We start from the raw sequence: 56,271 nt of genomic DNA, 5'->3' as shown, positions 1-56,271 counted from the left end.
ACGATCAGAAGACCCGTCGCCACCAGCGGTCGGCCGAACCGCGAGACGATCCGGCCGCCGACGGCCGCCGCGACACCCGACCCGACCGCGAACGGCGTGATCGACAGGCCGGCCAGGAGCGCGCTGTAGTGCAGGCCGTTCTGCAGGTAGAGGGTGAAGATGAAGAAGATCGCGGTGAAGCCCGCGAAGTACAGCAGCGCGATCGCCGAGCCGAGGGCGTACGAGCGGCGGCGGAACAGGCTCAGGTCGATCATCGGCTCGCGGTGCCGCCGCTCCCAGCCGAGGAAGATCGTCAGCAGGACGGCCGCGGCGAGTACCAGCAGCCACTTCGTGTGCCCGTGCCACTGCTGCTCCTGGACGAAGGGGAGCAGCAGCGCCAGCACGCCGACCCCGAGGAGCACGACGCCGACCGGGTCCAGGCCCTGCGGGCGGTGCGTCCTGCTCGGCGCGGGCAGCAGCCGCCAGGCGAGCGGCAGCGCGATCAGCCCGACCGGGACGTTGACGTAGAACACCCATCGCCAGCCCTGCTGCGCACCGGCGAGCGCGATCAGCGCGCCGCCGATGACCGGGCCGGCGGCGGTGGCGATGCCGATCGTCGCCCCGAGGCTTCCGAACGCCCGGCCCCGCTCCGGTCCGCGGAACATCACCTGGATCAGGCCCGCGATCTGCGGGTTCAGCAGACCCCCGGCCATGCCCTGCACGAGCCGGGCGACGACCAGCCAGACGATGTTCTGGGCGACGCCGGCGGCGACGCTGGCCAGGGTGAAGACCATGAGGCCGGCCATGAAGACCGCCCGGCGGCTGCGCGCGTCGCCGAGCCGCCCGGCCGGCACCAAGGTCAGGCCGAACGTCAGGGCGTATCCGCTGAGGATCCACTGCAGCCCGTCCGGCGACGCGTGCAGGCCGGAGCGGATGGACGGCAACGCGACATTGACGATGCTGACGTCCAGCAGCGTCATGAACGCGGCGACCAGGAAGATCGCCAGCGCCTTCCAGCGATGACGGAGCGTCTCGTCGGGGATCTGTTCCGTCGGCATGTGGATGCTGTGCTCCGCGCGGAACCGCCCAAACCACCAAATGTCGGGTGGCTGCGGGTGAGGGCCGAGCGGGGGCGGGCCCTCACCCGTTTTCCGCGTTCGTCAGCTGGACGACACCGAGTAACTATTGGTCGTGAAATTCAGGCCGCCGCTGGAGGACGTTATCTCGTACCCGAACTGCACGTTGCCGACCGTGATATTGCCGAACCAGCCGGCGTTCTTGATCCAGTTGAGCACGGCGCGGATGTCGACGCTGCCCGAGGAGGTATTGCCGGACCGGACGAAGGAGAACACCTGATTCGAGCCGTTGCTGCCTTTGTAGACGCTCCAGGAGTGGCCGCCGACCGAGACACTGGTCTGGTACGAACCGAGCGGCCCCACGGCACCGGTCTTGTTCATCCAGAGCATGGTCTCGTAGGCGTTGTCGCTGGACCAGATGTCGTAGGCCGACTCGTACGCTCCGGCGCCCGGGACCGTGACGTTGAAGCTGCTCTTGAGGGAGCCGAGCGAGCTCAGCGACCTGCCGATGTTCTTCGTGACGTTGGCGTAGGACTTCACGCCCCCGGTGTTCGGGTGGTTCGCCCACACGCCCCAGTTGCTGTAGGAGTTGGCCCAGATCGTCTGCGGGCCGGCTCCGCTGCCCCAGACGTCGTTGTAGAGGGTGTAGCCGCCGTTGGACCAGGTGCCCCACTTGTCGGTGGACGACCAGGTCGCCGCCTGGGCGGTCCCGGACCACACGAGGCATAGCAGGGTGAGAACCAATGCGGGCACCGAGAATCGCGCCGCTTTCATACCGATCACCTCTCTGTCGAATTAGCGTCGAAGCGCTTCGACGTCAATTCGACTGCTGCGGGGAAGAGGGAACCGCGGTGCCCCACACGATAGAAGCCGGATTGCGGACACGCAATGGTCGTTTTACAGCCGGGTTATCGCGATGTTTCGCGCGCTGTGCGGCGGCGGCCCGGGTCCGGAACGGGCGGCCGGCATCGGACGCGCGTGGGTGACGTCACGACCGCCGGAGGGGCGCCGGGACCGCGCGATGGTGTGCGGTCCGGTGATCGGTGGTGCGAAATCGCGTGCCGAGGCCGGGTCCGGCCGAGGCCTCGTGCGTTTCCGGGGCGCGGAAGGTAACCTTTCGGCCTCGGGTACTGCAAGTAGTGTGAGCCGGACACCAGGTGAGCGCCGGCTTTCCGGCATCGGGAGAAACGCGCGGGTTCATGGCGAGGCAGTCCGAACGGCCGGTGACGACCGGTGACGCTCCGGCCCTTTCGGCGGCGACCGGCGCGGAGCCGGCCATCCCGGGATCCCGATCCGCCCGCGAGCCCGGCCGCGCCATCAAACCCGGACGGCACGGGCTGCCGCCGGAGACGGTCGCCGGCATCCAGCGCGACCGGCTCATCGACGCGTTCGTCCAGGTGGTGGCGGAGCACGGCTACGCGCGGACGACCATCGCGAAGATCACCGAAGCCGCCGGGGTGACCAAGAAGACGTTCTATGTCCACTTCACCGAGATGGACGACTGCTTCCTCGCCGCGTACGAGCGCGGGACGGGCATCCTGCTCGACCGGATGACGAACGCCTACCGGGCCGCGCCGTCCTGGCCCGAGGGCGTCCGCGCGGGGCTCCGGGTGATGCTCGAACTGCTGGCCGCCGAGCCGCGGTTCGCCCGGGCCGCCCTCGTCGAGGTGAACGCCGCCGGTCCCCGGTTGCGCAAGGCGCGGATCGCGCACCTCGCGAGCTTCCGGCCGTTCTTCGCCGACGCCTCCTACGACCTTCCGTCGCTTCCCACGGTCGTCATCGACGCGATCATCGGCGGGATCTACGGAGCGGTCTACGCCGCCGTGGAGGCGGGGGAGGGAGATCGGCTGCCCGGGTTGCTTCCCTCCCTCGTCTACTTCGCGCTGCTGCCGCTCGGCCGCGAAGAGGCGGCGGCCCAGCTCGACCCGGAGCCCTAACCGCGGAAGAACATCAGGGTGAAGTCGGTCAGAGGGTCAAGGAGGCCGGGAAGTTCGGCGGTCCGGTCGCTCTCCACGTAGTTGTAGATCATGGTGTAGACGCCGCCGATGACGGCGTCTCGGATGACGTCGGGTACGCGAGGAATGTCCGGGCCGCTCAAGTACGAGCGGAACTTCGCGAGGAAGGCGAGCCGTGCCCGGTGGACTCGTGCGCCGGCGACGCTCGCCTCGATGAGGCACGTCCGCGCGAAGGCAGGTTCGGCGGCCACCAGTTCCAGCACCACCCGGAGGCCGGCCCTGATCCCGGCGGGCCACGACGGCTCCGCGCGGTAGGCGGCCTCCACGGTGGTCAACAGCGCCTCGGTCCCGCGCCGGTACGCGGCCAGGAAGCACTCGTCGAGGTCGCGGAAGTGCGCGTGAAAGGCGCTCTCGGGGACTTCGGCCGTGGCCGCGACCTGGCCGGCCGTGGTCCGTAAATAACCGTTCTCGGCCACGACGGTGACGAGCGCGTCGATGAGCCGGGCTCGCTGCCCGGAACCCGTCGCGCCGGGCGAGCCTGGCCGCGGTCGGCATTGGGGAGGGCGGGCCGGTGGCGGGGCGGGGTCCGGCCCGGCCTTCGGGGTTCCTTCGCGCATGAGGTGATCTCTCGTCGGTAGAGCCTTGATCGCTGTCTATCGCCTGCCGGGGTGGGCGTAAACGGCGAGGAGCCGCCGATCCGGATCCGGCGGCGGCCGGATCCGGCCGTTGTCCCGGCTGCGGTTGACATGAGACACCATACGGTTTCTATTTCAAGGAAGCTCGTTTGTTACCGACAGGTTTCGGGCCCAACGTCGTCCTCGGGGGATGAGTCCCAAGGAGGCGGTGGCATGCGCCATCGTGGATCCAGAGCGGGAGTGTTCCTGCTGGCCGCGCTCGTCGTGGCACTCCCGTACGTCCCGGCCGAGGCCGCCGCGGGCACGGTCACCGAGGCCGCGCTGAGCGTTCCGGACAGCACGCCGCTCGGCCTGACGACCGGGTCGGGTGGCAGCGTGTGGGTCGCCGAGCACGCGCAGGGCCTCGGCCGCGTCGACTCCCTCGGCATCGTGAAGGAGTTCGCGGTCCCGGCGAACTCCCAGCACGGCGTTGCCGTCCCCGAGGGTGCCGCGACCGCCTCGGACGGCACGGTGTGGTTCACCGACGCGTCCACCGCGGTGCCGCGCGTCGGCAAGGTCTCCGGCACCGGAACGGTGACGACGTACGAGGTGCCGACCACCGGAGACGTGAGCTTCGCGGGCGGCCAGCTCACCGACATCACCGCGGGCCCGGACGGCGCCATGTGGTTCGCCGGCGGCGCGTCCAGCGCGGTCGGCCGGGTCACCTCGTCGGGCGCGGTCACCGCCTACGCCACCGTCGGCCTGTCGCCGTACGCGATCACGACGGGACCGGACAAGGCGCTGTGGTTCACCGACACGAACGGCGGCTCGATCGGGAGGCTCGATCCGGCCACGGGCGACGTGACGACGTACTCGCCGGACTCGTCCGGGACGGGTAACCCGGCGGCCGGCGGCATCACGGCCGGACCCGACGGCGCCGTGTGGTTCACCGAGCCCGGGGTGGCGAAGATCGGCCGGATCGAGCCCGGCACCGGCGCCATCACCGAGTACGCCGTGCCCACCGCGAACTCCGGGCCCGAGGGCATCACCACCGGCCCGGACGGCAACGTGTGGTTCACCGAGGCGGCCGCGGGCAACGTCGGCCGGATCGTCCCCTCGACCAAGAAGATCACCGAGTATCCGCTGCCGAGCGCCCTGTCAGCGCCGATGCGGATCATCAAGGGCCCCGGCGGAGCGCTGTGGTTCGCGGAGTCGGGCACGGGCGCCGTGGGCCGGTTCTACCCGGCCACACCGCCCTCGGGCTCGCCGCACGCCGCGGCCCCGCCCATCGTCGACGGGACCGGCCCGCGGATCGCGGCGTCGTTCCAGGGGCGCTGCCCCACCACCGCGATCATCTGCCAGACCCAGCTCACCACGGGCGGCAGCGTGAAGATCGGCAGCTTCAGCCAGACGATGCCCTCCGGCGCGCTGCGCGTGACCGGCTATGTCACCTCGCTCAGCGGCGGTTCGACCGTCCTCCAGCCGCCCCTCACGGGCTCCCAGCTCGAGTCGGTCCCGGTCGACGTGCCGGGAGGCATCATCGGCACCCTGCCCCTGATCGGCCCGATTCTCGGCATGACCCCCGCGGCGATGCTGCCGTTCAACAAACTGACGATCACCCAGTCCCTGGCCGGGCCGATCACGGTGGGCTTCGGCCCCGGCGGTCTGCAGGCCACCGCGCAGCTGAACGTCCACCTCAACAACACCCTGCTCGGGAACGACTGCGTCATCGGCCCGATCACCGCGAAGCTGGGGCCGACGGACCGGTCCGGCGGCTCGGCGCACGACCCGCAGCTCGGCTGGCAGCCCCTGAACGTCGAGATCAAGGACGACACCCTCGCCGTGCCGAAGGCCGCCGGGTGCGGCCTCGGCGGAATCCTCGACGGGGTCATCAACTCGACCATGGGCCTGCCCTCGACCTCGGGCAACACCCTCGACCTCACCGCGATTCTCAGCGTCGGTGCGGGAGCCCACGCCAACTGACCGGAAGGAGGTCGTGACTCACATCCCCCGCCTGGTCCAACTCTCCCTATTTCTCCCCGCCATCACCCCCCGCCACCCGAGACCGGCCACGCCGGTTCCGGTCCCCCTTGTACGAGAGGCACAGCGTATGATCCCCAAGACGGCGAAACTCGCCCTGACCATCACCGGGGCGGGCGCCCTGGTCGCGATGATGGGCGGCACCGCCTACGCGGCCGGCGTCAGCCCGGCCAGCACCGCGATCACCGCCACCAGCGCGAGCGTGAAGTTCGCCGGCACCCTGTCCGGCCTGTCGTTCTCGGTGACCTGCACCAGCTCGACGATCCAGTTCACCACCCCGTCGTCGGGGTACGGCCCGGTCAACATCAGCCCGGACCCGACCTTCGGCAGCTGCACGGACAACTTCGGCGGCACGGCGACCATCACCACCAACCACACGAGCGGCAGCTGGACGCTGCTGGCGGTGGCGAGCCCGACCCAGGTCAAGATCACGATCCCGACGGCCGGCGTGACGGTCACCACCAGCACACTGCCCGGCTGCACCGTGACGGCCGCGCCGACCGCCCCGGCGACGATCACGGCGAGCTACAACAACACGACCGGCAAGGCGACGTTCACCAACGCGAGCGTGCCGTTCTCCGGGACGTCCGCGTGCGGCAGCATCAGCCCGACCGGCACCGCGACCGGCGTCTACACCACCAGTCCGGCCGTGACGATCACCTGACGTCCGACCGCGACACGAGACGGGCAGGGGCCGCCGCCCGGCGGCCCCTGCCCCTCTCCGTACAGGCCGCCCACGGTGGCTCTGTCGTTCCGCGTATCGCGACATGACCGGAAGCGGTCGGGCGGTACTGATCGGCTTGACGTGAAACACCCATGGGTTTCTAGTAGCCCATTACTGATCTGTCCTGTCGTCCTCGGGGGAACCATCCAAGGAGGCGATGGCATGCGCCATCGTGGTGTGCGCGCGGGGGTCCTCGCGTCGGCGGCCCTGCTCGGCGCGGTCGCCCTGAGCCCGACCTCACCCGCCGGCGCCGCCGCCGGCGTCACCGAGATCGGATTGCCCATACCCGACGTCACCCCGGCGGGCCTGACCGCGGGCCCGAACGGCAACGTCTGGTTCGCCGAGAACGCCGGCGGGCTCGGAAAGGTGGACTCGGCCGGAAAGGTCACCGAGTACGCCCTTCCCGCCAACTCCCAGAAGACGTTCGGCGCGGCCGACGCGATGGCGGCCGGACCGGGCGGGCGGCTCTGGTTCACCGACTCCTCCGTCGACGTCCCACGCGTGGGGTTCGTCGATCCGGCGACCGGGAAGACGACGCTGTTCGAGGTCCCCACGACCACGGACGTCAACTTCGCCGGCGGCAGGCTCACCGACATCGTCGCCGGTCCGGACGGCGCGATGTGGTTCGGCGGCGTCTCGGCGACGGCGATCGGCCGGATCGACGCCTCGGGCACCGTCACCGCGTACGCCACCGCCGGCGCCGCCGTCTACGGCCTCGCGGCCGGGCCCGACGGAGCCCTCTGGTACACGGGGACGGACGGCTCGATCGGGCGGCTCGACCCGAAGGTCGGCGCGGTCACCGCCTACTACCCGGCGTCCGCGGGCTCGGGCTCGCCGACCCTCGGCGGGATCGTCAAGGGCCCCGACGGAGCCCTCTGGTTCACCGAGCCCGGAGTCGGGAAGATCGGCCGGCTCGACCCGGCCACGGGCAACATCGCCGAGTACCCGGTGAACACGGCCGACTCCGCCCCTTCGGGCATCACCGTCGGCCCGGACGGCCTGATCTGGTTCACCGAGGCCGCCGCCAGCAACGTCGGCAGTATCGACCCCGGGTCGGGCGCCGTCAGCGAGTACCCCCTTCCGGCCACCCTGTCCGCGCCGATGCGGATCACCTCCGGCCCCGGCGGACGGCTGTGGTTCAGCGAGTCGGGCAGGGGCGTCGTCGGCAGCCTCGACCCGGCGTCGCCGCCGACCGGTTCGCCGCACCCGGCCGTCCCGCCGCTCGCGTCGGGCAGCATGCCGCGGATCGCGGCGAAGTTCCAGAGCCAGTGCCCGCAGAACACCACCTGCCAGTCCCAGGTGACCTCCGGCGGCAGCGTGAAGATCGGTAGTTTCGCCCTGGATCTCCCGCCGAACGCCATCCGCGTCACCGGCTACATCACCTCACTGAGCCCGGGCAGCGTCCTGCACGCACCGGTCATGGGGGAGCAGCTGGTGTCGCAGCCCGTCGAGGTCCCCGGCGGCCTCATCGGGCAGTTGCCGTTGATCGGCCCCATCCTGGGCAAGACGCCGGCGGCGATGCTGCCGTTCAACCGGCTCACGGTCACCCAGTCGCTGGCGGCGCCGATCACCGTCCAGCTCGGCCAGGGCGGCATCCAGGCGACCGCGCAGCTGAACGTCCACCTCAACAACCAGCTGCTCGGATCGAACTGCGTCATCGGCCCGATCACCACGAGCCTGACCCCGACCGTTCTCGTCCCGGGCGGGGCCGGCGACCCGTCGCTCGGCTGGTCGCCGTACCCGATCCAGATCAACAACAAGATCGCGGTGCCCGCCGCCAAGGGATGCGGCCCCGCCTCGATCCTCGACGGCGTGATCAACCAGATGATGGGCCTGCCGTCGAGCTCGGCGAACAACGCGATGAACCTCGTTGGCGTCATGAGCCTGGGCGCCGGAATCAACCCCGCCGACACCCCGGCCCTGCGGTCGACGACGTCCACGTCGGTGCTGTCCAAGCTGGTCGCCGGCCTCCGGCCGCAGCCGAAGGCCAAGGCGGGCGCCAAGAAGCACGCCAAGGCGCCCAAGAAGGTCACCGTCAAGGTCAAGGCCCGGCACTGAGCCGCCTCGATGGGGCGCCGGCCGCCGTCCGGCGCCCCACCGGCCTTCGCGACCGGCACTCATCCGGACCCCTCGGCCAGGGGGACCGTCGGGACGCCCGGCTGGCCGGTCGTACGGCTCATCGCCGGAAACACGGAACCGAGCAGGGGGAGGACAGGATGCGAGGACGGCACGCCCTGGCCGTGACGGCACTCGCCGTGACGGCGGCGGGCTGCGGCGGCTCCGGGCACGACGCGACGCCGACGGCCGTTCCCCCGTCCGCCCGAGCCACCGGCCCGGGCCGTACGCCGGGAACCGGAGCCGTCCCGGCGGGGCGTGCGCCGGTCGCCGGATCCGCCCCGGCGATCAACGGCGTTCACCCGGGAGCGGAGCGGAAGTCCGCGGCCGACGGCACGTGGGTCACCGGGACCGGCAACGCCCGGGTGGCCCTCTACCTCTTCCGTGGCGCGGCGGCGCTGAACGCCCCGTACTTCTGCACCGGGACGGTCGACGCGGCGATGCGCATCGCGTTGACGTGCGCGAACGGCGCTCGTGACCGGACCACGGGCCACGCGACGCTCGGTGCCGGGGGCAGGATCCTCACCGTCGCGTGGGACGGCGGAATCGAGGACGTCTTCCAGCGGAAGTAGACGAGTGGATGAACGGGCGGTGACGCGCGGACATCTGGTGATCATTTTAAAACCGGATTTAAAGGCCTATTTCGGCCAGCGTGGTTTGGATGTTCTGCACCCCAGGGGGGAGGCGCAGTGGCGATCATCGGTCTAGATTTCTCCGGCGGGTTGACCCGTCGCCCGGCGGGTCATGCGTCAGGAGGAATCCATGGCCCGACGGCTCCTGTCAATGCCGGTACTCGGCATTGCCATGGCCCTGGTCACGTCCACGGCGGCATTCGCCGCAGGCGTGACCAATCAGAACAAACCGCTGGCCGACCATTTGGTCGGACGGCAAGCTGACGGATCCGTACTCAACCCCGACAACCAATACGTCACCCCAGCGGGCGTCAGCATCGAACAGTCCGGCCGCCCGATGGACCTGGCCGTACGCCCGGACGGCAAGACCGCCGTCGACCTGACCAAGTCCGGTGCGGGCCTGTTCACGGTCGTCGACCTGGCCGGCCAGAAGGTCCTGCAGCAGTACACCCCGCCGAAGGGCACCGGCAGCGGCAACGTCGGCGTCGGCGGCCTGCTCTATTCCAAGGACGGCAACACCCTCTACGCCGCGCAGGGCGGCGACGTCCTGAAGTTCGCCGTCGCCGCCGACGGCACGCTGAGCAGCCCGAGCGTCATCAAGCTCCCGGCCGACGCCAATGTTCCGAAGGACGCCACCGGTGCCGCGGCACAGCCCCTGCCGACGGACCTGGCCTGGACTCCGGACGGCAGCCACATCCTGGTCGTGCTGGACGGATGGGACCGGCTCGGCGTACTCGACCCCGCCACGAGTACGCTGACCGCCCAGACGTCCGTCGGTGTCGCGCCCCGGGACGTGGTCGTCGTCGGGAACCACGCGTTCGTCAGCAACGAGGGCGGCCGTAAGCCGGTCGACGGCGACTTCACCAACCTCAGCTACGACTCGCCGGTGGTCGCCGACGAGGTCGACGGCCGGGCGAGCACCGGCACCGTCTCCGAGGTCGACCTCGCCACGAACGAGGTCGTCAAGACGTACCGGCTGGGCCTGGACCCGAGCAGCCTGCTCGCGCACGGCACCGAGGTGCTCGTCACCAACTCCGGCGACGACACGGTGTCCGTCATCGACACGGCCGCCAAGCGGGTGACTCAGACGCTCAACGTCAACCCGCTGCCCGGGCAGCCGTTCGGCAGCTCGCCCAACGCGCTGGAGTTCATCGACCCGTCGCACCTCGTCGTCAGCCTCGGCCGGAACAACGCCCTCGCGGTGTACGAGTACCGCGGCGCGCGCCGGCCGGTCGCCTTCGACGGGCTGATCCCGACGGCCTGGTACCCGGGCACGCTCCACTGGAACGCCACCCTGAACAAGCTCGTCGTGGCGAACCAGGCGGGCGTCGGGGCGCTCGGCAAGGACGGGACCATCAGCGAGGGCCCGGGCACGACGCCCGCGACCGGCCGCCAGGTGTACGCCGACGTCGGCACGATCGGTCTCGTCGACCGGCCGACGCGGGCGCAGATCGCCAAGTACACCGCCCAGGTCTTCCGGAACAACCAGTGGCTCGGCCTGCGGGCCCGGAACCAGAAGGGTTCCCGGCGCACCCGGCCGACCGCTCTCCCGCTCCGCGTCGGCGACCCGTCGAAGATCAAGCACGTGTTCATGATCGTGAAGGAGAACCGGACGTACGACCAGGTCCTCGGGGACGACCCGCGCGGCAACGGCAACCCTGCGTTCGCGCAGTTCGGGCAGAAGACCACGCCGAACATCCACGCCCTCGCCCAGCAGTTCCCGCTGATCGACAACCTGTACTCCGACGGCACCAACTCCGCCGTCGGCCACACCTGGCTGGACGCGGGCTTCGTCAATGACTACCTCGAGCGGTCCTACGCCAACTACATCCGCGACTACGGCCAGCCGGACGCGATGGTCTACCCCAAGTCCGGGTTCCTGTGGGACAACGCGCAGGCGCACGGCCTGACCGCCCACGTCTGGGGCGAGTACGCCGAGTTCTGGAACGCCCCCGGCGGAGCGGTCTGCCCCGGCACGTGGGCGGACTGGTACAAGGACTCGCAGATCCTCGAGGGCAGGGCGACGGGCACGCCGCACGTGCCGACCGGCTACTGCCAGACCACGGCCGACGTGCCGTCACTCGACAAGGTCCTGTCGCGTGACTTCCCGAACTTCCAGACGAACATCCCCGACCAGTACCGCGCGGACCTGTTCACGCGGGATCTGCAGCAGTACGAGAAGAACGGGAAGCTGCCCGCGCTCAACATGCTGTGGGTGATGGACGACCACACCAACGGTCTGAACAAGGGCTACCCGACGCCGTCGGCGATGGTCGCCGACAACGACCTGGCGACGGGCCGCATCATCGACGCGATCTCGCACTCGAAGTACTGGAAGGACAGCGCGGTCTTCGTCGTCGAGGACGACTCCCAGAACGGCATCGACCACGTCGACGGACACCGCAACGTCACGCTGATCGCCAGCCCGTACGCCAAGCGCGGCGCGGTCGACCACACCTACTACAGCCAGCTCAACGTCGTCCGCACGATCGAGCAGATCCTCGGCCTCCCGCCGATGAACCAGCTCGACATGGCGGCCGAGCCGATGTACGGGGCGTTCACCGACCGGCCCGACTTCACCCCGTACACCGCGCTGCCGAACCAGATCCCGCTCGACACGATGAACGGGACGGCTGCGCAGGCCACGGACCCGATGCAGAAGGCCTGGCTCGCCTGGTCGGAGAAGCAGAACTTCAAGTCCGAGGACCAGCTGGCGTTCGCCCCGTTCAACCGGCTCACCTGGTACGCCACTACGGGCTGGAAGCGGCCGTACCCGGGTGACTCGAAGGTCATGACTCCGGAAGAGGTGCTCAAGAAGTTCCCGCAGACGACGGTGACGGGAAGCGTGGACAATGACATTCCGTCAAGCCGCGCTCAGGCACCCCACAAGGCGAACTGACAGGTTTCAATAACACGATGGATCACTCCTTCTCACCGGCGATCGAGGTGCTCGGCCTGACCAAGCGCTTCGAGGAGACGGTGGCCGTCGCCGGGGTCGACCTTGTGGTCGGCCCCGGCCGGGTCCATGGAATGCTCGGGCCCAATGGCGCCGGAAAGACGACGCTGCTCACCATGCTCATGGGCCTGGTACGGCCCGACGCGGGCACCATTCGCATCCTCGGCCGCCCCCGGGACGAGTTCGGCGCGCGCATGCTCGACGGAGTCGCCGGATTCGTCGAGAGCCCGCGTTTTTATCCCTACCTTTCCGGCCGCCGCAATCTGGCGCTGCTGGCCGAGCTCGACGGCGGCTCCGCCGCGAGCCGGATCGACGACGCCCTCGACCTCGTCGACCTGCGCGACCGGGCCGGCGCGAAGGTCGGCGGCTACTCGGTCGGCATGCGCCAGCGGCTCGGCATCGCGGCGGCGCTGCTGCGCGACCCCCGCCTGCTGATCCTCGACGAGCCGGCGAGCGGCCTGGACCCGGCCGGGATGCGCGACATGCGCGCCCTCGTAGCCAGGCTCGCCTCCGACGGGGTCACCGTGCTGCTGAGCAGTCACGACATGGCCGAGGTCGAGGAGCTGTGCGACAACGTGACGATCATGCGAAGGGGCGAGGTGGTCTTCGACGGGTCGATGGGCATCCTCCGCCGGCGCGCCCCGGACCCGGCGTTCCGGCTCGCGACGAGCGACGACGAGCGGGCGCTGGAGATCGCCCGGGACACGCCGGGGATCGCCGCCGCCGGCGCGGGCGACGAACTGCTCGTCCACGCCCAGCGCGACAACCTCGACCGATACGTCATCGCGCTCGGCCGGGCCGACGTCGCCGTACGCCGCCTCGACCTGGAGTCCTCCCCGCTCGAGGCGCTGTTCTTCGCGCTCACCGAGGACGAACCCGACGAGGCGGCCGACCCGGCCGCCGGCGTCCCCCAGGGGGCGACCCGATGACGATGGTCGCGGCACCCCAAGAGGCGGTCCGATGACGGCGGTCGCGGCGCCCCCCGAGCCCCTTACGGCGGCGCGCGGTGGGTCGTGGGTCGTCTACCGGTGCGAGCTGGCCAAGCTCGTCCGGCAGGTGAAGGTCCAGGCCACGGCGATCGTGTGCCTGCTGGCCCCGTTCCTGTTCGTGTCGGCGCTGAACGTCCAGAGCAACACCCCGCAGGACACCCTGTTCGGCCGCTGGGTGCACGACTCCGGCTTCGCGATCCCGCTCGTCGTGCTCGGCTTCGCCGGCCAGTGGGCGCTCCCGGCCCTCACCGGTGTCGTCGCGGGTGACATCTTCTCCTGCGAGGACCGGTACGGGACCTGGAAGACCATCCTGACCCGGTCCCGGAGCCGCTCGCAGGTCTTCACCGGCAAGGCGCTCGCCGCCATGACGTACTCGGTGGCGATGACCGTGCTCGTGGCGCTGTCGAGCCTGGCCGCGGGGGTGCTGCTGGTCGGCCGGCAGCCGCTGATCGGGCTGTCCGGGACGCTCCTGCAGCCGGGCCACTGCACGGCCCTGGTGCTGACCGCCTGGGCGACGGTGCTGCCGCCCGTCCTGGCGTTCACGGCCTTCGGGCTGCTGCTGTCGGTCGCGAGCCGGAACAGCGCGGTCGGCATCGGCGGCCCGGTCGTCGTCGGCCTGGCATTGCAGCTGGCATCGCTGGTCAACGCTCCGGAGGTCGTCCGGATGCTGCTGCCCACCACGGCGTTCGGGGCCTGGCACGGCCTGTTCACCGAGCCGTCGTTCGCCGGGCCGTTGGCACAGGGCGTCGCCGTCAGCGCCGTCTACTTCGTCGTCTGCGTCGTCGGCGCGCACGCGCTGCTGCGCCGCCGTGACATCACCGAGGGCTGAGACCATGCGATGGGGAGCGACCGCCGCGCTCGCGGCCGTCCTACTGGCGACCACCGGCTGTGGATCGTCCGGCATCACCGCCGACCGGCTGAACACCGCCGTCGCGCCGACGTTCGCCAACCTCTACGTGCTCCAGCAGTCGCTGCGGGGCCGTACGGTCACGGCGGCGTCGATGCGCGCGAAGGCGTCCTGCGCCAAGGGCGGGCCGTCCACCCCGGACCAGGGCGCGGGCAACGACTGGACCTGCACGGTGACCTGGTTCAACGCCGGACCGGCCGTTCCGGCGACCGCGTCGTACCAGCTGCACGTCCAGACGAACGGCTGCTACGCCGCGGACGGCGACGGCCCGGCGGACCTGAACGGCCAGCAGATGATCGTCGCAGCGGACGGCGCGACCGTCACCAACCCGCTGTGGGAGTTCGACGGCTGCTTCGACACCACCTGAGCTACTGCTTATAGGAGATCTCCACGCGACGATTCTTGGCGCGGCCGACGGGGTCGTCCTTGCCGTCCGGCGTCCGGTTCGGCGCGACCGGACGCGCCTCGCCATAGCCGACCGCCGTGATCGTCACCTTGAGCTGTCGGGCGAGCTCGGCGCGCACCGCCTCGGCCCGCTGCGTCGAGAGCGTGCGGTTGTGCGCGGGGGAGCCGATGGCGTCGGTGAACCCGGCGACCCGCGTCGGCCCGTGGATCTGTTTCGCGATCGCGGCGATCCGGCGCCGCGCGACGTCGGTCAGCGTGGCCTTGCCGAAGTCGAAGAGGACGTCCGCGGCGATCCGCACGGTGATCTGCCCGCCGGACGTCTCCTTCTCCTCCAGCGGGATCACCGAGTGCCCGAGGTCGATGTCGCGTACGCCGTCCGCCACGGCGATGGACTGGACGGACTGCCGGAGGTTCGCGTCGGGGACGTCGCCGGCGCTCGCCGCCCCGGGCAGGAACAGCAAGGCCGGCGCGAGCGCCGCGCCGACCAGGAGTGAACGCATCCCGGTCACCGCTCGATCGGCACGTTGTGGAAGGTCGGCCAGTTGCCGATCTGCACGTCGATCCGGTCCACGCCCTTCGGCGGCGCGGCGAACGTGAAGCTCAGCTGGCCCGGCTGGTCGTTGGCGAGGTTCGTCGTGACGTAGTCCGTCTGCAGGTCCTTGCCGGAGCTGTCCTTGACCACCAGGTAGCGCTTGAGGTTCTCGGTGTCGATGAGGAAGACGCCGAGCGAGGTGCCGCCGTTGAGGAGGTAGGGCGTCACCCGCTGCGTGGACCCGGCGGAGCGCACGTGCGGGGTCATCGAGATCGTGAGATCGGCGAGTCTGCCGTCGACCTTCAGGCCGAGGATCGCGAGGTCGACGGTGGCCCCCGCCGCGATCGGGGAGGGGAACGTCGCCTGCGCGATCGGCTTGTCGGCCTTCGCGACCGTCACGCCGCCCTTGGACGCCGTCGTGCCGGAGCCGCCCTGCGCCTTGGACCCGCCGCTCTCGTCGTCGCCGAAGCAGCCGGACAGCCCGGCCGTGAGGACCCCGGCGAGGGCGACGGCCGAGGCGCTCCTGCGGATGACTCTCACTGATCCCCCTGAGAACGGAAACGTCGTCCAGGCCGGCCGTGACGCTCGATCGGCGCGCCACGACGGCCGGGTGTCGATTTACCGGAGCTTTACCGTAGCGTCCGGAGTTTCCGGACGTGTGCGATTTCCGGACGTGTCCTAATCGATGGAAGTGTCGCCCAGGGACTCGAGCAGGCCGCGGAGCAGGCCCGCCAGCCGGTCCCGGTCGTCCGGGGCCAGCGCGCCGAGCAGGCGGACCTCGTTCGCGACGTGGAGGCCGACGACCTCGTCGACCAAGGTCCGGCCGCGGTCGGTCAGCCGGACCCGTACGGACCGCCGATCCTCCTCGTCCGGGACCCGCTCGACCAGCCCCCGGGCGGAGAGCCGGTCGATCCGGTTGGTGATCGCGCCGGAGGTCACCATGGCGGCCCGGTTGAGGGCCCCCGCCGTCAGCGTGTACGGGGGGCCGGAGCGGCGGAGGGTGGCCAGGACGTCGAACTCCCAGTGTTCGAGGCCGTGACCGGCGAAGAACTCCTTCAGCTCCCGGTCCAGGACCCGTGACAGCCGGGTGATCCGGCCGATGACCCCCATGGGCCACACGTCGACGTCGGGGCGCTCGCTCCGCCACTGGGCGAGGATCCGGTCCACCGCATCGCTCATCGAGCACACCTCTCAACGCGAACAATCTCAACGTTCATCTACTTGACGTTGAGCATACCGTCGTGCTGATATTTCAACGTTGAGATTCTTAATAAGGAGTTATCCCATGGCCGCCCTCACGGCGCGGCGCGGCGTCTCCCTGCCGAACGTCCGCGACCTGGCCCTCACCGCGCTCACCCCCCTCACCTGGGGGTCGACCTACGCGGTCACCACCGAGTTCCTGCCGCCCGGCCGCCCGCTGTTCACCGCGACGATGCGGGCCCTGCCCGCCGGCCTGGCACTGCTCGCCGTCACCCGCGTCCTCCCGCGCGGGGCGTGGCTCTGGCGAGCGACGGTGCTGGGTCTGCTGAACATCGGCGCGTTCTTCCCCCTGCTCTTCCTGGCCGCCTACCGGCTGCCCGGCGGCGTCGCGGCGGTGCTCGGCGCCGGGGGCCCGCTCTTCGCCCTCGGCTTCGCGGCCCTGCTGCTCGCCGAGCGGCCGGCCGCGCGCAAGCTGCTGGCCGCCCTGACGGGGCTCGCGGGAGTGGGCCTCGTCGTCCTGCGCGCCGACGCGCGGCTCGACGTGGTGGGAGTGCTCGCCGGGCTGGCCGGGGCCGCGTCGATGTCGGCGGGCACGGTGCTCACCAAGCGCTGGGGCCGTCCCGAAGGGGTGGGGCCGCTCACCCTCACCGCCTGGCAGCTCACCGCCGGCGGGCTGCTGCTCGTGCCCGTCGCCCTCCTCATCGAGGGCCCGCCGCCCGCCCTCGACGGGCGCGCCGTCGGCGGCTACCTCTACCTCGGAGTGGTCGGCACGGCCACGGCGTACTGGCTGTGGTTCCGCGGCATCTCCCGGCTCCCCGCCACCTCGGTGTCCTTCCTCGCCCTGCTCAGTCCGCTGTCCGCGGCCGTCATCGGCTGGGCGGCCCTCGGCCAGGCCCTGGCCCCGCTGCAGGTGGTGGGCATGGCCCTCGCCCTCGGCGGCACGCTGGCCGGCCAGACCCCCGCCAGGCGGCGCTTGGAGACCACGACCATCCCCACCCCCGTCACCACGCGAAGGAGTACATGACGATGCGCATCACCGTGTTCGGAGCCGCGGGCGGCGTCGGCGCCCGGGTCGTGGCCGAGGCGCTGTCCCGCGGCCACGAGGTCACCGCAGTCGTACGGAGCCGGGCCCGGTTCGGCGAACTGCCCGCCGCCGCGTACCCCCGTACCGGGGACGCCCGGAACGCCGACGACGTCGCGGCGCTCGCCACCGGCCAGGACGTCGTCATCAGCGCCACCCGCCCCGCTCCCGGCCAGGAGCACGAGCTCGTCACCGGCACCAAGGCGCTGCTGGCCGGGCTGGCCGGGACCGATGTCCGGCTGCTGGTCGTCGGCGGCGCCGCGACCCTGACCGTGCCCGGCACCGGTGGCCGCACCGTCGTCGAGGACCCGGACTTCCCGCCCGCATGGCGGGACATCGCCCTCGCCTGCGCCGGCCAGCTCGAGGTCTGCCGCGCCGAGACGGATGTCGACTGGGCGTACGTGAGCCCGCCGGCCTTCCTGGAGCCGGGCGAGCGCACCGGCGCGTACCGGCTCGGCACGGACGAGCTCCTGGTCGGCGCGCAGGGGGAGTCCCGGATCTCCGTGGAGGATCTCGCGGTGGCCTTGGTCGACGAGGCCGAGCGGCCCCGGCACCATCGCGCCCGGTTCACCGTTGGCTACTGACTCCTTGGAACGTTCGCGTTGACGGGGCCGGTTCTCCACAAGATCCTTGTTCGTCATGGAATCCGATGATCAATCGGCGTGGGCCTCGGCGACGGGCGGTCTCGGCGACGCCGTACGGCATCAGGTGCTCGGAGCGGCCGCCGACATCATGCGCGGCGACCCGGCCACCGGCCGGGTGACCGCCGACCCGTCCGACCAATCCGCGGTGACCCTCTACCTGGCCCTCCTGCAGGACCGGCTGCCCGTCTACGCGCGCGTCATGAAGGACCTGGGCTCGCGGGTCGGCGAAGGCGACGTCGCCGACAACCTGGCTCCCGCCGCGCAGGCGACCATCGGCTTCTACACGGCGATCCTGGCCGCGAAGGTGTCGGTCTTCGCCAACCCGGACCAGCTGGTGCGGCTCCGGCAGGTCTTCCAGACCCATGACCTGGGTCCCCAGGCGGCGTACGAGGGCGTCGCGCGCTACCTCACCGCGGAGCGCGAGCTCGGGCGGATCGCGCCGGACGTCGACTGCACGGCGGCCGCCCACCTCCTTCTCGGCGCCTGCCTCAACCACGTCTTCACGAAGACGCTGCTCGGTGAGGCGCCTCCGGACGACACGTACGTCGCCCAGATCATCGCCGGCCTCCGCCTGGGTCACCGTCCGGAGTGCCCTCCGGCCGAGGGAACGGCGCCGGACCATGCCGGATAGGCTGCCCAGATGCTTGATCACGGTGAAGACCCGCGGCCGGCCCGCGGAGCGGTGCAGGAGATCTACACCCCCGAGCGGGCCGCGACTCTGGAGTACTCCCCGGACCTGGACGGGCTCGCGGACCCCGGCGAGATCGTCTGGGCGTGGGTGCCCTACGAGGAGGACCCGGCGCGCGGGAAGGATCGGCCGCTGCTGGTCGTCGGGCGTCACGGACGCCGGCTGCTCGCGATGATGCTGTCCAGCCGCGACCACGCTGACGACCCGGACTGGCTGGAGCTCGGCTCGGGAACGTGGGACCGTGACGGCCGCGAGTCGTACGTGCGGCTGGACCGCGTGTTCGAGCTCGACGAGGACGACATCCGGCGGGAGGGCGCGATCCTCGAAGGGGAGCGTTTCGCCCACGTGGCCGCCGTCCTGATGCGCCTGCACGGCTGGAAGCCCACTCGCTGAGCCGTTTCCGGCTCGTCGTGAAAGAACGTGGAAGATCCTTGCCGGGGCGGTGAGGTGCTCGCACTCTGGTGCGTACGCGCCGCCCCGGTGAGGAGTGCCAATGACCGGCCCTGCGAACCCCCGCCCCACGACGTTCCGGAGTCTCTCGTGGCCGTACGGGGTGATCCCCGCGGTGATCGGGGCCGTGCTCCTCGTGGTGTCGCTCGCATTCGGCGTGCCGGGAGCCCGGTCGGCGTCCGCCGCGCCGCCCTGCGCGGTGGCCTACTCCCTCAACCAGTGGACCGGCGGCTTCACCGCGCAGGTCACGGTCACCAACAACGCCGCGCCCGTCACGAGCTGGACGCTGACCTGGACGTTCGCCGGGGACCAGAAGGTCACCTCGGCCTGGAACGCCCAGGTCACGCAGTCCGGGCAGGCCGTCACCGCCCGCGACAGCGGTTACAACGGCACACTCGGGACCGGCGGGTCGACGACGTTCGGGTTCCAGGCGACCTTCGGCACCCAGAACGCGGTCCCGGGAGACTTCGCGCTGAACGGTGCGCGCTGCGACGGCGACGGCACTCCCACACCGACGCCTACACCGCCTACGACGCCGACGTCATGCCCGCAGGCGGCGTTCTGTGACGGCTTCGAGGGCCAGACCGGCACGACGCCGTCCGGAGACTGGCAGCCGTCGTACCCGGACTGCCAGGGCACCGGCACCGTGGCTGTCGACCACACGCAGGCCCACACGGGCAGCACGTCGATCCGCGTCGACGGCGGCGGCAGCTACTGCGACCACGCGTTCGCCGTCAACACGACGGGCGTGGCCGCGGCCGGATCGGTGATCTACGTGCGCTACTACGTCCGGCATACGCAGCCGCTGCCGGCCGGCCACGTCGCCTTCACCACCCTCACCGACGCGGCCGACGGCGGCAAGCACCTTCGGCTCGGCGGCCAGAACCAGGCGCTGCAGTGGAACCGCGAGTCCGACGACGCGACACTGCCCGAGCAGAGCCCGGCCGGAGTCGCGATGAGCGTGCCGCTGCCCGTGAACCAGTGGTCCTGCCTGGAGTTCGCCATCAACGGGACGAACGGCACCATGAGCACCTGGCTCAACGGCACCGAGGTGGCGGGCCTCCACCTCGACGGCACCCCGACCCCCGACGTCGACCGCCAGTGGCTGAGCCGGGCCAACTGGCGCCCGCACCCCACCGACCTGCGCCTCGGCTGGGAGAGCTACGGCGGCGCGCGGGACACCCTCTGGTTCGACGACGTGGCGGTCGGCTCCTCGCGCATCGGCTGCTGACCACTCGGTCACGACCGGCTGGAACGGCGCGCCTCAGGTACGGACCCGGCCGTCCACGGCATCGTGGCCGCTGGGAGTTCAGGAGCCGGCGGACCACTCGATCAGCGGAGGCCGGACCGACGCGCACAACGGATGGCCGCGCGCGTCGGTCAACCCCAACCGGGCCACCAACAGCCCGCTGCGCGCCGCCGCCTCCAGGACGTCCGGGCCGATGGCGTCGAACCACAGCTTCGCCCGCCGGAACATTTCGAACTGCCCGCCGTCGTTCACGGTGCCCCACGACAGGTAGACGAACCGGCCGGCCGGACGCCCCTGGACGTAGGGGCCGCGCAGATCCCACCCCGTCTCGGTCGCGGTGGCGGCGGTGACCTCCAGCTCCCATGTCGCGGAGGCGGCGTCGCCAGGGTGCAGGTCGAGGAGCTCAGCGGGGCGGTCACGCCGCTGCACGCCGACGTGGATGTTGCGATAGCCGGGAAAACCGGGAGCTTGTCCGCACTCCCGTCCGGGCAGCTGTGACGCCTCGATGCGAATCAGCACGACACCATCATCCCTTTCGTAGGTCCGTGTCCCGGGAGGACGTTCGTCAGGCGTCGCGCCTCCGCGACGAGGCGGCTGGAACCGCCGCGTTCGGCGACGGCCTTGAGCGCGGGAATCCCCTCCTGCGGCCGCACGACGCCGGTGACCTCGACGCCGAGGGCGAGCAGCACCTTCGCGACCGCGAGCAGACCGGTGGCGGCGGGAGCCGGGTCGGTCAGGAAGCCGGAGAAGAAGCGGGGATGGGCCGCCGGGCCGGCGAGCGCGGTGCCGCCGGAGGTCTCCAGGCCGAGCCGCCCGTCGGTCAGCGAGGAGCGGTGGAGGTAGGCGTAAGCCTGCGTCGCATCCGACATGACCGCGGACGCTACAAGCCGATGCCGTCAAAAATTCCGAAGTGTCCGATACGTCCCGGCTGGAACCTCAGATCTCGCTCAAACGTCTTGGGCCTGGTCCCCGGGCGGGGGGATCCTCGACCAAATCTTGCGAGACAGGCCTTCTTCCCCCGCGAAAGCGCGCAACGAAGTGGAGTGATCCATGGCGAACGCGTCACCCCCGTCTGGGTCCGCGTCGGCCGGTGACTACCGGCGGCGACTCGGGACGTTCTCACTCCTCATGGTCGGGCTCAGCTCGATCATCGGATCCGGCTGGCTGTTCGGATCCTGGAAGGCCGCCAAGGTCGCCGGGCCGGCGGCCCTCTTCGCCTGGATCATCGGCGCCGGCATCATGATCCTCATCGCGCTCTCGTACATGGAGCTCGGTTCGCTGTTCCCCAAGTCCGGCGGCATGGTCCGGTACGCGCAGTACTCCCACGGCTCGCTCGTCGGCTTTATGGGCGGCTGGTCGAACTGGATCGCGATCGTCTCGGTCATCCCCATCGAGGCCGAGGCCTCGATCCAGTACATGAGCTCGTGGAAGTGGCACTGGGCGAAGGGCCTGTACGACGGGAAGGAACTCCACCCGATGGGGCTGGCGCTCGCCGCCGTCCTCGTCATCGTCTACTTCCTACTCAATTACTGGACAGTGAAGTTGTACGCGATGGCGAACAACTTCATCATGATCGTCAAGTTCCTCGTCCCCGCGCTCACGGTCATCGGGCTGATCGCCTCCGGCTTCCACGGCTCGAACTTCACGCACCACGGCGGCTTCGCCCCTTACGGCTGGGCGGCGGTGCTCAGCGCGATCGCGACCTCCGGCGTGGTGTTCGCCTTCAACGGCTTCCAGAGCCCGATCAACCTCGCCGGTGAGGCGCGCAACCCCGGCCGTTCGGTGCCGATCGCGCTGATCGGCGCCCTGGTCATCGCGGCGCTCGTATACGTGGGCCTGCAGACGGCGTTCCTCGGCGCGGTCCCCGGTCACCTGCTCGGGCACGGCTGGTCCGGCATCGACTTGAACTCGCCGTTCGCCGACCTGGCGATCGCGTGGAACCTCAACTGGCTGGCCGTCACGCTCTACGCCGACGCGTTCGTGTCCCCGTCCGGCACGGGCATGACCTACACCGCCTCCACCGCCCGGATGATCCAGGGCATGAAGGAGAACGGCTACTTCCCCAAGATCCTCGGCCGCGTCCACCCGAAGTACGGGATCCCGCAGCCGGCGATGTGGTTCAACCTGGCCGTCTCCTTCGTCTTCCTGTTCACGTTCCGGGGCTGGGGCTCGCTCGCCGAGGTCATCTCGGTCGCGACCGTCATCTCGTACGTGACCGGGCCGGTGTCGGCGATGGTGCTGCGCCGGACCTGTCCGGACCTGAAGCGGCCCGCCCCGGCACCGGCGCTGAAGATCGTCGCTCCGGCCGGGTTCATGTTCGCCTCCCTGCTCCTCTACTGGTCGAAGTGGCCGCTGACCGGTGAGGTGATCGGGATCATGGCCCTCGGCCTGCCGATCTACCTGTTCTACGGCTGGCGGCAGCGGTTCGCCGGCTGGGCGCCGCACCTGAAGGCCGGCATCTGGCTCGTCGTCTACCTGGCCTGGATGGTGCTGCTGTCCGCGCTGGGCAGCGCGAAGTTCGGCGGCCACGACCTGATCCCGTACGGCGTGGACATGGGGGTCGTCGCCGTCACGTCGCTGGCCTTCTACGCCTGGGGGGTCCGCAGCGGCTGGGCGGGACCGTCACGCGAGGTCGCGGGCGAGGCGGCGGCCGCACAGCCCGACCTGGCCCCGGTGGGCTGACCGAAACTCCGGTCCAGGCTCTCCCGTCCCCCCCGTCCCCTCGGCGGGAGGGCCCGGACCGGTTCACCCTGCGGGCCCCGAAGGGCCGGCGGTGCGAGGCCGCTCACGGTGCGGGTCCGGCGGGGCCGGCGGTGCGGGTTTCGGACGGGCCGGTTGTGCGGGACCGGTACGGTGAGCGATTGGACGATCCCGGTACGTGGCGTCGGTGGCGTCGGACAGGAAGGAGCGGTGGATGCGGCTGCTCGTCGTGGAGGATGACGTGCGCGTCGCCGCCGCACTGTGCTCGGTGCTCCGGCGGCACGGTTTCGAGGTCGAGCCCGCCCGGACGGCGGGGGAGGCCCTCGAGCGACTCGAGAGCGATCCGGACGTCATCCTGCTGGACCTCGGCCTGCCCGACCGCGACGGGTTCGAACTGTGCGGTCGCATCCGCGCCGTCCGCGACGTCCCCATCATCATGGTCACCGCGCGGAGCGACGTGCGTTCCCGGATCCACGGCCTTCACCTCGGCGCGGACGACTACGTCGTCAAGCCGTACGACGTCGGCGAACTGATCGCGCGGATCCACGTCGTCAGCCGCCGCACCGCGCGCCACGACGGCGCCCGGCCCGCCGAGCCGCCCGCCGACGCCCTCATCGCCGGGCGCATCCACCTGGACCGGCTCCGCCGGGTCGTCAGCGTCGACGGGGTGCCCGCGAACCTGACCCGCAAGGAGTTCGACCTGCTCGCGGTCCTCGCCCGCCGGCCCGGCGTCGTCTGCCCCCGCGAGCAGCTGATCAGCGAGGTGTGGCGGACGAGCTGGCAGGGCAACCAACGGACGCTGGAGGTTCACGTCGCCTCGCTGCGCGCGAAGCTGAGGGTGCCCGGTGCCATCCAGACCGTTCGGGGAGTGGGCTACCGCGTCACTTCGGACGGCGGCCCGTCGGCGGGGGGCTCGCCGGCCACGGGCCCGTCCGACGCTCCCCAGGCGCCGGGCCCGTCCGCGGGGACTCCGCAGGCGAACGGACCATCGGCCGGGAGCCCGCGCCCGCCGGGGCCGTCGGCCGGGGACCCGCAGCCGCCGTCGGCCGGGAGCCCGCGCCTGACGAAACCATCGACCGGCGCCCCGCGGCAGCCATCCGCCAAGGGCCCGATGAACCCACCGACCGGGGACCCGCGGCGGCCGTCGGCCGGGGGCCCGCACTCGAAACCCCCGATACCCTGATCCGACCGTGCGCGCCCGTCTGATTCTCGTCCTCAACACTCTCGTCATCTGCAGCCTGCTGGCGCTCGGCGTCCCGCTGGCGACGAGCATCGTCCGACAACACCAGGAGGCGCTGTTCCAGGACCGCCTTGAGGACACGACGCGATTCGCGGCGATCGCCGTAGGCGCGCCCATCGGCGCGTCCTCCTCGGACGTCGGCTCCGAGCTCACGCGCTACCGCCAGCTGTACGGCGTGCCGGCGGCGGTGGTCGACCGGCAGCGCTCGACCTGGGTCAGCACGCCCGGCTATCCCGGCAATGAGACGGCCGACGTCGCGGCCGGGCTACGGCAGGCGTTCGCGGGCCGGCACAGCACCGACTTCCGCACGATCTGGCCCTGGGACGACCGTCCCCTCGTCGTGGCCGCGCCGATGACGCGGAATGGCGACGTCATCGGAGCCGTGGTGACGGTGTCGTCCACGGAACGCATGCGCTCCGCCGTCACCGGCGACTGGTCGGTGCTCGCCGCCGCCGAGGCGGTCGCCGTACTGCTGTTCCTGGCACTCGCCCACCTGCTGGCCACCTGGGTCCTGCGGCCCGTGCGCGCGCTCGACGCGGTGACCCACACGATCGCGACCGGCCGCCTCGACGTGCGCGCGCCGGCCGCCACCGGCCCTCCGGAGCTGCGCCGTCTTACAGGGTCGTTCAACGAGATGGTGCAGAAGGTGGAGGCCACGATGGAACGTCAGCGCGCCTTCGTCGCCGACGCCTCTCACCAGCTGCGCAACCCGCTGTCCGCCGTCATGCTGCGGTTGGAGGGGCTGGCGCTGTCCCTGCCCCCGGGGTCGGAAGAGGAGCTCCAGGATCTCCGGCACGAGGCCCAGCGCCTCACCCGTGTCCTCGACGACCTGCTGGAACTCGCCCTCGCCGAGGAGGGCGCCTCCGAGGTGGAGACCATCGACCTGGCCGTGCTCGTCGACGAACGTGTCACCGCCTGGCAGGTCGTCGCCGACCAGCGCGCCATCGAGGTGCGCCGGAGCTGGGAGGGACCGGTGCTGGGCGCCGCAGACCCCACCGGCGTCGGCAGCGCCTTCGACGCGGTGATCGACAACGCGCTGAAGTTCTCCCCAGAGGGATCGGCCGTCACCGTCGAGGTCGCCGAGGCCGGTGACGACATCGAGATCCGCGTCACCGATGAGGGCTCCGGCCTGCCGCCCGAGGAGCTCGCCCGCATCGGCGACCGGTTCTGGCGCAGCCCCGGCCACCAGAACATCGACGGCTCCGGCCTCGGGCTCTCCGTCGCCCGTACGCTCCTCGAAGCGAGCGGCGGCCGGCTGGAGGTGGCCGCCGCCGAGGGCGCGGGCCTGCGGGTGACCATGGCGGTGTCCGCCGTCAGAGCTTGATGGACTGGTAGTACCGCACTGCTCCCGGATGCAGCGGCACGGGATCGGTCTGGACGGCGCTGCGCACGTCCAGCAGCTCGGCCGAGGGAACGGCCGCCGCGATGGCGTTCCGGTCGTTGATCAGGATCTCGGTCAGGCGGTAGGCGAGCCCGTTGTCGAGAGAGGGCGGGGTCACCAGGAAGTTGGCCAGGGCGAGGGTCTGGACCTCGTCGACGTTCACGTAGGTGCCGCCGGGGATCGTGGCCGCCCGGTAGTACGGGCCGTAGCGCCTGCGGATCTCGGGCGCCAGCCCGCCCAGCGGGATGAAGCGGAGCGGCAGGCGCCCGGCGAGCTCGGCGATCCCGGCCGTGGGCAGGCCCCCGGACCAGAAGAACGCGTCGATGAAGCCCGAGTGCAGCGCGGCGGTCGCGTCGTCCAGGCCCATGTGGACCCGCCGCACTTGTCGTTGCACCTTCGGCCCGGCGGCGGCCAGCACCCGCTGGGCCACGATCTCCACGCCCGACCCTTTCCCGCCGACCGAGACGACCCGGCCGCGCAGGTCGTTGATCGACCAGAAGCCCGACGATCCCGAGACCACCAGGTGGATGTAGTCGTCGTACAGGCGGGCCAGCGCCCGGAGCGGCATGCCGGATCCGGACATCGTGGCGCCGGCGGCGTCCGCCGCCACGAACGCCAGCCGGTCGCGGCCGTCCTGCAGCCGCTGAAGGTTGTCGACGGACCCGGTGGTGACGTCCACCGAGGTACGAACTCCCGGGAGCCCTCGGTCGATCAGTCCGGCGAGCCGCCGGCCGTACAGGTAGTAGACCCCGTCCGCGACGCCGGTCGCGATCGGCAGCGGCCCCTTCCGATAGTCGCCCGAGTCCCCGGTCAGCGCGCAGCCGCCGGCCGCTCCGAGCCCGGCGGTCCCCAGGGCGGCCAGCCCGAGACCGGCCCGGAGCGCCGTCCTCCGGTCCGGCATGCTCGCCCGGCTCGGGTAGCCGGACGGTTGCGCACGGTAGGCCATAAGCCATGATCTCACCCGCCGGGACGGTGCTGGTGCGCGTTGCGGCATCGTGATCGAGCGAGGTCGCGGCATTGTGATCGAGCGAGATGTACCGGATGCCGAATCGTGCAATCGCGGCACTCGCGTGCGGCAGATGAGCCTGGCAAGCTTGATCGCGTGGGTATGCCAGGAATACGGATCGTGAGTACTTCCGGCCGTGCCGGCCGGACTCCGCGGCGCCTCTTCCCCAGGTGCTCGCGGTGACGACAAGAGCCACCAGGACGCGCGGGCCTGCGGCGACCAGGACGCGCGGCCCGGCGGCGACCGCGGCCGGCCGGCTCGTGGCGGCGATCGGTGAGCTCGTGGCGACTGCGGCCGGTGGGCTCGTGGCAGAAATGGGTGGGCTCGTGGCGACTGCGGTCGGCGGCCGCGTGGCGACGGCCGGTGGGTTCGTGGCGACGGCCGCTGGGTTCGTGGTGGCGATCGGCGGGCGGCCCTGACCGGCCCCCGGCCTCCGGTCCCCGGGTCGGGAGGCCCGGGAGATCGGCGGCCTTCCGGTCAGCAGGGACCGCTGGGAGAGTCCAGGGTCAAGGCGGGGTGGCAGCGCGTCGCGCCCGGAGCCTGGGGCGGGCACCGGACGATCGGCGCCGCCGTACGGGCCGCCGCCGACGGCGCGGTGGTCTCCGTGCCACCCGGCGTCTACAACGAGGCGCTCATCGTCGACCGTGACGTCACGATCGTCGCCGCCAGGGGCGCGGGAACCGTGCGCGTCGTCTCGCCGCACGGGCCGGCGCTCAGCCTCCACGGCTGCTCGGCCACCGTGCGCGACCTCACGCTCGAGGCGCCCGCGTCGGCGGACGTGGCCGTGCTGGTCCGCTCCGGCGTTCCGGTGATCGAACGTTGCGAGATCAGCGGTGGGGGCCTCACCTTCACCGACGCCGCGTTCACGCTGCGCGGCTGCACCGTGCGTGACGCGGGCGACTCGGGCGTGCGCGTGACGGGTACGAGCACGGGCATCGTCGCCGACTGCACCGTACGGTCCGTGGCAGGCCCGGGCGTACGCCTCGAAGGCTTCGCCCAGCTCGAGTGCGTCCGAACGGTCGTCGACGGGGCGCGCGGCCCCGGCCTGCAGCTGACCGGCGGCGCCCACGGGCTGTTCACGGACTGCGAGGTCAGCGGGTCGGGCAAGGCCGCGCTGGCCATCGGAGCGGCGGCGTACGCCTACCTCCGGGGGTGCAAGCTGCACGACTCCGGCGCGCAGGGGGTGCGCCTGGAGGACTCGGCGGGAGCGGCAGAGCTGGCGCCCGGCGCCGCCCACCGGGACGACGAGGCCGAAGGCGCCTCGGCCGGCCTGGACGACCGCCGCGTGCGGCTCGAGGGGTGCGAGATCGTCCGCACCAAGGCCGAGGGCGTCCTCATCCGCGGCGAGGCCGTCGCCCGGCTGAAGGACTGTCAGGTCCGCGAGACCGACGCGGTGGCGATCATGGCGACCGGGTCGTGCCGGCTGGAGCTGGAGGACGTGCGCGCGGTCGACGTCACGGGGACGGCGCTGGTCGTCACCGGTTCGGCCGCCGTACGGGCCCGCCGGTCGGTCTTCGCGCGTTCGGCGGCCAACGGGGTCCACTGCAAGGGCGACGCGGTCGTGTTGCTGCGCGAGTGCGAGATCGCCCGGACGGCGTTCACGGCGGTCCACCTGGGCGGCGGCGCGCGGGCCACGTTGCAGGACTGCCACATCCGCGAGTCGCCGGAGCACGGCGTCCGGGTCGACGAGCGCGCCGACCTGCTCGCCGAGCGGACCCGGATCGAGCGGGCCCGGATGGCCGGGGTTTCGGTGGAGGGCGCCGACGCCGTGCTGCGCGAGTGCCGGATCAGCGACGTCGAGATGGGGGCACAGATCACCACGCGGCACCGGCCGCTGCTCGACGCCTGCGACTTCTCCGACGTGGCGCGTACCGGGGTCGAGGTCGGGCCCGACACCGGTGTGCTGATCCGCGGGGGCCGCGTGTCGGGGACCGGCTCGGCCGGGTTGTTCCTCGATGAGGGCAGCGAGGCGTGGATCGAGGACGTCGAGATCTGCGACACCGAGGGCAGCGCGCTGGTGATCTGGACGGGAGCGCGCCCGCGCGTCCGGTCGGTGACCATCGCCCGGTGCGGGAAGAACGGCGTGTACATGAACGAGGGCGCCGCGGGCGTGCTCGAGGACTGCGACATCTCCGAGACGGGCTTTCCCTCGCTGTACGTCGGTCCGCACGCCACACCCACCGTGCGCCGTTGCCTGGTCCACGACACGAAGGAGGACCTCACCGTCGCGGAGGGCGCCGAGCCGGTCTTCCAGGACTGCCGTACCGGCAACGTGGCCACCAGCGCGATGCCGCTCGCCGAGCGCAGCCAGCGCGCCGTGCTCCGACCCGGCGCCGCGAACGCCACCGTGCGCGGCGCCCTCGCGAACGAGGAGGGAGAGGAGGACCTGGCCGACCTCCTCGCCGAGCTCGAGCGTCTGGTCGGCCTCGGCCGCGTCAAGCAGGAGGTCGCCTCTCTGGCCAAGCTGATGCAGATGGTCAAGCGCCGCGAGGAGGTGGGGCTCTCGCCGCCGCCGCTGTCCCGGCATCTGGTGTTCGCCGGCAACCCGGGCACCGGCAAGACCACCGTCGCCCGCCTCTACGGCCGGATCCTCGCGGCCCTGGGGCTGCTGTCCAGCGGCCACCTGGTCGAGACCGACCGCGGTGACCTGGTGGGGGAGTACGTCGGGCACACCGCGCCGAAGACGCAGGCCGTGTTCAAGCGGGCGTTCGGCGGCGTGCTGTTCGTCGACGAGGCGTACGCCCTGGCGCCGTACGGGCAGAGCAACGACTTCGGGCAGGAGGCCATCGCCACGCTGGTCAAGCTGATGGAGGATCACCGCGACGAGGTCGTCGTGATCGCCGCCGGCTATCCCGGGGACATGGAGCGGTTCATCGATTCCAACCCGGGGCTCGCGTCGCGGTTCACCCGCACGCTGACCTTCGAGGACTACTCCTCCGACGAGCTCGTCCGGATCGTGCAGCACCAGGCTCGGCAACACGACTACCACCTGCCGGACGAGACCCTCGCCCGCCTGCTGGACTACTTCGAGCGGTACCCGCGCGGAGCGCGGTTCGGCAACGGCCGCGCGGCCCGGCAGGTGTTCCAGCGGGTGACCGAGCAGCAGGCGCAGCGGGTGGCGGAGCTGCGCGCGCCGACGAAGGAGGACCTGACGCTCGTACGGCCGGAGGATCTTCCAGATGGGCCGCTTTAGAGCCCACGCGGAATGGGCGCCGGATCAGGGAGCGGCGTCCTGGCCGCGAGGTGCCGCCAGGACGCCGCGAGCCCGGCAGTTCATTCCGCGCGGGCTCTTAGATCGTCTTTGGATGGCCCGGCGGTTAACGCCGGTTTCTGGGATGATCTCAGCGTGGTGGTTCGTGAGGGAGCAGAGGTGGAGTCAGCGCCGCGGTCGTCCGGCTTCGATCCGACGACGCCGAACGAAGCCCGGATGCTCGACTACATGCTCGGCGGGAAGGACAATTTCGCCGCCGACCGGGCCGCCGCCGACCGGGCCCTCGCCCTCGCCCCCGAGCTGCCCATGATGGCGCGCGAGTCGCGCAAGTTCCTCAACCGGGCGGTGCGCTTCCTCGTGGCGGCCGGAATCCGGCAGTTCGTCGACATCGGCTGCGGGCTGCCGACCCAGGGGCCCGTGCACGAGGTCGCGCAGGCCGCGGCCCCGGACGCGCGGGTCGTCTACGTCGACAACGACCCGCTCGTCGTGAACCACGCCCAGGCGCTCCTGACGTACACCGCCCGGACCGCCGCCATCCACGCGGACCTGCGCGAACCCGAGGAGCTGCTCGCCCATCCGCGGCTGACGGAGCTGATCGACCTGGGGCGGCCGGTCGGGGTCGTGCTGGTCGGCGTGCTGGGCGTGATTCCAGAGGACGACGTCGTGCGGAGCGTCGTCGGCCGGCTGCGCGGGGCGGTCGTGTCCGGGAGCCACCTGGTCATGACGCAGGCCATCTCCGACGTGCGCCCTGAGGTCACCGAGCAGCTGGCCGCGCTCTACCAGGACGAGCAGATCGTCCGCGGGTCGCGCCGGCGCAACGTCCGCACCCGGGCGGAGGCCGAGCGCTCCTTCGAGGGGCTCCACCTCGTCGAGCCCGGTATCGTCCATGTACCGGCCTGGCGCCCGGACCCCGGCGAACCCTCCGTCGACCCCCGGGAGGTCTGGGCGATCGCGGGCGTGGGGCGCAAGCCCTGACGGGCACCGCCGCGGAAAACCCCAGCCCCGAGCGTTCACCTTCTGCGCCTTCCGCGCGGACGATCCTGCCCCGTCAGGAACGCTCCAACCCGGGGTGGTCGAACGACGCCGACCGGAACGGTGTAGGCGTAGAGGTGAGCTTTGGAAGGACGAGTCGATGATGACCCCCAATGAGTCCGAAGGCACGGCCGAGGGCATGACGGGCTTCGCGGACCTGCCGCTGCGGCCGGAGCTGCTGAACGCCCTGACCGGTCTGGGCTACGAGGAGCCCACGCCGATCCAGCGGGAGGCGATCCCGCCGCTGATCGAAGGTGGCGACCTCGTCGGGCAGGCGGCGACGGGGACGGGCAAGACCGCGGCGTTCGCGCTGCCGATCCTGCAGCGGATGGCGGAGGACCGGGGCGCCGGGCCGTTCGCCCTCGTGCTCGTGCCGACCCGTGAGCTGGCCGTCCAGGTCTCCCAGGCGTTCCACCGGTACGGCCGGGAACTGGGGGCGCGCGCCCTGCCGATCTACGGTGGCCAGCCGATCGGCTGGCAGATCAAGTCGATCGAGCGCGGAGTCGACGTCGTGGTCGCCACGCCGGGACGGGCCCTCGACCACATCAGGCGCGGCACGCTCCGGCTGGACACCGTACGCGTCGTCGTCCTCGACGAGGCCGACGAGATGCTCGACATGGGCTTCGCCGAGGACATCGAGGCGATCCTGCAGGAGACCCCCGAGGAACGCCAGACCGTGCTGTTCTCGGCGACGCTGCCTCCGCGCATCGAGGGCCTCACCGGGCGCTACCTGCGCGAGCCCGCCCGCATCCAGATGGGCCGCGAGGCGGCCGCGCCGGGCGAGACGCCGAAGGTGCGGCAGGAGGCGTACATCGTCGGCCGCGCCCACAAGCCGGCGGCGCTCGGGCGGCTGCTCGACGTGGAGGCGCCCACGGCCGCGATCGTGTTCTGCCGGACGCGTGAGGAGGTCGACACGCTCACCGAGAACCTCAACGGCTCCGGCTACCGCGCGGAGGCCCTGCACGGCGGGATGAGCCAGGAGCACCGGGACCGGGTCATGGGGCGGCTGCGGGGCGGCACCGCCGAATTGCTCATCGCCACCGACGTGGCCGCGCGAGGACTCGACATCGAGCAGCTCACCCACGTCGTCAACTACAACGTCCCCTCCGCGCCCGAGACGTACGTGCACCGCATCGGCCGCGTCGGGCGCGCGGGCCGCGAGGGCGTCGCGATCACTCTCGCGGAGCCGCGCGAGCACCGCATGCTCAAGGCGATCGAGCGTCAGACCAAGCAGCGGATCGCCGTTCAGAAGGTCCCGACCGTCGCCGACCTGCGGGCCCGGCGTTTCGAGCTGACCCGCGCGGCACTGCAGGAGAGCCTTCTCGAGGACGACCTGCAGCAGTTCCTTGCCGTGGTCGAGCCGCTCGCCGAGGAGTTCGACGTCATGGAGGTGGCGCTCGCGGCGGTCAAGCTCGCGTACGACTCCAGCGGGGCGACGGCCGACGAGGAGGAGATCCCGGAGGTCGCCCCCCAGCCGTCCCGCGACGGGCGTGACGGCCGCGACCGCCGGGACGGCGGCCGCCGCGAACGCCGTGGCCGCGGACCCTCCGAGGGCATGACGCGGCTGTTCGTCGGTGCCGGCCGCAGCGCCGGCATCCGGCCGCAGGACCTGGTCGGCGCCATCGCCGGCGAGTCCCGCCTGTCCGGGCGCGACATCGGCACGATCGAGATCGCGGACCGCTTCTCCCTCGTCGAGATCCCCGACGGCGCCGCCGAGGACGTGATCAAGGCCCTGCGCAAGACCACCATCAAGGGCCGCAAGCCCACCGTCCGCCGCGAACGCGACGCCACCAACCGCCGCTCCCGCTGACGTCTGGGGCGCGCCTGCGGCGGGGCGGCGGGTCGCCCCGTCGCGGCGGGCGCGAACGGATGCCTGCGGTCACTCCGGCGACGGCGGGGCGCCCCGCTCAGTGCTACGGAGCGTCGGCCGGGCGGGGGTGTCAGGCCGACAATTTGATCGCCTTACGTTGGGCGGGCGACGCCGGGGTGCTCGGCCGTCAGCGTGTCGGCCGCGGCCCGCAAGGCGTCGAGGACCGCGCGGACCGACGGCCGTACGTCGCCGTCCTTGCGGGTCCAGACGATCACGAGGCGCCGCACGGTCGCGTCGGCCAGATCGCGGACGACGATCCCGGACTGCTCGGTGAAGCGGACCAGCTCGGGCAGGAAGCCGATGGCCTGGCCGTGGGCGGCGAGGGCGAGGTTCACGAGCAGGTCGTTCGAGCGGTACCGGATCTCGGGGCGGAAACCGCCGTGCTCCACGCACAGCCGCTCGGTGATCTCGGCGTGCGATGTGCCGGGGTGCCCGGACGCCCACACCTCGCCCGCGAGGTCGGCGATCCGCACGGCCGACTCCGAGGCGGCGAGGCGGTGCCCGGCGGGCAGGATCAGCCGGGTCGGCTCGATGAGCAGGACCTCGTCGGTCAGGTCGGCGGTGCGCGGCCGCCGGAGCCTGTCGTATTCGTTGCTGATGACCAGGTCGACCTCCTGCAGGACCAGAGACTGCAGGGCGTGCTCGAACTCGTCATCGAGCACCTCGACGACGAGGTCCGGGTACTGGGCGGTCAGCGCCTCCAGGGCGGGCGCCACCAGGTGCAGCAGGGCGGTCTGGAACGCGACGAGCCGTACGGTCCCGGCGACCAGTCCGCACGCGGCACGCGCGGCGTCTTCGGCCTGCTTGGCCTGGGCGAGGAGACCTTCGGCGGCGCGCGCGAGCGTCTCGCCGGCCTCGGTCAGCCGCAGGCGGCGGCCGACGCGTTCGGTGAGCGGCACCCCGATGTCCTTCTGGAGCTGGGCCAGCTGCTGCGACACCGCGGACGGGCTGTAGCCGAGCGCGCCGGCGACCGCGCCGACCGTGCCGCGCAGTTGAAGCTCGCGCAGTACTCGCAACCGGACCAGGTCGATCATTCAGTAAGTCTTACACGTTCCATGCAGTAATGCTCGCTGGACCTTCATGGTCGACGAGCGCACAATGTAAGTACCAAGAAAGCAGAACACTGATGACTGAGGAGTAACCCCCATGTGGACCATGTTCGCGATCGTCGTCGCGCTCGCCGTGCTCGGCCCGCTCGTCGGCGCGGACAGCCGCGACGGCCTCGACTGGGCGCGGAACCACTTCTGGCTGCGCCGCCGCACCGCCGAGAAGGCGGCCACCGCCCGCACCTCCGAGGCCGCCACCCGCGCCCACGTTCGCGAGCACCGCACGGTCCCGGCCGCCCGCTGACCCCAGCCGCCCGCTGACCCGGGCCGTCCGCTGACCCGGGCCACTCTCTGAGCCGGGCCGTCCGCTGAGCCGGGCCACTCTCTGAGCCGGGCCACTCTCTGAGCCGGGCCGTCCGCTGAGCCGGGCCACTCTCTGAGCCCGGCCGCCCACCGGTCCCGGCCGCCGGCTGATCCCAGGCCGTCCACCGGTCCCGGCCACCCACTGATCCTCGCTTTCCCGCTGACCCTGGCCGCCCGCCCACCTGCGGTCCGGGTCCGTCGATCCGCCCCCGCATGGATCGACAGCACGCGGCACACGCGGATCGCCCGGCGCCACCGCGCCCGCGCGATCCCGTACGGGCGGTCACGCGTTGGTCGGTACGCCCGCGTTGACGAGGATCTCGCGCGCCGGGAGGGCGATGCTCTGGGCGGCGGTCAGGCCGGAGGCCGCCAGGTGGGCGTCCACGATCCGTAGGCCGGCCGCGTACCCGGCGAAGTCCGGCAGCCCCACGGGCTGCTGCCCCATGAGCTGCGCGGTGGCGTCGCCGAAGACGTACGCGGTCAGGTTCTGCATCCCGGCCACGTCGATCCCGGCAGTGATCTTCTCGTAGGCGCTGTCCAGCTCCGCGCCGGTCAGGCCGGTCGCCCAGGGGCCCATGGCCTGCTCGCCGGCCAGTTCCCGTACGAACGCCTCGGCCAGCCCCTCGGCGACGACCTGTTCGCCGACCGTGACGGCCATCGGGTTCCAGACCACGTTCGCATAGCGCACGTTGTGGTGGAGTTCATGGGCCGCGGCGTGGCCGATCTTCTGCAGGCTCGTGCCGGTCGGCCACATCGCCAGGTGGATCGCGCCTGGGATGCCGCCCATACCGAAGTAGCCGGCGCTGCGGACCGTCAGGTGGTGGTCGTCGGGGTCGCCGAGCACCAGGACGACGTGCACGGTCTCGGCGTGCTCGATACCCGGCACCGCGCCGCTGATCCGCTCCCAGGCGGCGGCGAGTGAGTCCTCGATCCGGCTCCACACGCCCGCGTCCTGCATCTGACGCACGGCGGACACGTACCGGGGGTCGTCGCGGTCGAGGCGGAAGCCACTGCCCATCTTCTGGTGCATCTGGACGAGGTCGATATCGCCCATCACGGAGGACATCGTGCTCTGGAGCGGGCTGAGCATTTCTCGTAGGGCGTCGGGCCGCTCCTCCAGCGGTCGCTGCAGGAGATCGAGCATGGCCGACGCCGTGTCGTGAACCACGATCTTCATGGCTCGGGACCGTAAGGCCTCCTGTTACGTAAGGGTCAAACCGTGTCGACGAGGACCCTGCGAGGATTTCCAAGACTGCGTCGTCACGTTCCCGGGTCGTACGTCGTCTCCCTCATGACGGATCGGATCGAACCAATGAACAGGGAGTCGATAGATGAAGATCGCGGTAGCGGGAGCAACGGGGATGGTCGGTCGTCATCTCGTGGCGGTGCTCGAGGACGGCGGGCACGATGTGGTCGCGATGTCGCGTTCCGCCGGTGTGGACCTGGTCACCGGTGACGGTCTTGCCGAGGCTCTGAAGGGCGTGGAGTGCGTCATCGACGTGGCCAACGCCGGAACGACGGATCAGGCCGCGGCCACCGAGTTCTTCACCGGCGCGGCCCGGAACCTGCAGGAGGCCGGGGAGCGGGCCGGCGTGCGCCGGCTGGTCGTGCTGTCCATCCTGGGGGTCGACCGGTTCTCCGGCGGGTATTTCGCGGCCAAGGCGGCGCAGGAGCGGGCCGCGGCCTCGGGTTCGGTTCCGGTGAGCGTGCTGCGCGCGGCGCAGTTCCATGAGTTCGCCGGGCAGACGCTCGAGTGGGGCAGGCAGGGCGAGGTGAGTCACGTGCCGGTCATGCGCGTGCAGCCGGTGGCCGCCGAGGCGGTCGCCCGGGCGCTCGCCGACCTGGCAACCGGCGCCGGGCCGGCGCCGGCCACGGGATCGGGCGGGGCGTCGATCTTGGAGATCGCCGGTCCGCGGGAGGAGCAGCTCGTCGACATGGCCACCCGCCTCGCGGCCCGGCGCGGCGACCCGGTGCGCGTCGAAGGCGCGGAAGACCCGGCGGATCCGGACCGCGACGTGGTGAGGGCCGGTGCGCTGCTGCCCGGCCCGAATGCCACCCTCACCGGCCCGACGTTCCAGGAGTGGCTCGACGCCGCGGTCTGACTCCGGCCTCCCTGCCGGGGGTTGTCGGGGTTCCGGCCACGAAGACCCTCGGCGACCGTGGCGGGGCTCAGCGCTGACGTACGAACTCCAGGCGCACGGGGTCGTTGTCGGCGATCAGCATGACCACGCCGTGCCGCGGAGTCCAGCCGTCGGAGAAGAGGACGTAGTGACCGCCGGTGTGGAGGTCGAGCCGCAGGCCGGTGTACCGGTAGCGGTAGGCGGCGTTGGCGTCGGGGAGGGGCGTCTCCGTCACCCCCGGGGCCGTGAGATACAGGCGTTTGGGACTGTAGACCACGACTTCGGTCAGGCCCTTGATGTCGGCGGCGAAGCGGTCCGCCAGCGCGTAGCCCAGCACCTTCGCGTAGTTGGACGCCCCCCAGAACAGCGAGACCCCGACGATGATCGCGGTGAACGAGCGCAGCAGTGCCACTCTTCCCGGCGGTGGCTCGCCCGCGTCGGGCAGCATGCTCCGCAGCTGGGCGACGTAGAGCACGAGGAGGACGCCCGCGCCGATGCTGAAGGGGAAGGCGACGTAGGCCGTCACCTGCCAGACGTAACCGAGGATCCAGACGAGGCCGGGGAGGATGAGCCAGGCGAACGGCAGGATCCCGAGCGTCCACCGGACGACGCGGTCGTCTCGCCCCCGGGAACGGATCCGGCGCACCAGCCGGTCGTCCCACTGGAGCCACGCCATCCCGCCGACCGCGATGATCAGGAGGAGTACGAGGACCGGCCCGACGCTGCGGAGTACGTAGTCGCGGGTCGGCATCCCGAGGATGCTTTCGTCGAAGCCGAGCCGCTCCGACTGCGCGTCATTGCGCTGCCAGCCGAAGAAGACGAGGAGGGCGGTGAGGACGGTGGCGTTGGCGACGATGCCGACGAACCAGCGGAGGATCTCGCCGCCCTTCCCACCCTCCCCGTCCGTCTCACCCGCCGCCGTCTCCTCCGCCTCCGAGGCCGAAGCTTTCGACCCTGAAGCCGGCGGCGTCGGGGTCGAGTCCGGTGTCCCCTCGACGGGCGCCGGTGTCCCCATCTCAGGGACACCCGGCCGCGCGGCCGACGTACCCGCGTCCGGCGCCGTTACGGCAGGCGGAGCGGCCGGTGTTCCCGGTGGCGTCTCCCGCCCGTCGGTGGGCGGCACCGCCGAGGCCTCCTTACGATCGGGGTGGCCGTCCGGCATGGGTCAGCCGCCGGTTCCGGAGGAGGACTCGGGGGAGTCGGAGGGACCGGTCACCGGCGGGGACGAGTCCCCGCCTCCGGGTGACGAGGAGTCGGAGGGGTCCGGCGGAGGCGATGGACACGTGCCGTACGCGGACTTCGGCTGCTGGTGGACGACGGACTCGTCGGCCCGGTACAGCTCACAGAGGAACCAGTGCTCCGGGCTGATTTCCGGCCGGTGGACCGCTGAGATACCCGCCCGTGCGGTGCTCAGATCACCGCGGCACAACGCGACACCGACCCGGAGAAGGGCCTTGACGTCGTCGCTGCTGATTTGATCGGCGTCGAGGTCCCGCTGGGCCCCCTCGCAGTCGTTCTTCTGCAGGTCCAGGTAGACCACGCCGGCCGAGGCCTCGCCGGTGGCCGGGCCGAAGGGCAGACTGAAGCCGTACCGGCCACCGCCACCGCCGTTACCGTTTCCGCCACCGCCGTTCCCCCCACCGCCGCCGTTCCCTCCGGAGCCGCCGTGGTCGCCGCCGCCTGAGCCGCTCACGGCGCCGCTGTTACAGCCGCTCAGTAGCACGACGGCGCATGCCAGGGCCGCCAGCGGCCGGCCGATTCTTCGGCTCGGGCCGTGACGCGGCCCGGGCGGGATCTGGATCGATGCTCTGGTCGCCATGAGGCCGACCTCCCCGTCTGCTGGTGGGTCCGGCCCGCAGAGCTGACGCGGGCCGTGGACCGCCCGGCCGGCACCCCCGTGGCGGCCGGGCGCGGATCAGATGTTGTGGTAGAAGTCGCCGCCGGCGGAGGCGAAGTAGATCTCGGCGCTGCTGGCCGTCCAGAAGAGCATCGAGATGCCGACGCCCCACGCGATCCCGTCGTGGTTGACGTCCCAGGTGTTGAAGGCGTCCAGGCCCGCGGAGTGGCCGCCGCTGATGCTCAGCCCGTCGCGGTGCAGGATCCGGTTCGGGCCGTCCCAGACGTCGACGGCCTGCAGGGCGCCGAACTGATCGGTGACGTTGAACAGGACCATGACCCGGCCGAGGGTCGCGCGCCGGTCCTCGACGATGACCGGTGTCGGGATCGCCACGTGGAACCAGTTGGTCCCGGGCTTGAGGTAGTAGTGCGCTCCGAACCCCTCGCGCAGGCCGTTGACGTCCACGAACGGCTGGTTTCTCGGATCGAGGATCCCCGTGCCCATGTTCTGGGCGACGAAGGAGTACCCCGGCACCCATGACGCGTACAGCTTGGCCATCGCTGCCCCTTCCCCGTCTCGCCGCCGGACGCCCGGCGGCTGATGGCCACGCTAAAAACGCGGGGCGGCCGGAGCATGAGTAGGCCCTACTCAAACCGGAGCATGAGTAGGCCCTACTCGAAGTCGAGGGCGCCGAGCAGGTCGGCGAGGGCGGCGCGGTCGCCGACGCCGAGCCGGCCGTAGACCCCGACCAGGTGGTTCGCGACCGTGCGGGTCGACAGCACCAGGCGGTCGGCGATCTCCCGGTTGCTCAGTCCGGCCGCCGCAAGGCGGGCGATCTCCCGTTGCCGCGCGGTGAGCCGGGGCGCCGTCAGGCCGCGCAGCGCTGGGGTGCGGGCCCCCTGACAGCTCCGGGCGAGAGCCCAGGCCCGCGAGGCGGCGAAGACACCGGCCCGGTCGCCCGGGGCGTACGCGGCGGCGGCATGGGCGGCGGCCTCGGCGGCGTGCAGGAGCATGCCCATCCGCTCGAAGGCGCGGGAGACGGCGTCGAGTTCCGCGCCGTTCGCGGCGACGACGGCGGCCGCGTGGCGGGTGCACACGGCGGCGAGCGGGCCGTCGACGGTCGCGCACAGCCGGGCCAGGTCATCGGCGACGAGAGGAGCCGCGCCGAGCCGTACGGCGTCGTGCAGCGCGAACATCCGGTAGCAGCGCAGCCCGTGGGTCTCGGCGGTGTCGGCGGCGGCCAGGGCGGCGGACACGGCCGCGCCGAGGTCGCCGCCGGCGGCGTGCACCCACGCGCGGGCGAGCACGGCGGGAAAGTCGATGGGCACGAACGTCTTGAGCGATCGCCGCTCGGCGGCGGCGAGGGCCGTCCGGGCGGTTGCGACGTCGCCGAGCAGCGCGGAGGCGTGCGCGAGCTCCCCGAGGCACAGCCCGGCGAACCCCGTACGTTGCTGACCGAGCTGGGAGATGCCATCGCGGCTGGAGCGGATGGCGTCGGCGGGTCGGCCCGCCAGGACCTGGATCTGGGCGCGGTGGCCGTCGAAGCCGGCCATGCCGAGCCGCCAGGGCGACTCTTCCCGCATGAGCCGCCGGGTCAGACCGGTGACCTCGTCGGCGGCGGCGAGATCGCCCTCGAACAGGTGGGAGAGCAGGCGGACGCACTGCAGGCTCCAGAACGCGTCGGGCGCGTCGTCGCGCCAGCGTTCGACCTCCCGCAGCGTCGCGTCGGCGACCGCCCGCGCACGCCCGGGGTGCCCGCCGTGTGCGAGCCGGAGACCCTCGACGACCGAGGCCTGGGCGAAGCTCGCGGGGGTCATCGTGCCGCCGAGCCGGTGCGCCCGCGCCAGCTGGCGGTCGGCGGCCAGGGGATGCCCGGCGAAGAAGTGGACGAAGGCGCTGAGCACGAGGAGATCCTGGTGGATCACCGGGTCGGTGACGGCGGAGACGGCCTCGTCGACGACCCGCTGCGCGTCGGCGTCGTCACCGACGCTCCACGCGAGTCCGAGAACGCGGGTCCGCGCGTAGACGGAGCGCTCCTGGTCGGTGGCCGGCGTTCCCATGAAGCGGCGCAGGGTCTCCTCAGCCTCCTCCGGCCGGTCGTCGAAGAAGAGGGTGTAGGCCAGCGACAGGGCGGCGGCCGGCCCGCCGCCCGCTTCGACCGCCGCCCGGCCGAGCCGCTGCGCGAGCGCGATGTCGAAGACCGACATCGCCAGGCGGGACGCCGCGATGAGCGGGAGGGGCTGCCGGGCGGTGCCGCTGTCCAGCCGCCAGACCGCCACCCTGAGGGCGTCCTCACGCCGCCGCGACCCGGTCGCCTCCACAGCGTCGGCGAGCCGGGCGAGCAGCTCGCGGACCCGGCCGGAGTCCGCACGGGCGCGGACGACCTCCCCGTACAGCGGATGCGCCGGGCGCACCTGAAGCCGACGCCCGTCGCGGAACGTCGTGATCAGCTGCCGTGCCTCGCACCGCTCGACGGCCACCGCGCCCGTGAGCCGGATGAGGACGTCCGCGCCCAGGGGCTCGCCGAGCGTGGCGAACTCCAGGGCCCGGCGCTCGTCCTCGTCGACGTCGCCAATGCGGGCCTCGACTAGGTCGCGGAGCCGCGGGGTCAGGGACAGGTCGCCGTGCCAGCGCCACAGCCCGCCGGTCTCCTCGAGGGCCCCGGCCGTACGGCCGGCCAGCACCATCTCCCGCAGGTACAGCAGGTTGCCCTGCGTGACCCGCCACAGCCGCCGCAGGGTCGCCGACTCGACCTGCCCGCCGAGCACCTGGGCCAGGAGGCGGCCGGTCTCCTCGATCGGCAACGGCTCGAGTTCGAGGCGCCGGACCAGGCCGTCCTTCCACAGCGCGACGATGGGATCGGGCGCGGGCTCGCCGCCGCGGACGGTGGCCAGCACGCGGGCCCTGCGGTGCAGCACCATCTGGTGGATGAGCGCCGCCGAGGCGGCGTCGAGCAGGTGCGCGTCGTCGACCGTCAGGAGGAGGACGTCACCGGCCGGCGGACGCAGCGCCTCGGCGGCCCAGCGGAGCGGATTGACGCCGGCGGCGGCCGGGAACCGCTCCGGCAGCATGTGGGCGAACGCGCCGAAGGGGAGGTCGGCGGCCGCGGCCGTGCCGCGGACCGGCGCCACCCTGAAGCCCTCCAGCCCGGCGACGGCCTGCGCGGCCAGCCTGCTCTTGCCCGCTCCGGCGGGACCGGCCACCACGACCCCGCCGCGGGTCCGGTCACCGACGATGGAGCGCACCGCGTCGAGCTGCGCCGTACGGCCGACGAACGGCCAGCGCAGCGGCGGCGTGCCCGTTTCGTGGCGAGCTCTCGGCGGTGTCATCTGGTCACGCTTTCCCGGTCGATGAACGGTCGGCGCGGTGTGTCCGCTTCGTGGCGAGCTCTCGGCGGTGTCATCTGGTCACGCTTTCCCGGCCGACGGACGGTCGGCGCGGTGTGCCTGCTTCGTGGCGAGCCCCCGGCCGTGTCATCCGGTCACGCCTTCACGGTCGACGGGTGAGCGGGCGGACCGAACAGGTCGGCGAGCTCGGCGCGATCGCCGACGCCGAGGCGTTCGTACGCGTGGAGCAGGTGGTTCTCGACCGTGCGCACCGAGAGCCCGAGGCGCTCGGCGATCTCGCGGTTGCTCGAGCCGGCGACGACGAGGTGGATGATCTGCCGCTGCCGGGGTGTGAGCTCGGGCGTGGCCATCGTGGCCAGGGCGGGGGTGCGGGCGCCGTGACACCGGCGGGCCGTGGTCCACGCCCGGGCGCTCGCCATGCGGGCGGCCCGGACGCGACCCGCGGACTCGTGCGCCGTCGCGGCCTGGGCCGCCGCCTCCGCGGCGTACAAGGTCATGCCGAGGCGCTCGTACTCCGCCGATACGGCGTCCAGGCCGGCACCGTCGCCCGTCAGGGCGGCGTGGCGCGCGAACAGCGGCGCGAGGGCCCCGTCCGCCTGCCCCGCCACTGCGGCGAGCCGGTCGGCGGCACGGTCGGCCGCTCCCAGGCGTACGACATCGTGCAGCGCGAACATCTCGAACGCCGTCAGACCGAGCGACCGCGCCCGGGCCGCACCGTACAGGGCCACCTCGACGGCCTGGCCGACGTCGCCCCGGGCGGCCGGGATCCAGGGGCGGGCCAGCACCGCCGGGAAGTCCGGGGCGAGGTACGTCGGCAGGGTGCGCCGTTCCGCCTCCGCCAGGGCCTCCTCGGCGGCGGGGACGTCGCCCGCGAGGGCCGTGGCGTGGGCGAGCTCGCCGAAGCACAGCCCGGCGAACCCGGCCGGCGCGTCGCCGAACCGGGCGACGGCGTCGCGGCACCAGCGGGCCGCCGCGCCGACGTCGCCGCGCATGCGGCTGATCTGCCCGCGGAGGGCGGCGAGGACGGTGACGCCCATGTTCCAGGTGCCGGGCTCGCCGAGTTCGCGGTACGCGGCGTCGGCCAGTGCCTCGGCCCCGGCGAGGTCGCCGGCGAAGATCTTGGCCATGAGGCGGGCCAGACCGAGCTCGGCGAGGGCGCCGGGAACCTCGTCCCGCCAGCCCCGGGCCGTCGCGAACGCCGCGTCCACGACGGCCGCCGTGCGATCCGTACGCCCGGTGAAGGCGAACGCCTGGCCCTCGACGGCGGCCAGTTGAGCCGCCACACCGGCGGCCGGCGGGCCGATCGCGCGGACCCGGTCCACGAGGGCCAGGGACTCGTCGACCCGCGCGGCGAGGACGTGACAGGACGCCTTCACCGTGAGGACCTCCTGGCGCCACCGCGGGTCCCCGATCGCCGCCTCGGCGGCGTCCAGAACTCGGTGCGCCTCGGCGGAGCGCCCGAGGCCCCCGTGGAGGGTACGGGCGCGAGCGGCCGCGACGAGCGCGCGCTCACGGTCGGTGCTCGCCGCGCCTGCCGCCCGGCGCAGCGCAGCCTCGGACTCGGCGGGCCGGTCGGCGAGGTGCAGGACGGCGCCCAGGGCGATCGCCGCGTCCATGCCGCCGCCCGCTTCCAGGGCCGCCCGCCCGAGCCGTACGGCCAGGTCCACGTCGTGCGCCGCCCAGGCCAGGCGGCAGGCCGCGACCATGGGCGCGGGGTCGGTGACGCTGTCACTGTGCAGCCGCCAGACCGCGACGCGCAGCACGTCGTCGCGCCGGCGCAGCCCCGTGGCGTCGGTGGCCTCCGCCAGCCGCCGCAACCGGCTCCGGGCGCGTAACCTCCCGGTCCGCCCGCGGATCACCTCGCCGTACAGCGGGTGCGCCAGCCGCGCCAGCCTCCGGCGGCGGTCGACGACCACCGTCACGATCTGCCGGTCGACGACGCGCCCCACCGCGTCCGGGGACGTCAGCCCGGCGACGAGGTCGACGCCGATCGGCTCGCCGAACGCCACGAACTCGAGGGCCTCGCGCTCCTCCTCGTCGACCTCGCCGATCCGGCCGCCGATCAGCTCGTACAGCCGCGGCACGGCGGGCAGGTCGCCGGTCTGCCGCCATACCCCACGGCTCTCGGTCAGGGCTCCGGCGAGGATCAGCTCGCGCAGGAACAGCGGGTTGCCCTCGGTGATCCGCCATAGGCGCCGTGCGGTCGCCGCCTCGACCTGGCCGCGGACCGAGTCCGCCAGCATCCGCGCCGTATCCGCCTCCGACAGCGGCCCGAGCTCCACCCGCGGCACGAGGCCGTCCTGCCAGAGCCGCCGCACATGGGCGGGGACCTCCTCGCCGGTGCGGATGGTGGCGAGGAGCCGCGCACCGCCCCGGGCGACGACGTCGCGGACGAGCGCCGCCGACGCCGGGTCGAGCCAGTGCGCGTCGTCGACGGCTACGACCAGCGTGCCCCGCCCGCGCCGGGCGAGCAGCGCGTCGGCCGCCCAGCCCGGACCGTCGGGACGATCCCCGGAGACGGGACCAGCGGGCAGCAGGTGCGCGAACGATCCATAGGGAAGGGCCGAGGCGGCCAGCGTCGCCTGCGCCCGCACCACCGTGAACCGCGCCGGATCGAGCGCGGCGATCACCTCCGCGGCCAGCCGCGTCTTTCCCACCCCGGGCGCGCCGGCGACGACGACCCCGCGGGCCGACGCGCCGGTCAGCAGCGATCGCACCCTGCCGAGCTGCGCCCCACGGCCGACCAACGGCGAGGGGGACCACATGAACGCATCGTACGGATCTCATCTCATTGCGTGACAGCACGTGTCCTTATCCGGCCACCCGCCCGGCCCTCCCAGCACACGCCCGTACGAGCACGGGCCGAGCGCGGCGGTGCCGGTTGCCCGTCGTGACATGCGGGTAGGGGCCACAGCGGTGCTTCCCTCGATTACAGGAGGCCGCGATGCCGGACGTTCGGACCACGACCTGCGCGATCGCGGGCGGCGGCCCCGCCGGGATCATGCTGGGTCTCCTGCTCGCCCGTGCCGGGGTGCGGACGACGGTTCTGGAGAAGCACGGGGACTTCCTGCGCGACTTCCGGGGCGACACCGTCCACCCCTCCACGCTGCGGCTGATGGACGAGCTCGGCCTGGTCGGCGAGCTCGAGCGCCTGCCGCACCAGAAGCTGACGACCTTGCGGATCGGGACGCGGACCCGGCCGCTGGTCGAGGCCGACCTGACGCGGTTCAGCCGGTGGAAGTACCGTCACATCGCGATGATCCCGCAGTGGGACTTCCTGACCCTGCTGGCCGACCACGCACAGCGTTATCCGGCGTTCCGGCTGCTGATGGAGGCCGAGGTCCTCGGCCCGATCGAGGAGGACGGCGCGGTGCGGGGGCTGCGGTACCGCGACGCCTCCGGCGAGCACGACCTGCGGGCCGTGCTCACGGTGGCGGCGGACGGCCGCCGGTCCGATCTGCGCCGCGCCGCCGACATGGTCCCCACCGAACTCGGCGCGCCGATGGACGTCCTGTGGCTGCGGATCTCCCGCCGGCCCGGCGACCCGAACGGTCTCGGCGGCGTCATCGGCCAGGGCGAGATGGCGGCGATGATCGATCGCGGCGACTACTGGCAGATCGCCTTCCTCATCCCCAAGGGGTCGTACGAGCAGGTCCGGGCCAGGGGGCTCGGGGACCTGCGGGACCGGCTCGCCGAGCTGATGCCGACCCTGGCCGACCGGGTCGGCGAGATCGACGACTGGGACAAGGTGGCCTTCCTCGAAGTCGGCCTGAACCGGCTCCGCCGCTGGGATCGGCCGGGCCTGCTCGCCATCGGGGACGCCGCCCACACGATGTCGCCGATCGGCGGTGTCGGCATCAACCTGGCCGTGCAGGACGCCGTGGCAACGTCCAACCTGCTGGCCGAGCCGCTGTACCGCGCCCAGTCCGACCCCGCGAGGTTCGACCGGACGCTCAACCCGGCTCTGGTGCGCCGCGTCCAGCGGCGCCGGGCCGTGCCGACGATCGGCACCCAGACGGTGCAACAGGTCATCCAGCGTTCCGTCGTCGACCGGGCGCTGGCGAACACCGAGCCGCGCGTGCCCCGGATCCTGGAAACCCAGAGCGGCCGGCGGCTGCTGTCGCAGGCCCTGGCCCGGATCATGGTGTACGGCCTGCTGCCCGAGCACGTCCGTACCCCGGAGCGGCGCGTGACCGAGACACCCGCCGCCGCCCGTACGTAGCGCCGCCGGACCCGGCCGAGGTGAGGGCCGCTGACCAGCGGGTACGCAGGGATCGTGCGACGGTTCGGGGATGACCGTTCGGCCCGGTCACGATCATGGTTGCGGGGCCAGGCGCTGGTGGCGCTCCCACTGGTGCTGATCTTGGTGATCGCAGTGATCGACGTCCTCAACGGGCCACGGATCCACCTGGGGCCGCTGCTGATCGTGGCACCGGCGATCACGGCGTCCTTCGCCGGTCCGAGGGCGGTCGCGCTGATCGGCGCGGTGGCCGTCGCCGCCGAGGTGCTCGTCGGAGCGTCCGACGAGTGGCGCGGGGTCACGGAGTACGAGACGCAGCTCTCCTCACTGGTCGTGATCTCGACGCTGATCGTGTTCTTCACCGCCGTACGGCAGCGGCACCAACGTGAGCTGAAGGCGGCCCGCTCGGTCGCCGAGACGGCGCAGCGGGCGCTGATCCGCCCCCTTCCGGAACGGATCGGGCCGCTGCGCATCGCGTCGTTCTACCTGACCGCCGAGCAGGAGGCGAGAATCGGCGGCGACCTGTACGGTGCGGTGCGCATCGCCGGGGGCACCCGGCTGATCATCGGTGACGTCCGGGGGAAGGGCCTGGCCGCCATCGACGCGTCCGCCCTGGTGGTCGGGGCGTTCCGGGCCGCCGCGCACCAGCGTTCCGCGCTTCCCGACCTGCTGTCCTTCCTGGACGGCGCGGCCGAGGTGGAGGCCGCCCGGGTGCTCGGCGACGGGCCGGACTCGGGGGAGGGCTTCGTCACGGCCGCCGTGGTGGACATCTTCGATGAGGAGCCGCACGTGTGCATCCTCAACCGGGGGCACCCGTCACCGCTGTTGCTGACGGGCGGGGGTGTCACGGAACTGCGGGCGACCCGGCCGGCGCCGCCGCTCGGCCTGGGAGACCTGTACCCGGCCGACGCCCACGTCGACATCTTCCCGTTCCAGCCCGATGACCTCCTGCTCCTCTACACCGACGGAGTGATCGATGCCCGCGACGCCGTCGGCGCGTTCTACCCCCTCGGCGAGCGTCTGCTCGCCTGGGCGGAGTACGACCCCGCGCATCTCGTCGAGCGCCTGCACGAGGACCTGCGCGCGTACGCCGAGGGACGCCTGGACGACGACGTCGCAGTGATCGCCATCAAGCGGATCTCCGCCCGGTAGCGCTGTGTCCCGAGCTGCGCGCCCACCGAGTCGTCCAGGCACGCCGGTCCGGGCGGATGGCGTGTTACCGGCTCGCGGACGCGCACGTGCGTATGCTGCTGGACGTCGCGCTCACCCACATCGGCCACGCCCCGGCCGCCCATCCCGAACACCACCAGACCGAGGAAGACGTGACATGACGGCCCACGACGCGCACGACGACGGTCCCGGGCACGCCGCTCACGGTCACGAGGGGCACGCCCACGGCGTCAGCGAGAACGCCGACTCACGGTGGCTGAGCGGTGCGCTCGGCGTGATCGTCGCCTACATGGCGGGCGAGGTGGTCGTCGGTGTGCTGGCGCACTCCCTGGCGCTGATCTCCGACGCGGCGCACATGCTCACCGACGCCGCCTCCATCGTGCTGGCGCTGATGACCATGCGGCTGGCCGCCAAACCGCCCACGGGCGGATACACCTACGGTCTCAAGCGGGCCGAGATCCTGTCCGCCCAGGCCAACGGGCTGTCGCTGTTGCTGCTGTCCGCCTGGCTCGCGTTCGAGGCGGTCCGCCGGCTGATCAGCCCGCCGCAGGTCACGGGCGGGTTGGTGCTGGCCACCGCGCTCGTCGGCATCGTCGTCAACGTCGCCGCCGCCTGGATGATCTCCAAGGCCAACCGCACCAGTCTCAACGTCGAAGGCGCGTTCCGGCACATCCTCACCGACCTGTACGCCTTCATCGCCACGGCCGTCGCCGGTCTGGTCATGACGCTCACCGGATTCGCCCGCGCGGACGCGATCGCATCCCTGGTCGTGGTCGTCCTGATGGTCAGGGCCGGGGTCGGGCTGGTCCGCGAGTCCGGGCGGATCTTCCTCGAGGCGGCCCCCGCGGGCGTCTCCCCGGAACAGGTGGGCAAGGTGCTGGCCGCCCGGCCCTGCGTCACCGAGGTGCACGACCTGCACATCTGGCAGATCACCTCGGGCATGCCCGCGGCGTCCGCGCACATCCTGGTCGCGCCGGGGGAGGACTGCCACGCCGTGCGCGCCGACCTCGAGGCGGTGCTGGCGAAGTCGTACCAGATCACCCACACGACGCTCCAGGTCGATCACAACTCCGACCCGCTGCTGTCGATCGGCTCGCGGCCGGACGAGCACTGCGAGGAGTCCCACGGCCCCGTCCACCGCTTTGAGCCGCCCGAAGCCTAGGCGCCGCTGTCGGGGCCGACCCTCTCAGACCGAAGACCGGGCATGGCGGTCGAGCGCGCTCGGACCGAAGACTAGGCGTCGTAGTCGAGGCCGACGTGCTCGGAGAGCGGCGTGGACTGGCAGGTGAGCACGAAGCCGACGTCGACCTCGGACTCCTCCAGGGCGAAGTTGCGCCGCATATGGACCTTGCCGTCGGTCACCCTGGCCCGGCAGGTGCCGCAGACGCCGCCCTTGCAGGCGAACGGCAGGTCGGGCCGGACCCGCTGCATCGCGTCCAGCAGCGGCGTGTCGCGCCGCACGGCCGCCGTGGTCGAGCGGCCGTCGAGGAGCAGCGTCACCTCGCTGGTCGCGCCGCCGGGCAGTGCCTCCTCGTGGCGGACCGGGGCGGGCGGGACGTCGTCGACGAAGAACAGCTCCCGGTGCACCCGCTCCGCCGGGACACCCGTCCGGTCGAGCACGGACCGCAGGCTCTCGACCATGGCGTACGGCCCGCAGAGCCACCAGTGCGCCACGTCCCGAGCGGGCGGGAGCAGCGCGAACAGCGCGGTGAACTTCGCCGCGTCCAGCCGCCCGGTGAACAGCTCGGTCTCGAGGGGCTCGCGGGACAGGACGTGGAAGAGTTCGAGGCGGTCGAGGTACCGGTCCTTCAGGTCCGCGAGCTCGTCGGTGAACATCACGGTGCCGGCCCGCCGGTTGGCGTACAGCAGGGTGACCGTGGCCGCCGGGTCGCGCAGGAGGGTGGCGGCGATCGACAGGATCGGCGTGATCCCGGACCCGGCCGCGACGAACACGTGGTGTCCCGCCGTGTCGTCGCCGGGGGTGAACCCGCCGGTGGGCGGGCCGACCTCGATCTCGTCGCCGGGGCGCACGTCCCGTACGAGCCAGGTCGAGAAGAGCCCGTCGGGCACCTCTCGTACGCCGACGCGGGGGGCGGCGCCCTCCGCCGCGCAGATGGAGTACGACCGGCGCTCTTCCCGGCCGCCGACGGTACGGCGCAGCGTCAGCGACTGGCCCGCGCGGAAGGCGTAGACGCCTTCGAGCTCCGGCGGGACGTCGAACGTCACCGCCACCGCGTCGGCGCAGAGCCGCTCCACCGAGGCGACCGTCAGGCGGTGGAAGCCGCCGCGCGCCCGCGCCGGCACCGGTGTGCTCACGGTCACCTCAGATCTCCTTCACGTGCTCGAAGGGTTCGCGGCAGGACCGGCACCGGCGCAGCGCCCGGCAGGCGGTCGGGCCGAACGCGGAGGTCTCCTCGGTGTCGGCGGAACCGCAGTGCGGGCACCGGATCGTGCGCACGGTCGGGCCGAGGGCGAGCGGGATCGGTCCCTCCGCGCGCCGCGGCGCGGCGCCGGGAGGGGCGATGCCCGCCTCCGCGAGTCTGCGGCGACCCTCCGCGCTGATCCAGTCGGTGGTCCACGGTGGGTGCAGCGTGGTGCGCACGTCGACCTCGTCGTACCCGGCCGCGCGCAGCGCGCGGATCAGGTCGGCGCGCATGGCGTCCATCGCGGGGCACCCGGAGTACGTCGGCGTGATGGTCACGACGACGCGGCCGTCCTCCTCGGAGACGTCGCGCAGCACGCCGAGGTCGGCGAGCGTGAGCATGGGCAGCTCCGGGTCGGTGACCGTCTCGGCCACCGCCCGCGCGTCCGTCGTCACGGTCACCATGTCGCCTCCGGGTGGGCGCGGGCCACGCTCTGCAGCTCGGCGAGCAGCGGCCCGAGGGCGTCGGTGTGCCGGCCCCGCCGCCCGTCCGGGTCCGACGGGACGTCGGCGGGACGGTGGAGGGTCGCCGCCGTGAGCACCTGGTCCAGGACGGCGTCGAACTCCGCGCGCAGGCCGGCCGGGTCCGCCGCGACGCCGGACCGGGTCAGGCGCTCCTCGACCTCGTGCGCGGTGAACAGCTCGCCGACCAGCGGCCAGATCCTCTCGAACCCGTCCCGCATCCGCCGGTGCGACTCGTCGGTGCCGTCGCCGAGGCGCACGGCCCACTGCGCGGCGTGGTCGCGGTGGTAGGCGACCTCCTTGACGCCTTTCGCGGCGATGGCCGCGAGCACGGGGTCGCGGGAGGGGATCAGGCGCTGCAGCAGGGCGAGCCGCCAGGTGGCGAAGACCAGGAGCCGGGCGATGAGATCGCCGAAGTCGCCGCGCGGGAGCTCCACGAGCCGTACGTTGGCGAACTCCTCCGCGTCGCGGAAGAAGGCGTAGTGGTCCTCGCCCCGGGCGGTGTCGGCGGCGTGGCCCGCGCGGGCGTACAGCAGCCGGGTCTGGCCGAGGAGGTCCAGCCCGATGTTGGCCAGCGCCACCTCCTCCTCCAGGTCGGGCGCGTTCGTGCACCACTCCTGCAGCCGGTGGGACATGATCAGCGCGTCGTCGCCGAGCATGAGGCAGTAGGCGGCCAGGTCGGCGCCGTCGACGTCCGGCGGCACCGTGGTGTCGACGCCGTTCAGCGGGTCGGCGAAGCCCGTGCCGAACGCCCAGCGGGCGTCGCCGTCCCCGGTCAGGGCCTCGTAGACGTTGTCGAAGGACACCGTGGCCTCACATGTGCGGAACGTCGTCGGGGATGTCGTAGAAGGTCGGGTGCCGGTAGACCTTGTCCGCCGACGGGGCGAAGAACGGGTCCTTCTCGTCCGGGCTGGACGCCGCGATGTGCGACGCCTTGACCACCCAGATGCTCACGCCCTCGTTGCGGCGGGTGTACAGGTCCCGCGCGTGGCGCAGCGCCATCTCGTCGTCGGGGGCGTGCAGCGACCCGACGTGCACGTGGTTCAGCCCGCGCTTCCCGCGCACGAACACCTCGTAGAGATGATCACTCCCTGTCTGATTGCGCTCGCTCATGAGCTCCTCCGCTTCGCGGCGTGGGCGGCGGCGGCCTCGCGGACCCACGCGCCCTCCTCGTGGGCGCGGCGGCGCCGGGCGACGCGCTCTTCGTTGCACGGGCCGTCGCCGCGCAGCACCCGCTTGAACTCGTCCCAGTCGATCGGGCCGAAGTCGTGGTGGCCGCGGTCGGCGTTCCACCGCAGGTCCGGGTCGGGGAGCGTGACGCCGAGCGCCTCGGCCTGCGGCACCGTCATGTCGACGAACCGCTGGCGCAGCTCGTCGTTGGTGTGCCGCTTGATCTTCCAGGCCATCGACTGCGCGGTGTTGGGCGAGTCGGTGTCGGGCGGGCCGAACATCATCAGGCTCGGCCACCACCAGCGGTCGACCGCGTCCCGCACCATCGCGCGCTGGGCGTCGGTGCCGCGCATCATCGTCATCAGCAGCTCGTAGCCCTGCCGCTGGTGGAACGACTCCTCCTTGCAGATGCGGATCATCGCCCGGGCGTACGGGCCGTACGAGCTGCGGCACAGCGGCACCTGGTTGCAGATCGCGGCGCCGTCGACCAGCCACCCGATCACGCCGACGTCGGCGTACGTCAGCGTCGGGTAGTTGAAGATCGAGGAGTACCTCTGCCGCCGCTCGATCAGCCGGGTGGTGAGGTCGGCCCGGTCGATGCCCAGGGTCTCGGTGGCGGAGTAGAGGTACAGTCCGTGGCCCGCCTCGTCCTGCACCTTGGCCAGCAGGATCGCCTTGCGCCGCAGCGACGGCGCGCGGGTGATCCAGTCGCCCTCGGGCTGCATGCCGATGATCTCCGAGTGCGCGTGCTGCGCGATCTGTCGGATCATCGTGGCCCGGTAGGCGTCCGGCATCCAGTCGCGGGGCTCGATCCGCTGGTCCCGCTCGATGGTGTGCTCGAAGTGCCGCTCCAGGCTCTCCTCGGCGACGGTGGTCATGAGGCCTGCTCCTTCGCGACGAGGGTGAGCACGTCGTACTTGGCCACCGACTCCCCGGTCTGGTTGGTGACGTCGGCGTCCCAGCGGACCTCGCCGTAGTCGGCGTTCGCACGCGGCGTGATCTGCTTGGCGGTCAGCGTCACAGTCAGCTCGTCGCCGGGCTTGACCGGGGTGAGGAACCGGAGGTTCTCCAGGCCGTAGTTGGCCAGGACGGGGCCCGGTTCGGGCGCGACGAACAGCCCGGCGGCCAGTGACACCACGAGGTAGCCGTGGGCGACGATCCCGCCGAACAGCGGGTTGGCCTTGGCGGCCTCCTCGTCGGTGTGGGCGTAGAACGTGTCGCCGGTGAACTCGGCGAAGTGGTCGATGTCGCCCCGGGTCACCGTACGGGGGCCGGCGGTGACCGCGTCGCCGACCCGCAGCTCGGCCAGGGATTTGCGGAACGGGTGCACGCCCTCCGTACGCCGCGGCGCGCCGGGGACCCAGCGGCCGGTCACGGCGCCGAGCGTCTCGGGGTCGGCCTGGACGGCGGTGCGCTGCATGTGGTGAAGCACGCCGCGCAGGCCGCCCATCTCCTCGCCGCCGCCCGCGCGCCCCGGGCCGCCGTGCACGAGGTTCGGCAGTGGCGAGCCGTGCCCGGTCGACTCCTTCGCGTCCTCCCGGTTCAGGACGAGCAGCCGCCCGTGCCAGGGCGCGAGGCCGAGCACGACCTCCCGGGCGAACCCGGTGTCGGTCGTGACGACGGACCCGGCGAGGCTGCCCCGCCCGCGCGCGGCGAGCTCGATGACCTGCTCCGTCGAGGTGTACGGCAGGAGCGTGGACACCGGCCCGAACGCCTCGACCTCGTGCGGCTCGGCGCGGTCGGGGTCGTCGCAGCGCAGCAGCATCGGGGAGACGAACGCGCCGCGGTCGGCGTCCGCGCCCACGACCTCGACGCGGTCGGGATCGCCGAAGATCAGGGTGGCCGCGCCGCGCAGCGCCTTGACCGCCCGGCGGACCTCCTCCCGCTGGTCGAGGCTGGCGAGGGCCCCCATCCGTACGTCCTCGCGGGACGGATCGCCGACGGTGACCTTGGCCAGCCGGTCGCACACCGCCGCCGCGACGTCGTCCATCAGCTCGGCCGGGACGAGGGCCCGCCGGATCGCGGTGCACTTCTGCCCGGCCTTGACGGTCATCTCGGCGACGAGCTGCTTGACGTACAGGTCGAACTCCGGCGTGCCCGGCCGGGCGTCCGGTCCGAGGATCGAGCAGTTCAGCGAGTCGGCCTCGGCGGTGAACCGCGCCGCCTCCCGGACGATTACCGGGTGGGAACGGAGCTTGCGCGCGGTGGCGGCCGAACCGGTGAAGGCGACCAGGTCCTGGCCGGTCACGTGGTCGAGCAGGTCACCGGGCGGGCCGCAGACGAGCTGGACCGTGCCCTCCGGCAGCAGACCGGAGTCGACGATCAGCCGGACCAGTCGCTCGGTGAGGTACGCGGTCTGCTCCGCGGGCTTGATCAGGCTCGGCATCCCGGCGAGGAACGCGGGGGCGAGCTTCTCCAGCGGCCCCCACACCGGGAAGTTGAAGGCGTTGATCTGGATCGCGACGCCGCGCAGCGGAGTGCAGACGTGCTGGCCGACGAACGTGCCGCCCTTGCCGAGCGGCTCGACCGGGCCGTCCACGTAGACCGTGTCGTTGGGCAGCTCGCGGCGGCCCCGGCTCGAGTACGCGAACAGCACGCCGATGCCGCCGTCGATGTCGAAGCGCGAGTCGCCGAGGGTCGCGCCCGTCCGGGCCGACAGCGCGTACAGCTCCTCGCGGTGCTCGCGCAGATGGGAGGCGAGGGCCTTCAGCAGGGCCGCGCGTTGGTGGAACGTCAGCTCGCGCAGCGCCGGCCCGCCGACCCGGCGGCCGTACTCCAGGGCGGCGGCCAGGTCGATCCCCGCCGTGGAGACGCGGGCGATCTCCTCGCCGGTCGCCGCGTCGTGCAGCGGAATGCCCTCGCCCGTCGGCGCCTGCCAGCGGCCGCCGACGTAGCTGTGCAGTGCGGTCATGGAGCCGGCCTCCAGGTGAGTCGGGCGACATTTACTGACCGAATGGTAGGTAATTCATGTTACCGTGCAGCCATGGCGGAGGGAAGGGGACGACAGGGTGACCGTACGGCGGTGTCCGGGCGGTCCCGGCGCGGCCGGCCCGGCCACGACCGGGAGTCCCTGCTGCGGATCGCCGTCGGCCTGTTCAACGAGCGCGGCTTCGACGGCACGAGCATGGACGACCTCGCCCGCGAGCTGGGCGTCACGAAGGCCGCGATCTACCACCACGTCTCCGGCAAGCAGGAGCTGCTGAGGCTGGCGGTGGACCGCGCCCTCGACGGCCTGTTCGCCCTCGTCGACGAGCTCGACACCGTGCCCGGCCGCGCGGTCGACCGCCTCGAGCACCTCGTCCGCGGCAGTGTGACGGTCCTCGTCGACCGGCTGCCGTACGTCACGCTGCTGCTCCGGGTGCGCGGCAACACGCCGGTCGAGCGGGACGCCCTCGAACGGCGGCGGGAGTTCGACCGCATCGTGGCGGGTCTCGTCGCCGAGGCCGTCGCCGACGGCGACCTGCGCGGCGATGTCGACCCGGCCACGACGGCCCGCCTGCTGTTCGGCATGGTCAACTCGCTGATCGAGTGGTACCGCCCGCACGGCCACATCGGCGGCCCCGACCTCGCCGACGCGGTCGCGACGGTCGCCTTCGACGGCCTGCGTACCACCTGAGCCGATGAGGTCGCGCCATGCTCACCCGGTGGGGCGGTAGCGGAGGCCGTCCATCAGGAGGTCGAGGGCGTTGCGGGCGCGGTCGTGCCGGTCCGGCTCGCGGGTGGCGAGGGACACTCCGCTGATGTTGGTGAGAACGGCCGTCGGGTCGACGTCCGAGCGCAGGGTCCCGGCGACGGCGCCTGCCTTGAGGAGCGTCTCGATCGCCGTCATCATCCGGGTGCGGCTCTCGGAGAACGGGTCCCCGCCTGAGGCGATGATGGCGTGCAATGCGTCGCTCATGTGGCGTTTGGTCGCCATGTAGTCGATGAAGCGGTCCATCCAGGCGCGCATCGCCTCGTCCGGCGGCGCGGTGCGGAGAAGGTCCGGTGCGGCGTCGCAGAGGCGTGCGAGCTCGTTCCGGTACGCCGCCTCGACCAGTGCCTCGCGCGTCGGGAAGTGGCGATACAGGGTGCCGATGCCGACGCCCGCGTCCTTGGCGATCGCGTCGAGTGTGGCATCCGTTCCCTCTTCGGCGAACGCTCGTACGGCGGCCTCGAGTAGGCGTTCGCGGTTGCGCCGGGCGTCGGCGCGAAGCGGGCGGGGACCGGTGTCCGGCATGGCTCCTCCTCGTCCGGGGTGACCAGCCGACTGTCCGGGTTCGGCGGGCGATTTGCAAAGCGGAGGAGGCTCCACATAATCTCCAACTATCGGAGGGTCCTCCGGTTTCAATTCTACCGGCGTATCACCAAGGGGAGACGGGACCGCCATGAGCAGCAGCACCCGCATCACCACACCGTTCACCGCCCAGTCCACGGCCACCGAGGTCGTGGCCGGCATCGACCTCACCGGCCGCCGCGTCATCGTGACCGGTGGCGCCTCGGGCATCGGCATCGAGACCGCCCGGGCCCTCGCCGGCGTCGGCGCGGAGGTGACCCTGGCCGTACGGAACGAAGAGGCGGGGCGGCGCACCGCCGAGGACATCATCGAGACCACCGGCAACAAGCAGGTGCTCGTCGCGCCGCTGGACCTGGCCGACCAGGCCTCCGTCGCCGCCTTCGTGGCCGCCTGGGACGGTCCGCTGCACATCCTCGTCAACAACGCGGGCGTGATGGCCTCGCCCGAGACGCGCACGCCGGAGGGCTGGGAGCTGCAGTTCGCGACCAACCACCTCGGCCACTTCGCGCTGGCCACCGGGCTGCACGGGGCGCTCGCCGGGGCGGACGGGGCCCGGGTCGTGTCGGTCAGCTCCAGCGCGCACCTGCGCTCACCGGTCGTCTTCGAGGACATCCACTTCCGGGAGCGCCCGTACGACCCGTGGGCCGCGTACGGGCAGTCGAAGACGGCCAACGTGCTGTTCGCCGTCGAGGCGACGAAGCGCTGGGCCGGCGACGGCATCACCGTCAACGCCCTGATGCCGGGCGGGATCCGCACCAACCTGCAGCGGTACATCACCGATGAGGACCTGGAGCGGCTGCGGGCCCAGTCCGGTGGTGGCGGCGCCGTCTGGAAGACGCCCGAGCAGGGGGCCGCCACCACCGTCCTCGTCGCGACGTCGCCGCTGCTCGACGGCGTCGGCGGCCGCTACTTCGAGGACTGCCAGGAGGCCGGGTCGAACCAGCCGGGCACCCGCACGGGCTTCGCGCCGTACGCCCTCGACCCCGAGGCGGCCGAGCGGCTCTGGCAGGTCTCGGTCGAGACTCTCGCTTGACGGGAGAGGCGGCCGACCCGTGGTCGGCCGTACGGCACGGTACCGGTACAGGCCCTGACCTTGGGTTTGAGCAGTGAAGTCGAGTTGGTGACCGGCGATTCCGGTCGCCACC

The 56,271-nt window shown here is 72.2% G+C and carries 51 protein-coding genes (1 of these 51 only partly in view); 28 read left to right on the top strand and 23 right to left on the bottom strand.

What is annotated here, in order from left to right:
• Positions 1–1,037 carry the 5' portion of an MFS transporter gene (locus tag AB0I04_RS39140; protein ID WP_360896822.1) on the bottom strand. Its footprint begins 427 nt before the window's first position, so 1,037 of the gene's 1,464 nt are visible here — the first part of the coding sequence; its start codon is at positions 1,035–1,037; the stop codon falls past the left edge of the window.
• Positions 1,038–1,139: 102 nt separating this feature from the next.
• A complete protein-coding gene (locus tag AB0I04_RS39135) occupies positions 1,140–1,829 on the bottom strand; it encodes a hypothetical protein (protein ID WP_360896819.1) in 690 nt (229 codons plus the stop codon).
• A 425-nt stretch (positions 1,830–2,254) separates the two neighbouring features.
• Here AB0I04_RS39135 and AB0I04_RS39130 point away from each other — a divergent pair, with 425 nt between their 5' ends.
• Complete coding sequence (locus AB0I04_RS39130) at positions 2,255–2,992, top strand: TetR/AcrR family transcriptional regulator (RefSeq protein ID WP_360896816.1); 738 nt, start codon at positions 2,255–2,257, stop codon at positions 2,990–2,992.
• Here AB0I04_RS39130 and AB0I04_RS39125 read toward each other — a convergent pair.
• Positions 2,989–3,627, bottom strand: a complete 639-nt coding sequence (locus AB0I04_RS39125; RefSeq protein ID WP_360896812.1) for a TetR family transcriptional regulator — start codon at positions 3,625–3,627, stop codon at positions 2,989–2,991. The two genes, AB0I04_RS39130 and AB0I04_RS39125, sit on opposite strands and share 4 nt — an antisense overlap.
• Before the next feature lie 231 nt (positions 3,628–3,858).
• On the opposite strand from AB0I04_RS39125, the gene AB0I04_RS39120 reads away from it, so the two are divergent.
• The 8 genes from AB0I04_RS39120 (at position 3,859) to AB0I04_RS39085 (ending at position 14,354) form a co-directional block, all read left to right on the top strand.
• The gene (locus AB0I04_RS39120; protein WP_360896809.1) at positions 3,859–5,607 is read left to right on the top strand and encodes a hypothetical protein; all 1,749 of its coding nucleotides are present in this window, start codon (positions 3,859–3,861) and stop codon (positions 5,605–5,607) included.
• Positions 5,608–5,734: 127 nt separating this feature from the next.
• Positions 5,735–6,328: a hypothetical protein gene (locus tag AB0I04_RS39115; protein WP_360896806.1), complete on the top strand. Its 594-nt coding sequence runs from the start codon at positions 5,735–5,737 to the stop codon at positions 6,326–6,328.
• Positions 6,329–6,550: 222 nt separating this feature from the next.
• Positions 6,551–8,446: a hypothetical protein gene (locus AB0I04_RS39110; RefSeq protein WP_360896803.1), complete on the top strand. Its 1,896-nt coding sequence runs from the start codon at positions 6,551–6,553 to the stop codon at positions 8,444–8,446.
• A 158-nt stretch (positions 8,447–8,604) separates the two neighbouring features.
• Positions 8,605–9,075, top strand: coding sequence for a hypothetical protein (locus AB0I04_RS39105; RefSeq protein WP_360896800.1), 471 nt, complete (start codon positions 8,605–8,607; stop codon positions 9,073–9,075).
• A gap of 190 nt (positions 9,076–9,265) precedes the next feature.
• Positions 9,266–12,034 carry an alkaline phosphatase family protein gene (locus tag AB0I04_RS39100; RefSeq protein WP_360896797.1) on the top strand — a complete coding sequence of 923 codons (2,769 nt, stop codon included), beginning with the start codon at positions 9,266–9,268 and terminating at the stop codon, positions 12,032–12,034.
• A gap of 17 nt (positions 12,035–12,051) precedes the next feature.
• Entirely contained in the window at positions 12,052–13,020 is a 969-nt protein-coding gene (locus tag AB0I04_RS39095) for an ABC transporter ATP-binding protein (RefSeq protein ID WP_360896794.1), read from the top strand.
• Positions 13,021–13,051: 31 nt separating this feature from the next.
• Positions 13,052–13,909 carry an ABC transporter permease gene (locus tag AB0I04_RS39090; protein ID WP_360896791.1) on the top strand — a complete coding sequence of 286 codons (858 nt, stop codon included), beginning with the start codon at positions 13,052–13,054 and terminating at the stop codon, positions 13,907–13,909.
• Between the two features lie 4 nt (positions 13,910–13,913).
• Positions 13,914–14,354, top strand: coding sequence for a hypothetical protein (locus AB0I04_RS39085; protein WP_360896788.1), 441 nt, complete (start codon positions 13,914–13,916; stop codon positions 14,352–14,354).
• A 1-nt stretch (position 14,355) separates the two neighbouring features.
• Here the strand turns inward: AB0I04_RS39085 and AB0I04_RS39080 are convergent, their stop codons facing one another.
• The 3 genes from AB0I04_RS39080 to AB0I04_RS39070 all read right to left on the bottom strand — a co-directional run bounded on the left by AB0I04_RS39080 (position 14,356) and on the right by AB0I04_RS39070 (position 16,103).
• Positions 14,356–14,892 (bottom strand): OmpA family protein, encoded by a 537-nt coding sequence (locus AB0I04_RS39080; protein WP_360896785.1) that lies wholly within the window; start codon positions 14,890–14,892, stop codon positions 14,356–14,358.
• Positions 14,893–14,897: 5 nt separating this feature from the next.
• Positions 14,898–15,464 (bottom strand): hypothetical protein, encoded by a 567-nt coding sequence (locus tag AB0I04_RS39075; protein WP_360896782.1) that lies wholly within the window; start codon positions 15,462–15,464, stop codon positions 14,898–14,900.
• A gap of 138 nt (positions 15,465–15,602) precedes the next feature.
• On the bottom strand, positions 15,603–16,103 hold the full coding sequence (locus AB0I04_RS39070; RefSeq protein ID WP_360896779.1) for a MarR family transcriptional regulator: 501 nt from the start codon (positions 16,101–16,103) through the stop codon (positions 15,603–15,605).
• A gap of 106 nt (positions 16,104–16,209) precedes the next feature.
• Here AB0I04_RS39070 and AB0I04_RS39065 point away from each other — a divergent pair, with 106 nt between their 5' ends.
• The 5 genes from AB0I04_RS39065 (at position 16,210) to AB0I04_RS39045 (ending at position 20,218) form a co-directional block, all read left to right on the top strand.
• Positions 16,210–17,148 carry an EamA family transporter gene (locus AB0I04_RS39065; protein WP_360896776.1) on the top strand — a complete coding sequence of 313 codons (939 nt, stop codon included), beginning with the start codon at positions 16,210–16,212 and terminating at the stop codon, positions 17,146–17,148.
• A gap of 2 nt (positions 17,149–17,150) precedes the next feature.
• On the top strand, positions 17,151–17,789 hold the full coding sequence (locus tag AB0I04_RS39060; RefSeq protein WP_360896773.1) for an NAD(P)H-binding protein: 639 nt from the start codon (positions 17,151–17,153) through the stop codon (positions 17,787–17,789).
• A gap of 55 nt (positions 17,790–17,844) precedes the next feature.
• On the top strand, positions 17,845–18,480 hold the full coding sequence (locus AB0I04_RS39055; RefSeq protein WP_360896770.1) for a TetR/AcrR family transcriptional regulator C-terminal domain-containing protein: 636 nt from the start codon (positions 17,845–17,847) through the stop codon (positions 18,478–18,480).
• A gap of 9 nt (positions 18,481–18,489) precedes the next feature.
• Complete coding sequence (locus AB0I04_RS39050; protein WP_360896767.1) at positions 18,490–18,930, top strand: type II toxin-antitoxin system PemK/MazF family toxin; 441 nt, start codon at positions 18,490–18,492, stop codon at positions 18,928–18,930.
• Between the two features lie 100 nt (positions 18,931–19,030).
• Positions 19,031–20,218 (top strand): cellulose binding domain-containing protein, encoded by a 1,188-nt coding sequence (locus tag AB0I04_RS39045; protein ID WP_360896764.1) that lies wholly within the window; start codon positions 19,031–19,033, stop codon positions 20,216–20,218.
• Between the two features lie 78 nt (positions 20,219–20,296).
• Here AB0I04_RS39045 and AB0I04_RS39040 read toward each other — a convergent pair whose 3' ends face one another.
• Positions 20,297–20,755, bottom strand: coding sequence for a DUF5990 family protein (locus tag AB0I04_RS39040; protein ID WP_360896761.1), 459 nt, complete (start codon positions 20,753–20,755; stop codon positions 20,297–20,299).
• Positions 20,749–21,105, bottom strand: coding sequence for a hypothetical protein (locus AB0I04_RS39035; protein WP_360896757.1), 357 nt, complete (start codon positions 21,103–21,105; stop codon positions 20,749–20,751). The genes AB0I04_RS39040 and AB0I04_RS39035 overlap by 7 nt, the downstream gene beginning before the upstream one ends.
• Before the next feature lie 181 nt (positions 21,106–21,286).
• Here AB0I04_RS39035 and AB0I04_RS39030 point away from each other — a divergent pair, with 181 nt between their 5' ends.
• From AB0I04_RS39030 to AB0I04_RS39020, 3 genes are all read left to right on the top strand, one after another.
• Positions 21,287–22,918 (top strand): APC family permease, encoded by a 1,632-nt coding sequence (locus AB0I04_RS39030; RefSeq protein WP_360896754.1) that lies wholly within the window; start codon positions 21,287–21,289, stop codon positions 22,916–22,918.
• Positions 22,919–23,150: 232 nt separating this feature from the next.
• Entirely contained in the window at positions 23,151–24,119 is a 969-nt protein-coding gene (locus AB0I04_RS39025; RefSeq protein ID WP_360896751.1) for a response regulator, read from the top strand.
• Positions 24,120–24,126: 7 nt separating this feature from the next.
• Positions 24,127–25,500 carry a HAMP domain-containing sensor histidine kinase gene (locus AB0I04_RS39020; RefSeq protein WP_360896748.1) on the top strand — a complete coding sequence of 458 codons (1,374 nt, stop codon included), beginning with the start codon at positions 24,127–24,129 and terminating at the stop codon, positions 25,498–25,500.
• On the opposite strand, the gene AB0I04_RS39015 is transcribed toward AB0I04_RS39020, so the two are convergent.
• Positions 25,490–26,518, bottom strand: a complete 1,029-nt coding sequence (locus AB0I04_RS39015) for a TAXI family TRAP transporter solute-binding subunit (RefSeq protein ID WP_360896746.1) — start codon at positions 26,516–26,518, stop codon at positions 25,490–25,492. The genes AB0I04_RS39020 and AB0I04_RS39015 overlap by 11 nt on opposite strands.
• Before the next feature lie 224 nt (positions 26,519–26,742).
• Between AB0I04_RS39015 and AB0I04_RS39010 the strand changes: the two genes are divergently transcribed.
• The 4 genes from AB0I04_RS39010 (at position 26,743) to AB0I04_RS38995 (ending at position 32,616) form a co-directional block, all read left to right on the top strand.
• The gene (locus tag AB0I04_RS39010; protein ID WP_360896743.1) at positions 26,743–26,982 is read left to right on the top strand and encodes a hypothetical protein; all 240 of its coding nucleotides are present in this window, start codon (positions 26,743–26,745) and stop codon (positions 26,980–26,982) included.
• Between the two features lie 185 nt (positions 26,983–27,167).
• A complete protein-coding gene (locus tag AB0I04_RS39005; protein ID WP_360896740.1) occupies positions 27,168–29,756 on the top strand; it encodes a right-handed parallel beta-helix repeat-containing protein in 2,589 nt (862 codons plus the stop codon).
• A gap of 177 nt (positions 29,757–29,933) precedes the next feature.
• On the top strand, positions 29,934–30,749 hold the full coding sequence (locus AB0I04_RS39000; protein ID WP_360896738.1) for an SAM-dependent methyltransferase: 816 nt from the start codon (positions 29,934–29,936) through the stop codon (positions 30,747–30,749).
• A 157-nt stretch (positions 30,750–30,906) separates the two neighbouring features.
• Complete coding sequence (locus AB0I04_RS38995) at positions 30,907–32,616, top strand: DEAD/DEAH box helicase (protein ID WP_360896735.1); 1,710 nt, start codon at positions 30,907–30,909, stop codon at positions 32,614–32,616.
• Between the two features lie 152 nt (positions 32,617–32,768).
• Here AB0I04_RS38995 and AB0I04_RS38990 read toward each other — a convergent pair whose 3' ends face one another.
• Complete coding sequence (locus AB0I04_RS38990) at positions 32,769–33,710, bottom strand: LysR family transcriptional regulator (protein ID WP_360896732.1); 942 nt, start codon at positions 33,708–33,710, stop codon at positions 32,769–32,771.
• Between the two features lie 112 nt (positions 33,711–33,822).
• Between AB0I04_RS38990 and AB0I04_RS38985 the strand changes: the two genes are divergently transcribed.
• Entirely contained in the window at positions 33,823–34,026 is a 204-nt protein-coding gene (locus tag AB0I04_RS38985; protein WP_360896729.1) for a hypothetical protein, read from the top strand.
• 342 nt (positions 34,027–34,368) lie between these two features.
• Here AB0I04_RS38985 and AB0I04_RS38980 read toward each other — a convergent pair whose 3' ends face one another.
• Entirely contained in the window at positions 34,369–35,262 is an 894-nt protein-coding gene (locus AB0I04_RS38980; protein WP_360896726.1) for a DUF2268 domain-containing putative Zn-dependent protease, read from the bottom strand.
• 154 nt (positions 35,263–35,416) lie between these two features.
• On the opposite strand from AB0I04_RS38980, the gene AB0I04_RS38975 reads away from it, so the two are divergent.
• Positions 35,417–36,187, top strand: coding sequence for an NAD(P)H-binding protein (locus AB0I04_RS38975; protein ID WP_360896723.1), 771 nt, complete (start codon positions 35,417–35,419; stop codon positions 36,185–36,187).
• A 67-nt stretch (positions 36,188–36,254) separates the two neighbouring features.
• Here AB0I04_RS38975 and AB0I04_RS38970 read toward each other — a convergent pair whose 3' ends face one another.
• The 5 genes from AB0I04_RS38970 to AB0I04_RS38950 form a co-directional block, all read right to left on the bottom strand.
• Complete coding sequence (locus AB0I04_RS38970; RefSeq protein ID WP_360896716.1) at positions 36,255–37,328, bottom strand: hypothetical protein; 1,074 nt, start codon at positions 37,326–37,328, stop codon at positions 36,255–36,257.
• A gap of 42 nt (positions 37,329–37,370) precedes the next feature.
• Positions 37,371–38,024 carry a hypothetical protein gene (locus AB0I04_RS38965; protein ID WP_360896714.1) on the bottom strand — a complete coding sequence of 218 codons (654 nt, stop codon included), beginning with the start codon at positions 38,022–38,024 and terminating at the stop codon, positions 37,371–37,373.
• A gap of 96 nt (positions 38,025–38,120) precedes the next feature.
• Positions 38,121–38,600, bottom strand: a complete 480-nt coding sequence (locus AB0I04_RS38960) for a hypothetical protein (RefSeq protein WP_360896712.1) — start codon at positions 38,598–38,600, stop codon at positions 38,121–38,123.
• A gap of 113 nt (positions 38,601–38,713) precedes the next feature.
• A complete protein-coding gene (locus AB0I04_RS38955) occupies positions 38,714–41,371 on the bottom strand; it encodes a LuxR C-terminal-related transcriptional regulator (protein ID WP_360896709.1) in 2,658 nt (885 codons plus the stop codon).
• A 152-nt stretch (positions 41,372–41,523) separates the two neighbouring features.
• A complete protein-coding gene (locus tag AB0I04_RS38950) occupies positions 41,524–44,154 on the bottom strand; it encodes a LuxR C-terminal-related transcriptional regulator (protein WP_360896706.1) in 2,631 nt (876 codons plus the stop codon).
• Positions 44,155–44,333: 179 nt separating this feature from the next.
• On the opposite strand from AB0I04_RS38950, the gene AB0I04_RS38945 reads away from it, so the two are divergent.
• The 3 genes from AB0I04_RS38945 to AB0I04_RS38935 all read left to right on the top strand — a co-directional run bounded on the left by AB0I04_RS38945 (position 44,334) and on the right by AB0I04_RS38935 (position 47,961).
• Positions 44,334–45,611, top strand: coding sequence for an FAD-dependent oxidoreductase (locus AB0I04_RS38945; protein WP_360896704.1), 1,278 nt, complete (start codon positions 44,334–44,336; stop codon positions 45,609–45,611).
• 54 nt (positions 45,612–45,665) lie between these two features.
• Positions 45,666–46,781, top strand: a complete 1,116-nt coding sequence (locus AB0I04_RS38940) for a PP2C family protein-serine/threonine phosphatase (RefSeq protein WP_360896701.1) — start codon at positions 45,666–45,668, stop codon at positions 46,779–46,781.
• 175 nt (positions 46,782–46,956) lie between these two features.
• Positions 46,957–47,961 (top strand): cation diffusion facilitator family transporter, encoded by a 1,005-nt coding sequence (locus AB0I04_RS38935; protein ID WP_360896698.1) that lies wholly within the window; start codon positions 46,957–46,959, stop codon positions 47,959–47,961.
• Positions 47,962–48,032: 71 nt separating this feature from the next.
• Here the strand turns inward: AB0I04_RS38935 and paaE are convergent, their stop codons facing one another.
• The 6 genes from paaE to paaZ are packed head-to-tail and all read right to left on the bottom strand — an operon-like array spanning position 48,033 to position 53,764.
• A complete protein-coding gene (paaE, locus tag AB0I04_RS38930) occupies positions 48,033–49,121 on the bottom strand; it encodes a 1,2-phenylacetyl-CoA epoxidase subunit PaaE (RefSeq protein WP_360896695.1) in 1,089 nt (362 codons plus the stop codon).
• A 1-nt stretch (position 49,122) separates the two neighbouring features.
• Positions 49,123–49,626 (bottom strand): 1,2-phenylacetyl-CoA epoxidase subunit PaaD, encoded by a 504-nt coding sequence (gene paaD / locus AB0I04_RS38925; protein WP_360896692.1) that lies wholly within the window; start codon positions 49,624–49,626, stop codon positions 49,123–49,125.
• Entirely contained in the window at positions 49,620–50,489 is an 870-nt protein-coding gene (gene paaC, locus AB0I04_RS38920) for a 1,2-phenylacetyl-CoA epoxidase subunit PaaC (protein WP_360896690.1), read from the bottom strand. The genes paaD and paaC overlap by 7 nt, the downstream gene beginning before the upstream one ends.
• A 7-nt stretch (positions 50,490–50,496) precedes the next feature.
• Entirely contained in the window at positions 50,497–50,796 is a 300-nt protein-coding gene (paaB, locus tag AB0I04_RS38915) for a 1,2-phenylacetyl-CoA epoxidase subunit PaaB (protein WP_360896688.1), read from the bottom strand.
• Positions 50,793–51,731, bottom strand: a complete 939-nt coding sequence (paaA, locus tag AB0I04_RS38910; RefSeq protein ID WP_360896686.1) for a 1,2-phenylacetyl-CoA epoxidase subunit PaaA — start codon at positions 51,729–51,731, stop codon at positions 50,793–50,795. Before paaA ends, paaB begins: the two co-directional genes overlap by 4 nt.
• A complete protein-coding gene (gene paaZ / locus AB0I04_RS38905; RefSeq protein WP_360896683.1) occupies positions 51,728–53,764 on the bottom strand; it encodes a phenylacetic acid degradation bifunctional protein PaaZ in 2,037 nt (678 codons plus the stop codon). The genes paaA and paaZ overlap by 4 nt, the downstream gene beginning before the upstream one ends.
• Positions 53,765–53,836: 72 nt before the next feature.
• On the opposite strand from paaZ, the gene AB0I04_RS38900 reads away from it, so the two are divergent.
• On the top strand, positions 53,837–54,469 hold the full coding sequence (locus tag AB0I04_RS38900; RefSeq protein WP_360896680.1) for a TetR/AcrR family transcriptional regulator: 633 nt from the start codon (positions 53,837–53,839) through the stop codon (positions 54,467–54,469).
• A gap of 21 nt (positions 54,470–54,490) precedes the next feature.
• Here AB0I04_RS38900 and AB0I04_RS38895 read toward each other — a convergent pair whose 3' ends face one another.
• Positions 54,491–55,069: a TetR family transcriptional regulator gene (locus AB0I04_RS38895; protein WP_360896677.1), complete on the bottom strand. Its 579-nt coding sequence runs from the start codon at positions 55,067–55,069 to the stop codon at positions 54,491–54,493.
• 148 nt (positions 55,070–55,217) lie between these two features.
• Here AB0I04_RS38895 and AB0I04_RS38890 point away from each other — a divergent pair, with 148 nt between their 5' ends.
• Positions 55,218–56,159: an SDR family NAD(P)-dependent oxidoreductase gene (locus tag AB0I04_RS38890; RefSeq protein ID WP_360896675.1), complete on the top strand. Its 942-nt coding sequence runs from the start codon at positions 55,218–55,220 to the stop codon at positions 56,157–56,159.
• Positions 56,160–56,271: the final 112 nt, after the last annotated feature.

Origin of the sequence: Actinoallomurus sp. NPDC050550, assembly GCF_040655075.1 — a bacterium.
Lineage (GTDB): Bacteria > Actinomycetota > Actinomycetes > Streptosporangiales > Streptosporangiaceae > Actinoallomurus.
This window is presented reverse-complemented; position numbering and strand designations above follow the sequence as displayed.

Bases quoted from the DNA above. Each gene is read 5' to 3' on its own strand.
- AB0I04_RS39135 (WP_360896819.1), bottom strand. From the start codon at position 1,829: ATGAAAGCGGCGCGATTCTCGGTGCCCGCATTGGTTCTCACCCTGCTA.
- AB0I04_RS39130 (WP_360896816.1), top strand. From the start codon at position 2,255: ATGGCGAGGCAGTCCGAACGGCCGGTGACGACCGGTGACGCTCCGGCC.
- AB0I04_RS39125 (WP_360896812.1), bottom strand. From the start codon at position 3,627: ATGCGCGAAGGAACCCCGAAGGCCGGGCCGGACCCCGCCCCGCCACCG.
- AB0I04_RS39120 (WP_360896809.1), top strand. From the start codon at position 3,859: ATGCGCCATCGTGGATCCAGAGCGGGAGTGTTCCTGCTGGCCGCGCTC.
- AB0I04_RS39115 (WP_360896806.1), top strand. From the start codon at position 5,735: ATGATCCCCAAGACGGCGAAACTCGCCCTGACCATCACCGGGGCGGGC.
- AB0I04_RS39110 (WP_360896803.1), top strand. From the start codon at position 6,551: ATGCGCCATCGTGGTGTGCGCGCGGGGGTCCTCGCGTCGGCGGCCCTG.
- AB0I04_RS39105 (WP_360896800.1), top strand. From the start codon at position 8,605: ATGCGAGGACGGCACGCCCTGGCCGTGACGGCACTCGCCGTGACGGCG.
- AB0I04_RS39100 (WP_360896797.1), top strand. From the start codon at position 9,266: ATGGCCCGACGGCTCCTGTCAATGCCGGTACTCGGCATTGCCATGGCC.
- AB0I04_RS39095 (WP_360896794.1), top strand. From the start codon at position 12,052: ATGGATCACTCCTTCTCACCGGCGATCGAGGTGCTCGGCCTGACCAAG.
- AB0I04_RS39090 (WP_360896791.1), top strand. From the start codon at position 13,052: ATGACGGCGGTCGCGGCGCCCCCCGAGCCCCTTACGGCGGCGCGCGGT.
- AB0I04_RS39085 (WP_360896788.1), top strand. From the start codon at position 13,914: ATGCGATGGGGAGCGACCGCCGCGCTCGCGGCCGTCCTACTGGCGACC.
- AB0I04_RS39080 (WP_360896785.1), bottom strand. From the start codon at position 14,892: ATGCGTTCACTCCTGGTCGGCGCGGCGCTCGCGCCGGCCTTGCTGTTC.
- AB0I04_RS39070 (WP_360896779.1), bottom strand. From the start codon at position 16,103: ATGAGCGATGCGGTGGACCGGATCCTCGCCCAGTGGCGGAGCGAGCGC.
- AB0I04_RS39065 (WP_360896776.1), top strand. From the start codon at position 16,210: ATGGCCGCCCTCACGGCGCGGCGCGGCGTCTCCCTGCCGAACGTCCGC.
- AB0I04_RS39060 (WP_360896773.1), top strand. From the start codon at position 17,151: ATGCGCATCACCGTGTTCGGAGCCGCGGGCGGCGTCGGCGCCCGGGTC.
- AB0I04_RS39055 (WP_360896770.1), top strand. From the start codon at position 17,845: ATGGAATCCGATGATCAATCGGCGTGGGCCTCGGCGACGGGCGGTCTC.
- AB0I04_RS39050 (WP_360896767.1), top strand. From the start codon at position 18,490: ATGCTTGATCACGGTGAAGACCCGCGGCCGGCCCGCGGAGCGGTGCAG.
- AB0I04_RS39045 (WP_360896764.1), top strand. From the start codon at position 19,031: ATGACCGGCCCTGCGAACCCCCGCCCCACGACGTTCCGGAGTCTCTCG.
- AB0I04_RS39035 (WP_360896757.1), bottom strand. From the start codon at position 21,105: ATGTCGGATGCGACGCAGGCTTACGCCTACCTCCACCGCTCCTCGCTG.
- AB0I04_RS39030 (WP_360896754.1), top strand. From the start codon at position 21,287: ATGGCGAACGCGTCACCCCCGTCTGGGTCCGCGTCGGCCGGTGACTAC.
- AB0I04_RS39025 (WP_360896751.1), top strand. From the start codon at position 23,151: ATGCGGCTGCTCGTCGTGGAGGATGACGTGCGCGTCGCCGCCGCACTG.
- AB0I04_RS38995 (WP_360896735.1), top strand. From the start codon at position 30,907: ATGATGACCCCCAATGAGTCCGAAGGCACGGCCGAGGGCATGACGGGC.
- AB0I04_RS38990 (WP_360896732.1), bottom strand. From the start codon at position 33,710: ATGATCGACCTGGTCCGGTTGCGAGTACTGCGCGAGCTTCAACTGCGC.
- AB0I04_RS38985 (WP_360896729.1), top strand. From the start codon at position 33,823: ATGTGGACCATGTTCGCGATCGTCGTCGCGCTCGCCGTGCTCGGCCCG.
- AB0I04_RS38980 (WP_360896726.1), bottom strand. From the start codon at position 35,262: ATGAAGATCGTGGTTCACGACACGGCGTCGGCCATGCTCGATCTCCTG.
- AB0I04_RS38975 (WP_360896723.1), top strand. From the start codon at position 35,417: ATGAAGATCGCGGTAGCGGGAGCAACGGGGATGGTCGGTCGTCATCTC.
- AB0I04_RS38965 (WP_360896714.1), bottom strand. From the start codon at position 38,024: ATGGCGACCAGAGCATCGATCCAGATCCCGCCCGGGCCGCGTCACGGC.
- AB0I04_RS38960 (WP_360896712.1), bottom strand. From the start codon at position 38,600: ATGGCCAAGCTGTACGCGTCATGGGTGCCGGGGTACTCCTTCGTCGCC.
- AB0I04_RS38955 (WP_360896709.1), bottom strand. From the start codon at position 41,371: ATGACACCGCCGAGAGCTCGCCACGAAACGGGCACGCCGCCGCTGCGC.
- AB0I04_RS38950 (WP_360896706.1), bottom strand. From the start codon at position 44,154: ATGTGGTCCCCCTCGCCGTTGGTCGGCCGTGGGGCGCAGCTCGGCAGG.
- AB0I04_RS38945 (WP_360896704.1), top strand. From the start codon at position 44,334: ATGCCGGACGTTCGGACCACGACCTGCGCGATCGCGGGCGGCGGCCCC.
- AB0I04_RS38935 (WP_360896698.1), top strand. From the start codon at position 46,957: ATGACGGCCCACGACGCGCACGACGACGGTCCCGGGCACGCCGCTCAC.
- paaD (WP_360896692.1), bottom strand. From the start codon at position 49,626: ATGGTGACCGTGACGACGGACGCGCGGGCGGTGGCCGAGACGGTCACC.
- paaB (WP_360896688.1), bottom strand. From the start codon at position 50,796: ATGAGCGAGCGCAATCAGACAGGGAGTGATCATCTCTACGAGGTGTTC.
- paaA (WP_360896686.1), bottom strand. From the start codon at position 51,731: ATGACCACCGTCGCCGAGGAGAGCCTGGAGCGGCACTTCGAGCACACC.
- paaZ (WP_360896683.1), bottom strand. From the start codon at position 53,764: ATGACCGCACTGCACAGCTACGTCGGCGGCCGCTGGCAGGCGCCGACG.
- AB0I04_RS38900 (WP_360896680.1), top strand. From the start codon at position 53,837: ATGGCGGAGGGAAGGGGACGACAGGGTGACCGTACGGCGGTGTCCGGG.
- AB0I04_RS38895 (WP_360896677.1), bottom strand. From the start codon at position 55,069: ATGCCGGACACCGGTCCCCGCCCGCTTCGCGCCGACGCCCGGCGCAAC.
- AB0I04_RS38890 (WP_360896675.1), top strand. From the start codon at position 55,218: ATGAGCAGCAGCACCCGCATCACCACACCGTTCACCGCCCAGTCCACG.